The sequence below is a fragment of the Azospirillum himalayense genome, assembly GCF_042657465.1.
In the GTDB taxonomy this organism is placed as follows: domain Bacteria; phylum Pseudomonadota; class Alphaproteobacteria; order Azospirillales; family Azospirillaceae; genus Azospirillum; species Azospirillum himalayense.
In genome coordinates this window covers 157,433-214,111 of record NZ_JBHSLC010000035.1, presented here as the reverse complement: position 1 = coordinate 214,111, position 56,679 = coordinate 157,433, and the positions used below count along the sequence as shown (strand labels likewise).

At 68.2% G+C, this 56,679-nt stretch carries 47 protein-coding genes and 3 pseudogenes; 22 read left to right on the top strand and 28 right to left on the bottom strand.

The genetic code is table 11. The features are described 5' to 3' along the window. Positions 1-128: 128 nt before the first annotated feature. The gene (locus ACFPMG_RS17605; protein WP_114861427.1) at positions 129-677 is read left to right on the top strand and encodes a hypothetical protein; all 549 of its coding nucleotides are present in this window, start codon (positions 129-131) and stop codon (positions 675-677) included. Positions 678-705: 28 nt separating this feature from the next. On the opposite strand, the gene ACFPMG_RS17600 is transcribed toward ACFPMG_RS17605, so the two are convergent. The 3 genes from ACFPMG_RS17600 to ACFPMG_RS17590 all read right to left on the bottom strand — a co-directional run bounded on the left by ACFPMG_RS17600 (position 706) and on the right by ACFPMG_RS17590 (position 2,387). Further along, on the bottom strand, positions 706-1,545 hold the full coding sequence (locus ACFPMG_RS17600; RefSeq protein ID WP_376996412.1) for an aminoglycoside adenylyltransferase family protein: 840 nt from the start codon (positions 1,543-1,545) through the stop codon (positions 706-708). An 84-nt stretch (positions 1,546-1,629) separates the two neighbouring features. Further along, on the bottom strand, positions 1,630-1,914 hold the full coding sequence (locus tag ACFPMG_RS17595) for a glycine zipper family protein (protein WP_114861436.1): 285 nt from the start codon (positions 1,912-1,914) through the stop codon (positions 1,630-1,632). A 71-nt stretch (positions 1,915-1,985) separates the two neighbouring features. Beyond that, on the bottom strand, positions 1,986-2,387 hold the full coding sequence (locus tag ACFPMG_RS17590; protein WP_114861426.1) for a Rap1a/Tai family immunity protein: 402 nt from the start codon (positions 2,385-2,387) through the stop codon (positions 1,986-1,988). A 911-nt stretch (positions 2,388-3,298) separates the two neighbouring features. Here ACFPMG_RS17590 and ACFPMG_RS17585 point away from each other — a divergent pair. The 9 genes and pseudogenes from ACFPMG_RS17585 to ACFPMG_RS17545 all read left to right on the top strand — a co-directional run. Then, positions 3,299-5,521, top strand: coding sequence for a DUF3141 domain-containing protein (locus ACFPMG_RS17585; protein ID WP_376996411.1), 2,223 nt, complete (start codon positions 3,299-3,301; stop codon positions 5,519-5,521). Between the two features lie 47 nt (positions 5,522-5,568). Continuing rightward, positions 5,569-6,045: a hypothetical protein gene (locus ACFPMG_RS17580; protein ID WP_376996410.1), complete on the top strand. Its 477-nt coding sequence runs from the start codon at positions 5,569-5,571 to the stop codon at positions 6,043-6,045. Positions 6,046-6,087: 42 nt separating this feature from the next. Further along, a pseudogene (locus ACFPMG_RS17575) lies at positions 6,088-7,017 on the top strand (bifunctional enoyl-CoA hydratase/phosphate acetyltransferase); the annotation flags it as partial. 7 nt (positions 7,018-7,024) lie between these two features. Beyond that, positions 7,025-8,236, top strand: coding sequence for an acetate/propionate family kinase (locus ACFPMG_RS17570; RefSeq protein ID WP_376996409.1), 1,212 nt, complete (start codon positions 7,025-7,027; stop codon positions 8,234-8,236). A 27-nt stretch (positions 8,237-8,263) separates the two neighbouring features. Continuing rightward, the gene (locus ACFPMG_RS17565) at positions 8,264-9,361 is read left to right on the top strand and encodes an efflux RND transporter periplasmic adaptor subunit (RefSeq protein WP_376996408.1); all 1,098 of its coding nucleotides are present in this window, start codon (positions 8,264-8,266) and stop codon (positions 9,359-9,361) included. Between the two features lie 50 nt (positions 9,362-9,411). After that, the gene (locus ACFPMG_RS17560) at positions 9,412-10,527 is read left to right on the top strand and encodes an efflux RND transporter periplasmic adaptor subunit (RefSeq protein WP_376996407.1); all 1,116 of its coding nucleotides are present in this window, start codon (positions 9,412-9,414) and stop codon (positions 10,525-10,527) included. Next, positions 10,524-13,649, top strand: a complete 3,126-nt coding sequence (locus tag ACFPMG_RS17555) for an efflux RND transporter permease subunit (protein ID WP_376996406.1) — start codon at positions 10,524-10,526, stop codon at positions 13,647-13,649. The genes ACFPMG_RS17560 and ACFPMG_RS17555 overlap by 4 nt, the downstream gene beginning before the upstream one ends. 164 nt (positions 13,650-13,813) lie before the next feature. Next, entirely contained in the window at positions 13,814-14,938 is a 1,125-nt protein-coding gene (locus ACFPMG_RS17550; RefSeq protein ID WP_376996405.1) for an AI-2E family transporter, read from the top strand. A 51-nt stretch (positions 14,939-14,989) separates the two neighbouring features. Continuing rightward, positions 14,990-15,205 (top strand): annotated as a pseudogene (locus ACFPMG_RS17545) (putative glycolipid-binding domain-containing protein); the annotation flags it as partial. A 42-nt stretch (positions 15,206-15,247) separates the two neighbouring features. Here the strand turns inward: ACFPMG_RS17545 and ACFPMG_RS17540 are convergent. Next, entirely contained in the window at positions 15,248-15,841 is a 594-nt protein-coding gene (locus ACFPMG_RS17540) for an IMPACT family protein (protein ID WP_376996404.1), read from the bottom strand. Between the two features lie 320 nt (positions 15,842-16,161). On the opposite strand from ACFPMG_RS17540, the gene ACFPMG_RS17535 reads away from it, so the two are divergent. The 4 genes from ACFPMG_RS17535 to ACFPMG_RS17520 all read left to right on the top strand — a co-directional run bounded on the left by ACFPMG_RS17535 (position 16,162) and on the right by ACFPMG_RS17520 (position 18,921). Then, positions 16,162-16,530 carry a nuclear transport factor 2 family protein gene (locus ACFPMG_RS17535; RefSeq protein WP_376996403.1) on the top strand — a complete coding sequence of 123 codons (369 nt, stop codon included), beginning with the start codon at positions 16,162-16,164 and terminating at the stop codon, positions 16,528-16,530. A 49-nt stretch (positions 16,531-16,579) separates the two neighbouring features. Beyond that, the gene (locus tag ACFPMG_RS17530) at positions 16,580-17,428 is read left to right on the top strand and encodes an alpha/beta fold hydrolase (protein WP_376996402.1); all 849 of its coding nucleotides are present in this window, start codon (positions 16,580-16,582) and stop codon (positions 17,426-17,428) included. Positions 17,429-17,490: 62 nt separating this feature from the next. Further along, positions 17,491-18,333, top strand: coding sequence for a helix-turn-helix domain-containing protein (locus tag ACFPMG_RS17525; protein ID WP_376996401.1), 843 nt, complete (start codon positions 17,491-17,493; stop codon positions 18,331-18,333). Positions 18,334-18,504: 171 nt separating this feature from the next. Then, positions 18,505-18,921 carry a nuclear transport factor 2 family protein gene (locus ACFPMG_RS17520; protein ID WP_376996400.1) on the top strand — a complete coding sequence of 139 codons (417 nt, stop codon included), beginning with the start codon at positions 18,505-18,507 and terminating at the stop codon, positions 18,919-18,921. A 312-nt stretch (positions 18,922-19,233) separates the two neighbouring features. Here ACFPMG_RS17520 and pcaB read toward each other — a convergent pair whose 3' ends face one another. From pcaB to ACFPMG_RS17495, 5 genes are read right to left on the bottom strand one after another with little or no spacing between them, the layout of a single operon-like run. Then, positions 19,234-20,583, bottom strand: coding sequence for a 3-carboxy-cis,cis-muconate cycloisomerase (pcaB, locus tag ACFPMG_RS17515; protein WP_376996399.1), 1,350 nt, complete (start codon positions 20,581-20,583; stop codon positions 19,234-19,236). Between the two features lie 44 nt (positions 20,584-20,627). Further along, positions 20,628-21,809 carry a CaiB/BaiF CoA transferase family protein gene (locus ACFPMG_RS17510; RefSeq protein WP_376996398.1) on the bottom strand — a complete coding sequence of 394 codons (1,182 nt, stop codon included), beginning with the start codon at positions 21,807-21,809 and terminating at the stop codon, positions 20,628-20,630. Between the two features lie 11 nt (positions 21,810-21,820). Next, on the bottom strand, positions 21,821-22,681 hold the full coding sequence (locus tag ACFPMG_RS17505) for an HTD2 family dehydratase (RefSeq protein WP_376996397.1): 861 nt from the start codon (positions 22,679-22,681) through the stop codon (positions 21,821-21,823). Positions 22,682-22,719: 38 nt separating this feature from the next. Further along, positions 22,720-24,114 (bottom strand): C4-dicarboxylate transporter DctA, encoded by a 1,395-nt coding sequence (gene dctA / locus ACFPMG_RS17500; RefSeq protein WP_376996396.1) that lies wholly within the window; start codon positions 24,112-24,114, stop codon positions 22,720-22,722. 27 nt (positions 24,115-24,141) lie between these two features. Further along, a complete protein-coding gene (locus ACFPMG_RS17495; protein WP_376996395.1) occupies positions 24,142-25,266 on the bottom strand; it encodes a 4-oxalomesaconate tautomerase in 1,125 nt (374 codons plus the stop codon). A gap of 146 nt (positions 25,267-25,412) precedes the next feature. Here ACFPMG_RS17495 and ACFPMG_RS17490 point away from each other — a divergent pair, with 146 nt between their 5' ends. After that, positions 25,413-26,303: a LysR family transcriptional regulator gene (locus ACFPMG_RS17490; protein ID WP_376996394.1), complete on the top strand. Its 891-nt coding sequence runs from the start codon at positions 25,413-25,415 to the stop codon at positions 26,301-26,303. Between the two features lie 195 nt (positions 26,304-26,498). On the opposite strand, the gene mutL is transcribed toward ACFPMG_RS17490, so the two are convergent. From mutL to pgi, 4 genes are all read right to left on the bottom strand, one after another. Then, positions 26,499-28,391 (bottom strand): DNA mismatch repair endonuclease MutL, encoded by a 1,893-nt coding sequence (gene mutL / locus ACFPMG_RS17485; RefSeq protein WP_376996393.1) that lies wholly within the window; start codon positions 28,389-28,391, stop codon positions 26,499-26,501. An 825-nt stretch (positions 28,392-29,216) separates the two neighbouring features. Then, a complete protein-coding gene (locus ACFPMG_RS17480) occupies positions 29,217-30,395 on the bottom strand; it encodes a hypothetical protein (RefSeq protein ID WP_376996392.1) in 1,179 nt (392 codons plus the stop codon). Between the two features lie 167 nt (positions 30,396-30,562). Continuing rightward, positions 30,563-31,207: a hypothetical protein gene (locus tag ACFPMG_RS17475; RefSeq protein WP_376996391.1), complete on the bottom strand. Its 645-nt coding sequence runs from the start codon at positions 31,205-31,207 to the stop codon at positions 30,563-30,565. Positions 31,208-31,439: 232 nt separating this feature from the next. Then, positions 31,440-33,083, bottom strand: coding sequence for a glucose-6-phosphate isomerase (gene pgi, locus ACFPMG_RS17470; protein WP_376996390.1), 1,644 nt, complete (start codon positions 33,081-33,083; stop codon positions 31,440-31,442). A 175-nt stretch (positions 33,084-33,258) separates the two neighbouring features. Between pgi and ACFPMG_RS17465 the strand changes: the two genes are divergently transcribed. Beyond that, positions 33,259-33,426 (top strand): hypothetical protein, encoded by a 168-nt coding sequence (locus ACFPMG_RS17465; protein ID WP_237904108.1) that lies wholly within the window; start codon positions 33,259-33,261, stop codon positions 33,424-33,426. A gap of 86 nt (positions 33,427-33,512) precedes the next feature. On the opposite strand, the gene ACFPMG_RS17460 is transcribed toward ACFPMG_RS17465, so the two are convergent. The 10 genes from ACFPMG_RS17460 to ACFPMG_RS17415 all read right to left on the bottom strand — a co-directional run bounded on the left by ACFPMG_RS17460 (position 33,513) and on the right by ACFPMG_RS17415 (position 43,907). After that, on the bottom strand, positions 33,513-34,877 hold the full coding sequence (locus ACFPMG_RS17460) for a M16 family metallopeptidase (RefSeq protein ID WP_376996389.1): 1,365 nt from the start codon (positions 34,875-34,877) through the stop codon (positions 33,513-33,515). Between the two features lies 1 nt (position 34,878). After that, complete coding sequence (locus ACFPMG_RS17455; RefSeq protein WP_376996388.1) at positions 34,879-36,300, bottom strand: M16 family metallopeptidase; 1,422 nt, start codon at positions 36,298-36,300, stop codon at positions 34,879-34,881. 140 nt (positions 36,301-36,440) lie between these two features. Further along, positions 36,441-37,049 (bottom strand): DUF3035 domain-containing protein, encoded by a 609-nt coding sequence (locus ACFPMG_RS17450; RefSeq protein WP_376996432.1) that lies wholly within the window; start codon positions 37,047-37,049, stop codon positions 36,441-36,443. Between the two features lie 84 nt (positions 37,050-37,133). Beyond that, positions 37,134-37,637, bottom strand: coding sequence for a signal peptidase II (gene lspA / locus ACFPMG_RS17445; RefSeq protein WP_014239673.1), 504 nt, complete (start codon positions 37,635-37,637; stop codon positions 37,134-37,136). Positions 37,638-37,752: 115 nt separating this feature from the next. Beyond that, the gene (gene ileS / locus ACFPMG_RS17440) at positions 37,753-40,608 is read right to left on the bottom strand and encodes an isoleucine--tRNA ligase (protein WP_376996387.1); all 2,856 of its coding nucleotides are present in this window, start codon (positions 40,606-40,608) and stop codon (positions 37,753-37,755) included. 208 nt (positions 40,609-40,816) lie between these two features. After that, positions 40,817-41,524: an orotate phosphoribosyltransferase gene (locus tag ACFPMG_RS17435; protein WP_376996386.1), complete on the bottom strand. Its 708-nt coding sequence runs from the start codon at positions 41,522-41,524 to the stop codon at positions 40,817-40,819. An 82-nt stretch (positions 41,525-41,606) separates the two neighbouring features. After that, positions 41,607-42,089 (bottom strand): DUF29 domain-containing protein, encoded by a 483-nt coding sequence (locus tag ACFPMG_RS17430; RefSeq protein WP_376996385.1) that lies wholly within the window; start codon positions 42,087-42,089, stop codon positions 41,607-41,609. A gap of 63 nt (positions 42,090-42,152) precedes the next feature. Further along, positions 42,153-42,329 carry a hypothetical protein gene (locus ACFPMG_RS17425; protein WP_014239676.1) on the bottom strand — a complete coding sequence of 59 codons (177 nt, stop codon included), beginning with the start codon at positions 42,327-42,329 and terminating at the stop codon, positions 42,153-42,155. A 5-nt stretch (positions 42,330-42,334) separates the two neighbouring features. After that, entirely contained in the window at positions 42,335-43,291 is a 957-nt protein-coding gene (locus ACFPMG_RS17420) for a bifunctional riboflavin kinase/FAD synthetase (RefSeq protein WP_376996384.1), read from the bottom strand. A gap of 166 nt (positions 43,292-43,457) precedes the next feature. After that, complete coding sequence (locus ACFPMG_RS17415; RefSeq protein WP_014239679.1) at positions 43,458-43,907, bottom strand: MaoC family dehydratase; 450 nt, start codon at positions 43,905-43,907, stop codon at positions 43,458-43,460. Positions 43,908-44,260: 353 nt separating this feature from the next. On the opposite strand from ACFPMG_RS17415, the gene ACFPMG_RS17410 reads away from it, so the two are divergent. Further along, positions 44,261-45,082, top strand: a complete 822-nt coding sequence (locus ACFPMG_RS17410) for an SDR family NAD(P)-dependent oxidoreductase (RefSeq protein ID WP_376996383.1) — start codon at positions 44,261-44,263, stop codon at positions 45,080-45,082. Here the strand turns inward: ACFPMG_RS17410 and ACFPMG_RS17405 are convergent. Continuing rightward, entirely contained in the window at positions 45,079-45,711 is a 633-nt protein-coding gene (locus ACFPMG_RS17405; protein WP_376996382.1) for a septal ring lytic transglycosylase RlpA family protein, read from the bottom strand. The two genes, ACFPMG_RS17410 and ACFPMG_RS17405, sit on opposite strands and share 4 nt — an antisense overlap. Before the next feature lie 140 nt (positions 45,712-45,851). Here ACFPMG_RS17405 and ACFPMG_RS17400 point away from each other — a divergent pair, with 140 nt between their 5' ends. The 3 genes from ACFPMG_RS17400 to ACFPMG_RS17390 all read left to right on the top strand — a co-directional run bounded on the left by ACFPMG_RS17400 (position 45,852) and on the right by ACFPMG_RS17390 (position 48,454). Beyond that, positions 45,852-46,793: an alpha/beta fold hydrolase gene (locus ACFPMG_RS17400; RefSeq protein ID WP_376996381.1), complete on the top strand. Its 942-nt coding sequence runs from the start codon at positions 45,852-45,854 to the stop codon at positions 46,791-46,793. Between the two features lie 84 nt (positions 46,794-46,877). After that, entirely contained in the window at positions 46,878-47,891 is a 1,014-nt protein-coding gene (locus tag ACFPMG_RS17395; RefSeq protein WP_376996380.1) for a DUF6352 family protein, read from the top strand. A gap of 98 nt (positions 47,892-47,989) precedes the next feature. After that, positions 47,990-48,454: a bacteriohemerythrin gene (locus ACFPMG_RS17390; RefSeq protein WP_376996379.1), complete on the top strand. Its 465-nt coding sequence runs from the start codon at positions 47,990-47,992 to the stop codon at positions 48,452-48,454. Positions 48,455-48,504: 50 nt separating this feature from the next. Here the strand turns inward: ACFPMG_RS17390 and ACFPMG_RS17385 are convergent, their stop codons facing one another. Further along, a complete protein-coding gene (locus ACFPMG_RS17385; RefSeq protein WP_376996378.1) occupies positions 48,505-48,990 on the bottom strand; it encodes a PRC-barrel domain-containing protein in 486 nt (161 codons plus the stop codon). Positions 48,991-49,517: 527 nt separating this feature from the next. Here ACFPMG_RS17385 and ACFPMG_RS17380 point away from each other — a divergent pair. Continuing rightward, on the top strand, positions 49,518-53,237 hold the full coding sequence (locus tag ACFPMG_RS17380; protein ID WP_376996377.1) for a vitamin B12-dependent ribonucleotide reductase: 3,720 nt from the start codon (positions 49,518-49,520) through the stop codon (positions 53,235-53,237). A gap of 125 nt (positions 53,238-53,362) precedes the next feature. Here the strand turns inward: ACFPMG_RS17380 and ACFPMG_RS17375 are convergent, their stop codons facing one another. Beyond that, positions 53,363-53,845: a bacteriohemerythrin gene (locus ACFPMG_RS17375; protein ID WP_376996376.1), complete on the bottom strand. Its 483-nt coding sequence runs from the start codon at positions 53,843-53,845 to the stop codon at positions 53,363-53,365. A 63-nt stretch (positions 53,846-53,908) separates the two neighbouring features. Then, positions 53,909-54,058, bottom strand: a complete 150-nt coding sequence (locus ACFPMG_RS17370) for a hypothetical protein (RefSeq protein WP_376996375.1) — start codon at positions 54,056-54,058, stop codon at positions 53,909-53,911. Between ACFPMG_RS17370 and ACFPMG_RS17365 the strand changes: the two genes are divergently transcribed. Then, positions 54,057-55,637: a S10 family peptidase gene (locus ACFPMG_RS17365; protein WP_376996374.1), complete on the top strand. Its 1,581-nt coding sequence runs from the start codon at positions 54,057-54,059 to the stop codon at positions 55,635-55,637. The two genes, ACFPMG_RS17370 and ACFPMG_RS17365, sit on opposite strands and share 2 nt — an antisense overlap. A gap of 97 nt (positions 55,638-55,734) precedes the next feature. Here ACFPMG_RS17365 and ACFPMG_RS17360 read toward each other — a convergent pair. After that, a pseudogene (locus ACFPMG_RS17360) lies at positions 55,735-56,679 on the bottom strand (flagellin N-terminal helical domain-containing protein); the annotation flags it as partial.

Genomic DNA, 56,679 nt, shown 5'->3' with positions numbered 1-56,679 from the left:
GCGGCGGTGGTCGCGGTGGAGGCGGCGGCCGAGGAGGAGGGGGCGGCGGGGGATTCTCCCGATCCGGCCCGGCGGCGGGAGGCGGCTTTTCCGCTCAACGTTCCTCGGCGGGACGATCCACGGCGGGGGTGGGAGCCCGTCAGGCCGGCGCCACCCAGCGGTCGAGCCAGCGGACGGCCTCCGCACAGACGGCGTCCCGGCAGTCCGGCGCTACGGAGCGGTCCGCGCAGCGCGCCGAGACGAAGCAGACGCGCACCGAAGCCCGGGCCGACACGCGCAGTTCGGCTCAGGAGGAGCGGACCGAACGGCAGGGACAGCGGCAGCAGGGCCAGACCGAACGCACGGAAGCCCGCCAGCAAGGCCAGACCGAACGCACGGAATCGCGGGCCTACGCGGCGCAGAACATCGCCAACAACTGGGATGGTCATCATTACTACGACGATGATGACGACGATTGGGGATGGGCTCTTGCGGGTGCGGCGGTGGGAGCGACCGCCGGCTACATCGCCGGTGCGGCCACGGCGGGTCCCAATTACGTGACGGTGCTTCCCTGCACACCCACCGTCGTGCCGTACGGCGGCGTCAGCTACTACGGTTGCGGCGGAACCTGGTACAACCGCAGCTACGTGGACGGAAACGTCACCTACATCACCGTCACCGCGCCTCCCGGATATTGATCGTTTTGGGCGTGATCCGTCAGTTCGATCATGTTCCGGCCGTCAGGGTTTGAATGCGTGCGATGATGTGGTCGACATGCGGCCGCACCCCCGGCGCGAGATCGCTCCAATCCTCCCGCTCCTCACCGAGATAGGCCGCTCGGGCGTGCGCCAGAACGCGCCGGTGCTCCTCGGGCAGACGTGCGAGCGCCCAATCGGCGGCCCGATCCTTCGGGAGGATCTCGCCGGTCGCAAGCGTCGTCCAAATGCGCGCCAGGGTCAGCAGCCCGTTTCGTCTGTCGTCCCCCTCTTCGATTCCCGGAATCAGGATCGGCACCATGTCCACCATGGCCCGGACAAGATCCGCGCGCGGCACCGGATCGAGGAGAGCCGCGACGGGTGGGCCGAAGAGCGGCAGGGCTCCGCGGCGGGCCGCCTCGATCAGAACGGCGACGTCGGGATCCCGGCATGGCCATTCGGGCAGATCACCCCGCTCGAACTCGGCGCGCATCCATTCGCCATACTGAAGCTCAAGGCAGCCCGGATGGCGCCATGGGGTCAGGGCCGGGCGGGCGAGGATGGTGAGTTCGACGGGGCGGCCCGGTCCGCCGGCGGCGGTGCTTCCCGAGATCGGCAAAAGCTGACCGATGATCGCAACGCGCTCATCGTCCGACAGCGATCGATCGGTGACGACGAGGATATCGAGATCGCTGTTCGGGCGCAGGGCACCCGCAACCGCCGATCCATAGAGATACGCGGCCAAGGCGGAGCCGCCGAGAACGTCGCGGACAACCGCCGCGGCGGCAACGGTCTGCTCGCAGGATCGTGGTTCATGCGCCAGGGGCGGTATCATCGCGATCAGAATGCCAGCCGCGTCGCAGAATGACAACGGCTGGCAGGGCTCTGAAATCGTCCGTCGCCCGGTCGTTGGCGACGCGATCGCCGCAGGTCGGTCGATGGGGCCGCGGTGCGGTCATTGAGTCCCGCTTCGCTGGGTCGCCCCCTGCTGGACGCCGCGCTGGTAGGCCGAGGCCTCGGTCCGCTTGTGATAGTCGTAGAGCAGGCCGCCGGCCAGGCCGGCGCCCGCGCCGATGGCAGCACCCATGCCGGCGTTGCCGGCTATGGCGCCGATCAGCGCTCCGCCGGCAGCACCTCCGGTCGTGCCGGTGAGCGCGCGCTGCTGGGTCGGTGACATGTCGGCGCAAGCCGCAAGGGGAAGCGCGACGACGGCGACGCGGAGGAGTCGTGTGGGTTTCATGATCATTCCCATCCTGGTTGCCTTTGATCGAAGGCCGTGGACCGCAGCGGAGGAAGCGGATGCCGGCGGGATCAGGCGCGGCAGGGGTAGCGCTGGGACAGGAAGCGGAACAACCCATCCACCGGCGGCGTGTCCATCAACCTGGGATTCTGCTTTGCCCAGGTGACGAAGGCGGAAACGGCGTCGTTGCGCGACGGCGGTGGCGTCGGCGCGCACACCAACTGGCGCTTGCCTTCGGCGGCCGCCACGACCTGATGGTATTGATAGGCGCCGACGGCGAAGCCGTGGCAGAAATGGAGCGCCGCGATGCCGGTCGGGTCGTTTGGCGTGGCTTCGCACAGCCGCACAAGGTCGCCGGTGGTCCGGACCTGAAAATTGGTTTCCGTGGGGGCCGGCCCCATCTGCGCGTTCGCGGCGGTGATCACCGTCGCCGTCAGGGCAACGGCCAGAGCGGCCTTGGTTCGGTGTTTCATGGTTTGCTCCCAGCGCTTTTCTTATGGACGAGGAGACGACTCCCCAACGAACCGGCCGGTCCGAGACGAAATCGATGGACAGCCGACCGGATGGACCGGGTGCGGAGGTCGGGGAACAATTTAACTCGCAAAACACAGTGCTTTAAAAAGTAGCACTCCACTAAACCCGGCGCAGTCCTGCTACGGTAACGCCCGCCGTATCTGTCATGTAGAAAAATCTGATTTCTGCCCAAAGTGCCGGTCAACAGTCGGAATTTTCGCCGTTGCTGGGTGTTGGCTTCTTTTAAAGAACATTAATAGAGAATAAAATGAAATTTGAAGGCAAATTGCTCGAGGCGGGCGCCTGGAATGCCTCTCAAATTGAAACGCATTCGGGAAAAATCCGAAACCGAAGCCACTCCGTAAGACGGTGCCACAGCCTTGTTTCAGGCATGAGCGGCCAAGGGATCGTGGCTTGATACGGTAACAAGGCCAACAGTTGCACGCTTCAGCGCGGCGGGTGGTTTGGTTCAGGATTCCACCTGTCAAAGCTAGCGCCTCGGCCCCCTAATTCCCAATCCGCTCCGCCAGCTTTGCGACGCCTTCGCGGATGCAAAGAAACCGGTCGGCTTAGCAGACGCACGGTCGGCGCAAGAGCGTACAGCCAGAGAGGGCACGTGATGAAGACTCGGCGGGAGCCTCCCCGGACTGAACAGCCGTCTCTGACGACCTGGTTTTCCACCTGGACTGCGGCATTCCCTTTTCTTGACCCCTTCGTCGAACCCGCAGGTGACAGGACCGCTGCAAAGCCGGCTGGGGCAAAGCCGGCTGGGGAGACCGCGGTTGGGAAAGGCGCGGATGCGCCGGCTTTTTCCAACCCGTTCCATGGTTCCAACCCGTTTCAGGACGCTTTCGACTACGGCGTCGACGCCATGCAGCGCTGGATCCTGTTCCTGGATGTCCTGCGGCGGCGCGGCGACCAGTTCATGGACCACGCCGATAAAGGAAAACCGCCCGTCCTGTCCTTCCCTTACGAGGTCGTGATGGAGGGGAGGAAGCTGAAGCGGCCGTGCAATTACATGCTGCTTCGCATCCTGCCGGACCCCGCCGTCGGCACGGACCCGGCCAAACGCCCGTTCGTGATCGTCGATCCGCGCGCCGGTCACGGGCCTGGGATCGGCGGCTTCAAGCCGGACAGCCAGATCGGCACCGCTCTGCGCGCCGGCCACCCCTGCTATTTCATCGGCTTCCATCCTGAACCGGAGCCGGGCCAGACCCTCGCCGACGTGGGTGAAGCCGAGGCCTTCTTCATCGAGCATGTCGGAAAGCTGCACGACGGCGCGGGCGGCAAGCCGTGCGTCATCGGCAATTGCCAGGCCGGCTGGGCGGTGATGGCGCTGAGCGCGGTCCGGCCCGACCTGATGGGGCCGATCATCATCGCGGGCTCCCCGCTGTCCTACTGGGCCGGTGTGAAGGGGCAGAACCCGATGCGCTACCTCGGCGGGCTCTACGGCGGCGCCTGGCTCGCCGCCTTGGCCAGCGATCTCGGCAACGGCCGCTTCGACGGGGCGCATCTGGTCGGCAACTTCGAAAAGCTCGACCCGGCCAACACCTATTGGAAGAAGGCGTACAACCTGTACGCCCATATCGACACGGAAGCGGACCGGTACCTGGAATTCGAAAAGTGGTGGAGCGGCTTCTTCCTGATGAACGGGGAGGAGATCGAGGCCATCACCGACGAGCTGTTCGTCGGAAACAAGATGACCAGCGGCGGCATCGTCCGGAACGGGCGCCGGCTGGATTTGCGGAACATCCGCTCGCCCATCCTGGTCTTCGCGTCCTTCGGCGACAACATCACGCCGCCGCAACAGGCGCTGGGCTGGATCCTCGATCTCTACAGCGACGTCGAGGACATCCGGGCCCACGAACAGACCATCGTCTACAACCTCCATCACGACATCGGGCATCTGGGCATCTTCGTGTCCGGCCGCGTCGCCCGCAAGGAAACGTCGGAGTTCGTCGAGAACATCGACTTCATCGACCTGCTGCCACCCGGTCTCTACGAGATGATCCTCCAGCCGAAGGACCCGAGCGTTCCCGGCGCCGATCTGGTCGCGGGCGACTACGTCACGCGGTTCGAGCCGCGCACGCTCGACGACATCCGCGGGCTTGGCGGCAACACGCCGGAGGACGACCGGCGGTTCGCCGCGGTGGCCCGCATCTCGGACATCAACAAGGGCCTGTACGCCACCTTTGCACGGCCCTCCATCCAGGCGGCGGTCAACGAGCCCTTCGCCGAGTGGCTGCGGATGATGAACCCGGCGCGCAGCCAGTATTACCTGTTCTCGCACCTCAACCCGTTCATGGCGCCGGTCGCCCCCATGGCCGACTGGGTGCGCGAGCACCGCCGCCCGGTGAGCCCGGACAACCCGTACCTGAGCGCGCAGAACCGCGTCTCGGACGAGATCGTGCAGGGGCTCGACCGTTGGCGGGACGCGCGGGACGGCGCCGTCGAACGCCTGTTCATGGGCCTCTACAACGCGCCGCTCCTTCAGGCTCTGGTCGGGCTGGCCGCGCCGGGCGAGGACGCGCGGCCGCCGCACGTCCGCGACGAGGCGTTCGAAGCCCTGGTCGAGAAGCGGATGGCCGAGATCATGGCCCGCGTGGAGGAGGGCGGGGTGCGGGAGGCGCTGTTCCGCGTCCTGATCCATGCGCGGCGCGGCGAGGGCGCCCTCGACGAGCGCGCCTTCCAGATGCTGCGGAAAATCCGTGACGAGCATCCCGGCACTCAGCAGCTGTCGGTGGACGCCGTTCGCGCGGTCTTCCGCGAGCAAGTCTTCCTGATGCTGATGGACGAAGCCGCGGCGATGAGCGCGCTGCCCAAGCTTCTGTCCGGCGAGAAGGAGCGCAAGGAGGTGATGGCGCTGGCGGAGCGCGTCCTGGAGGCCTCCGGACCGCTCACTCCCGACCAGCGCGCCCGCCTGCGGCAGGTGGATGCCCTTCTGCACAACAAGGAGGAGCGCATCGAGGCCGAGCGCGAGCCGCCCCTGCGTGTGCTGCCCGGGGCCGACGGAACGTCCCTGGCCAAGGCCGCCTCCGACATCAGCCGGGCGGACGCGCCGCCCAGGGCGATGGGCACAGCGAAGGCCAAGTGAACCCGGCGCCGACGCACGGGGCTGACGAGCAACAAGGGGAACGCGTCATGAGCAACATGGATCAGACCAGGGCGGCCGCGGCCGTCCCCGACATCGGTGACGACCTGATCTCGCCCGACGAGCTCCGGAAGCTTGCCGAGGAGCATGAGATGGCGCTGCTTCAGGAAGCCCTGGAGCGGGAAAAGAAGCACATGAAGGAACAGGACACCGTCCGCGAAGCCTTCATGAATCAGCACATCCGCCCCGATGCCAAGGAACGGTTCACGCGCGCGGTGCGCGACGCCGCGTCACGCGGCGTGAAGGAAATCCAGGTGGCGCGCTTCCCGAGCAGCTACTGCACCGACGGCGGCCGGGCGATCAACAATTTCGAGCCGGACTGGCCGGATTCCCTGACCGGCTACGCCCGCGAAGCCTACGAGGTCTTCGACAAGAATCTGAGGGCCAAGGGCTACAAGCTGCGGGCGCAGATCCTGGACTATCCCGGCGGAATGCCGGGGGACGTCGGGCTGTACCTGCGCTGGTGAGGAGGGCGCGTCATGGCCGGCAGCCCGCCACCGTCCGCGCATCGGCATGAAAAGTACGAACGGCTGGTCGCCGCCTGCCGCGCGATCTCCCCCGTCCCCACGGCCGTGGCGCATCCCTGCGACGCCTCGTCCCTGGGCGGCGCCGTCGATGCGGCCCGTCAGGGCTTCATCACGCCGATCCTGATCGGTCCGGCCGCGCGCATCCGGGCGGTGGCGGACGAGTCCGGCCTCGACATCACCCCATACGAGATCGTGGACGTGCCCCACAGCCACGCCGCCGCCGCCACGGCGGTGGAACTGGTGCGCCAGGGGCGCGCCCAGCTTCTCATGAAAGGAAGCCTGCACACGGACGAACTGCTGCGCGAGGTGGCGAGGAAGGACAGCGGGCTGCGGACGGAGCGGCGCATCAGCCACGTCTTCATCATGGACGTGCCGACCTACGCCAAGCCGCTGTTCATCACCGACGCCGCGGTGAACATCGCGCCGACCCTGGAGGACAAGCGCGACATCATCCAGAACGCCATCGATCTGGCGCGGGCGCTGGGGAATCCCCAGCCGAAGGTGGCGATCCTGTCGGCGGTCGAGACCATCAACCCGAAGATCCCCTCCACCGTGGAGGCCGGCGCGCTGTGCAAGATGGCCGACCGGGGGCAGATCACCGGCGGCCTGCTGGACGGGCCGCTGGCGCTCGACAACGCCATCAGCCCGGAGGCGGTGAGGATCAAGGGCATCGCGTCCCCCGTCGCCGGGCAGGCCGACATTCTCGTCGTGCCGGATCTGGAGGCGGGCAACATGCTCGCCAAGAACCTGACCTTCCTGGCGAACGCCGATGCCGCCGGCATCGTGCTGGGCGCGCGGGTGCCCATCGTGCTGACCAGCCGGGCTGACAGCGTCATGACGCGCATGGCCTCCTGCGCCGTGGCGGCGCTGTACGCGCACCGGCAGCGGATCGAGCAGCCGGTGAAGGGGTGAAGCCGCCATGACCGAGATGAGCATGACCGAGACGATCCTGGTCATCAACGCCGGTTCCTCCAGCATCAAGTTCCAGCTGTTCGACGCGGCGGACGGGACGCTGCCGGTGCGCCTGCGCGGCCGGATCGAGGGGATCGGCACGACGCCCCGGCTGATCGTCCAGGATGGCAGCCAGGATGGCAGCCAGGACGGCGGCGTTCCCTTGCCGGCCGAATCCGGCGACGGGGTTCCCGGCGCGCTGGCCTTTCTCGGCGCGTGGCTGCGGGAGCGGCTGGGCGGGGCCATGCCGGTGGCGGTCGGGCATCGGGTGGTCCATGGCGGGCCGGCCTACGACAGCCATGTGGCGGTGGATGATGCGGTGATCGGGACGTTGGAGACCTACGTTCCGCTCGCCCCGCTCCACCAGCCGAACAATCTGGCGCCGATCCGGGCGATCCGGAAACTCCTGCCCGACGTGCTTCAGGTGGCCTGCTTCGACACGGCCTTTCACCGGCACCATTCCGAACCGGCCGACCGCTACGCCATCCCGGAGGCCCTCCACCGGGAAGGCGTGCGGCGCTACGGTTTTCATGGCCTGAGCTACGAGTACATCGCCGGGCGTCTGCCGGACCTCGCCCCGGGGATCGCCGGCGGGCGGGTCGTCGTCGCGCATCTCGGCAGCGGGGCCAGCATGTGCGCCATCCAAGACGGGCGCAGTGTGGACAGCACCATGGGCTTCACCGCGCTGGACGGGCTGCCGATGGGCACACGGCCGGGACAGCTGGACCCCGGCGTGGTCCTGTACCTGATGGACAAGGGCATGGACGCCCGCGCCATCGAACGGCTGCTGTACCACGACTGCGGGCTGAAGGGGCTGTCCGGCATCAGCAACGACGTCCGCGACCTGCTGGCCAGCACCGACCCGCGCGCCAGGCTCGCGCTGGACTGCTTCGTTTACCGGGCGACCCTCGCCATCGGGGCGCTGGCCGCCGCCATGGGGGGCATCGACGGGCTGGTGTTCACGGCCGGCATCGGCGAACGGGCGCCGGCCATCCGCAAGGCCATCGCGGAGCGGGCGCGCTGGCTCGGCGTCGACCTCGACGAGGCGGGCAACGCCGCGAACGCGCTGTGCATCACGACGCCGGACAGCCGGGTCATGGGCTGCGTCATCCCGACCGACGAGGAGCGGATGATCGCGCTCCACACCCGCGCCATCCTCCGCCGCCACCGCTCCGCATGACACGGTCCCGAGAAGGAGAGAGGCACCATGTCCTGGTTATCCGGTTTTGGGTCATCCAGATCGGCAATCGTCGCCGGCCTCCTGCTTCTCGGCTGCGAGCAGCCGGCGCCGCCACCGGCCGAGGCGACGCTGATCCGCGCGTTGCCGGTGCAGGTCAGCCAGTTCGACCGCACCGCCGCGCTGACCGGGGAAATCCAGGCCCGCCATGAGAGCAACCTCGGCTTCCGCGTCGGCGGCAAGGTGGTCGAACGGCTGGTGGACGTGGGGCAGACGGTCACGTCCGGCCAATTGCTGGCGCGGCTGGACAACCAGGACCAGACCAACGCCGTGAGGTCCGCCGAATCCGACGTGGCGGCGGCGCAGGCCGCCGTCGAGCAGAGCCGGACGCAGGAGGAGCGCCAGCGCTCCCTGCTCGCCAACGGCTTCACCACCCGGGTCCAGTACGACAACGCCCAGAAACGCTTCCAGCAGGCGCAGGCCGAGCTGAACTCCGCCGAGGCGCAGCTGCGCTCGGCCCGGGACACGCTGTCCTACACCGAACTGCGGGCCGACCGCGACGGGGTCATCACGGCGAAGGCGGCGGAGCCCGGCCAGGTGGTCGCCGTCGGCCAGCCGGTGCTGCGGCTGGCCGACCCGAATGAGCGGGAGGCGGTCTTCCAGGTGCCGGGCGCCAGCATCCGGCTGGAGGGGCGGGAGGGCCTGCCGCCGGTCGAGGTGCGGCTCGTCAACGACGCGAAGACCGTCACCGAGGGTACGATCCGCGAGGTGTCTCCGGGGGTCGATCCGGTGACCCGGACCTACACCGTGAAGGTTTCCCTGCCCAACGCCCCCGACGCCTTCCTGCTCGGCTCCTCCGTCGTCGGTCGGGCCAAGCTGCCGACGCGTCCGGTGGTCAATCTGCCGTCCTCGGCCCTGTTCCAGACGGGAAACGGGGAGCCGGCGGTCTGGGTCGTGGCGCGGCCGGCCGACACGGTGAGCCTGCGCCCCGTCTCCGTCCTGCAATACGACACCGGCACGGTCACCGTCTCCAGTGGCCTCAGCGATGGCGATCTGGTGGTGGTCGGCGGCGTCCAGAAGCTGCGGCCGGACCAGAAGGTCACCATCAAGCAGGGGAGCGGCGCATGACCCGCATCGCGCGACCAACCACGCGGCCCCCAACCATGTGGCCCTCAACCATGTGGCGGCCGCCCGCGAAGCCGCTTCTCGTCGCGCTGCTGGCGCTTGCCCCCGCCCTGGCGGCCTGTCAGCCGCAGGGCGGCCATCACGCGGAAGCGGCGCCGGTGATCCGCCCGGTGCGGACCGTCACCGTGGAGCCGGTGACCTTCCGGATGGGCGGTTCCGCCACCGGAACCATCGAGGCGCGGGCCGACGCCGACCTTGGCTTCCGCATCGCCGGAAAGCTGGTCGAACGCAAGGTCGATGTGGGCAGTCTGGTCAAGGCCGGCGACGTGCTGGCGCGGCTGGACGACCAGGACCAGCGCAACGCGCTGCGGACCGCCGAGGCGAACCTCGCCTCCGCCAAGGCCGATCAGGTGCAGGCGCGCAATGAGGAGGGCCGCAAGCGGGAGCTGTTGGCCAACGGCAACGCCCCGCAGGCGCAGTACGATGCGGCGCTTCTGGCGATGCGCACCGCCGACGCCAAGGTCATAGCCACGCAGGCGGCGCTACAATCGGCCCGCGACCGGGTCGGCTACACGGAGCTGCGGGCGGATCGGGACGGCGTGGTGACCACCATCGGGGCCGAGCCCGGACAGGTGGTCGAAGCCGGGCAGATGGTGGTGCGCGTCGCCCAGCCCGAGGAGCGCGAAGCCGTCTTCAACGTCGCCGAGACCGGCATCCGGGCGGCGCCGAAGGACCCGGTGATCGAGGTCTCGCTGGCCGGCGCACCGGACATCGCGGCGGTGGGCCGCGTCCGCGAGATCTCGCCCCAGGCCGATCCCGTCACCCGGACCCACACCGTCCGGATCGCGCTGGACAACCCGCCCGACGCCCTGCGCCTGGGCGCGACCGTCATCGGCCGCCTGAAGCAGCCGCCCGCCCCGGTGGTCGAGCTGCCGGGAACGGCGCTGTTCGAGGAGGCCGGGCGGAGCTTCGTCTGGATCGTCGACCCGGAGGCCCAGACGGTCCGGCGCCAGCCGGTCGTGATCAGGGCCAGGGAAGGCGATGGCCCGGTCATCGTCACCGAGGGACTGACCCGCGGCGACGTCGTGGTCACCGCCGGCGTGCACAGCCTGAGCGAAGGCCAGCGGGTCCGGTTCAACCAGAAAATCGAAACGGCGGCGGCACCATGACCGGCTTCAATCTCTCCGAGTGGGCTCTGCGCCACCGTTCCTTCGTCTGGTACCTGATCATCTCGCTGACGCTGGCGGGCGGCATGTCCTACATGCGCCTCGGCCGCGAGGAGGACCCGGCCTTCACGATCAAGACCATGGTGGTCCAGGCCAACTGGCCCGGCGCCACCATCGAGGACACCATGAAGCTGGTGACCGACCCGATCGAGAAGAAGCTGGAGGAGATCCCCTATCTCGACTACGTCAAGAGCTACACCAAGCCCGGCATCTCGGTCGTCTACGTCAACCTGAAGGACTACACGCCGGCCGAGGCGGTCCCCGACCTGTGGTATCAGGTCCGCAAGAAGATCGCCGACATGAAAGCCACCCTGCCGCAGGGCGTGCAGGGGCCGGCCTTCAACGACGAGTTCGGCGACACCTTCGGCACGGTCTTCGCCTTCACCGCCGACGGCTTCAGTTACCGCGAGCTGAAGGACTATGCGGAGACCGCGCGGGCCGATCTGATGCGCGTGCCGGACGTCGGCAAGATCCAGTTCGTCGGCGTCCAGAACGAGCGGATCTACCTCGACTTCTCGACGCGCAAGCTGGCCGCGATGGGGATCGACCGCGAGCAGGTCATCGCCGAGCTTCAGGCGCAGAACGCCGTGGCCCCGGCCGGCGTGGTGCAGGCGGGCGACGAGAAGATCTCGGTCCGGGTCAGCGGCGCCTTCACGTCGGAGGACAGCCTGCGCGCCATCAGCCTGCGCGCCAACGACAAGTTCTACCGGCTGGCCGATCTGGCGGACATCCGGCGCGGCTACGCCGACCCGCCGTCGCCGCTGTTCCGCTACAACGGGCAGCCGGCCATCGGAATGATCATCTCCATGGCGGCCGGCGGCAACGTGCTGACCTTCGGCGAGGGCATCCGCGAGCGGATGCGGCAGGTCGAGGCGAACCTGCCGGTGGGCATCGGCGTCCATCTCGTCGCCAACCAGTCGGTGGTGGTGGAGGAATCGGTCGCCGGCTTCACCAAGGCGCTGAAGGAAGCGGTCGTCATCGTCCTGGTGGTCAGCTTCATCAGCCTGGGCCTGCGCGCCGGGCTGGTGGTGGCGACCTCCATCCCGCTGGTGCTGGGCATGACCTTCATCGGCATGGAGTTCTACGGCATCACGCTCCAGCGCATCTCGCTGGGCGCGCTGATCATCGCGCTCGGCCTGCTGGTCGACGACGCGATGATCACCGTGGAGATGATGATCACCAAGCTGGAGGAGGGCTTCAGCCTGGATAAGGCGGCGACCTTCGCCTACACCTCCACGGCCTTTCCCATGCTGACCGGCACGCTGATCACCGTGGCCGGCTTCATTCCCATCGGCTTCGCCCAGGGCGGTGCGGCGGAATACTGCTTCACGCTGTTCGCCGTGGTGGCGATGGCGCTGCTGTTCTCGTGGATCGTGGCGGTCCTGTTCGCGCCCCTCATCGGGGTGAACGTGCTGCCCAAGACCATGAAGGCGAAGCATGGCAGCGAACCGGGGCGCCTGATGCGGATGTTCCGGGGCAGCCTGCGCCTGGCCATGCGGGCGCGCTATGTGGTGATCGTCGCCACGCTGCTGCTGTTCGGCCTGTCGGTCTTCGGCCTGCGCTTCGTCCAGCAGCAATTCTTCCCCGCCTCCGACCGCCCGGAGCTGCTGGTCAATCTGACCCTGCCGCAGACGGCCTCGATCCGGTCGACCGAGGAGGTGGTGGATCGCTTCGAGAAGGTGCTGGCCGCCGACCCGGACGTCGAGCGGTGGAGCTTCTACGTCGGCCAGGGCGCTGTGCGCTTCTACCTGCCGCTCGACGTGCAGCTGGCCAACGACTACTTCGCGCAGGCCGTGGTGGTGACCAAGGGCTACAAGGTCCGCGAGGCCGTCCGCGCCCGGCTGGAGAAGGTGCTGAACGAGGACTTCTCCGATCTGAACACGCGGGTCAGCCCGCTGGAGATGGGGCCGCCGGTCGGCTGGCCGATCCAATACCGCGTCTCCGGACCCGACGTGGGCGAGGTGCGGGCCATCGCCGCCCGGATGGCCGACACCATCGGCACCAACCCCTACACGCTGCTGGTCAACTATGACTGGAACGAGCCGTCGAAGGTGGTGCGGGTCGATGTGGACCAGGACAAGGCCCGCCTGCTGGGGATCAGCTCCAAGTCGCTCAACCAGGCGCTGAACGCCACGGTGTCGGGTGCCGCCTTCACGCAGGTGCGCGACGACATCTACCTGATCGACGTGGTCGCCCAGGCGACCAACGCGGAGCGCAGCTCCATCGAGACGCTGCGCAACCTCCAGATCGCCATTCCGGACGGCCGCACCGTGCCGCTGGGCGAGGTCGCGACCATGCGCTACGACCTGGAGCAGCCGGTGGTCTGGCGGCGGACGCGCCTGCCCACCATCACCGTCCAGGCCGATCTGGTTCCCCCGTTGCAGGCCGCGACGGTGGTGCAGCAGCTGGCCCCGGCGGTCGACGAGCTGCGGCGCAGCCTGCCGCCCGGCTACACCGTCGAGGCGGGCGGCACGGTGGAGAACAGCGCCAAGGGCATGGCCTCGATCACCGCCGTCTTCCCGATCATGATCTTCGTCATGCTGACCATCCTGATGATTCAGCTTCAGAGCTTCCAGAAGCTGTTCCTGGTCATCAGCGTGGCGCCGCTCGGCCTGATCGGCGTCGTCGCGGCGCTGCTGCCGACCGGCACGCCGCTGGGCTTCGTCGCCATTCTGGGCGTGGTCGCGCTGATCGGCATGATCGTCCGCAACTCGGTCATCATGATCGCCCAGATCGACGAGCATCTGGAGGCCGGGGAGCATCCCTGGGACGCGGTCATCAACGCCACCATGCACCGCGTCCGGCCGATCCTGCTGACGGCGGCGGCGGCCAGCCTGGGCATGATCCCCATCGCCCCGGAGGTCTTCTGGGGTCCCATGGCCTATGCGATCATCGGCGGCCTGATCGTGGCGACCCTGCTGACGCTGCTCTTCCTGCCGGCGCTGTACGTCGCCTGGTTCCGGATCCAGGAACCGGCGGCGGAGGAGCGCGCCAAGCCGCGGTACGACGAAGCCATGCACCCGCCGGGTGCGGCGCCGACCAAGGGGGTGACGAGCGGCGTGTGACCAACCCGCCGCTCCGCTCCGCGGCCGCGCATCCGACGGCACCGACAATCCCGCCGTCATGCCCGGCTCGATATCATGCGTGTGCGGCAGTCGAATTCCTACCCGATGAATGTCCGCAAGTCCGGCGGGGCTCGGACCATCGCGCGCTGAAGGGGACAGAAGCCATGGCGGACTTCATTCACGACCGGTTCATGCCGCACGCCGACGCCGCGGAGGTCCCGGAGCGGCACGAGATGAGCTATGTCCGCAAGGCGCTCGTCCTGTCCATGATGCTGGTCCTGCTGATCGGCTGCTTCGTCGTGTTGCGCCCCTTCATCGCGGCGATCCTGTGGGCCATCATCCTATCCTTCAGCACCTGGCCGCTGCATCGGCGCATCGAGCGCGCGCTCGGCGGTCGCACGACGCTGTCCGCGGCGATCATGACGCTGATGATCATGGCGGTTCTCGTGGTGCCTCTCGTCGCGCTTGGAACGAAGCTGTCCGAGAGTGTCTTCCGGGTCTTCGAGACGATTCACGCGGCCATGGAGCAGGGGTTTCCACCCTTGCCGGACTGGCTGGTCGGCATTCCGATCCTCGGGGACCGGCTGCAGGAGATCTGGAGCGTGCTGGCGAGCGGCAAGTCCAATCTGCGCACGACGCTCCAGCCCTATCTCGGCCAGATCCGCGACGGGGTGCTGGCGAGCGGCGGGCACCTTCTCTCAGGGACGTCGCTGATCGCGCTGAGCGTCCTGATCGCTTTCTTCCTCTATCGGGACGGTCGCACCGCCGTGCGCCGGTTGCGCAGCATCGTGGGGCGGATCGCCGGCGACCGCGCGCGGCAATCCCTCGACGTCGCCGCCGAGACGATCAACGGGGTCGTCCATGGCGTGCTCGGCACCGCGCTGATTCAAGCCATCGCCGCCACCGTGGGCTATTGGATCGCGGGGCTTCCCGGCGTCCTGCTCCTCGGCTTCATCACCTTTTTCCTGACGCTGGTGCCGATGGGGCCGGCGCTGATCTGGTTGCCCGCCGCGATCTGGCTGGCCAGCCAGGGCCGCACCGGCATGGCGATCTTCCTGGTGGCCTGGGTCGGCCTGCTGGTCGGCAGCCTCGACAACATCCTGCGCCCGATCCTGATCGGTCGAAGCAGCGATCTTCCCTTCATCATCATTTTCCTGGGCATCGTCGGCGGTCTCGTCGCATTCGGCCTGATCGGCATTTTCCTCGGCCCGACGCTGCTCGCCGTGGCGTACGGCCTCATTCGGGAGTGGAGCGGGGGAAACGAGCCAGGCGACGCCGTGGCGGAGTAGGCGCTCTCTTCGGTCGTTGCCGCTTTCTGATGGTGCATCGTATCCCCAGGAATGGAGGGGTGGGGAGCGGCCAGGCACACGCGCCTGAACATCGAGCGGACCGACGGTGACTGGAAGGTCGATGGCACAGGACGGGTCGATCTCGACGGCACGGAGGAGCCGGACCTCTCGGTCACCCCCTTCTGCAACACCTTCCCGATCCGCCGGACACCCGTCAACGCGGGGGCGAGTCTCACGCTCGACACCTGTTTCGTGGATGGGGCAACCATGGCGGTGGCGCGTTCCCGTCAGAGGTGTGAGCGTTTGGGCTCAGACCGGCTGCGCCACGTCGACCTTGGCCTGACCGCGGGAAACATCGGTGATCATGCGGATGACATCGTCCAACTGCTCGCAAGGAACCTTGATCTGAAGCTGCACACCTTCGGCCGTGAAGCCGTTGGTCTCGGCAAGGGCCGCGGTGAAGGCGCCAACTCCCGTCCTGATCCTGGCCTCGTCGGCGAAAGCGCACGTGACGGACAGGACTGCAAAGGTGATGATCGGCTGGCATTCCGCGGCATGGAGACAGGCCGACGCGGTGCCGCCATAGGCGCGCACCAGCCCGCCCGCACCGAGAAGCACACCACCGAACCAACGGCTGACCACCACCGCCACCTGATCCATGTGCTGGCCGTCTATGGCCTGAAGAATCGGACGTCCCGCAGTGCCCCCGGGTTCACCATCATCGCTGGACCGGTGGAGGTCGCCGATCCGGAAGGCCCAGCAATTGTGACCCGCATCCCGTCTGCTGCACGTGGCAATAAATTCACGCGCCTCTTCCTCAGTGTTGACCGGGCCTGCCGAGGCAAGAAATCGGCTTTTTTTGATTTCCTGCTCGAATTGCTCTTTCTTCTTGAGAGTGAACATTGTCTTCCGCCGCCATCATTCGTGCGCAGGCCAGAGGCCGATGTCCCCATGCGCTGATGCAACCTATTCGTCCAATGGGGAAATTGCGACAACGTCGCGGCGATATCCGCGACGACGTGCGTAACGAGGAAACCTTGCCCCTCCATCCATGATCATCACCGGCGTGCCGTGATGCGGCGCTCCGATGATCCAACCAGCGCACGCTCGATAACGCGATCAAGGGCTTTTCCCTTACCTCCCACGTAATCGCAGGAGGATCACGGAATGACGATGCTGTGGGGGTCCGGCCGATCCGGGCAGCCCCACGAAGGAGTTCCGCCATGACGAACGCCGTCCATGTCGCCCAACGTTTCATCGCCGCCTGGAACGAGACCGATCCGAACCGCCGGCTGGCGCTGGTCGTCGAACACTGGAGCGATGATGCGCATTACCTTGACCCGATGGTTCAGGCGAACGGCCACGCCGGCATCAACGCCCTGATCGGCGCCGTGCAGCAGCGGTTCCCGAACAGCCGTTTCGTCCTGCATGGCACGCCCGACGGCCACAACGACCGGGTCCGCCTCTCCTGGTCCCTCGTTCCGGCGGGGGGCGATCCCGTGGCCGGCGGCACCGACTTCATCCGGTTGGCCGCCGATGGACGCATCCGCTCGGTGAGCGGCTTTCTGGACCGGGTTCCGGAAGGTGCTTAGGGCACCGGCTTTTCCATCCCGCAGCGTCCCGAACGCAGGAGCACCGACCATGAACACGCCTTCGCTGTCTCCCGCCGAACCGCTCCAGCCCGGCTTCATCCACACGGACGACGGCGTGAGGCTCTTCTATCGGGATTGGGGACGAGGGAAGCCCGTCGTCTTTCTGTCCAGCTGGTCGCTGAATTCCGACTCCTGGGCCTATCAGATGCTGGCACTGACCGAGCGCGGTTACCGCTGCGTCGCGTACGACCGCCGCGGCCATGGCCGGTCGAGTGACCCAGGAGTCGGTTTCGACTTCGACCGGCTGGCCGACGACCTCGCCACCCTGCTCGACACGCTGGATCTGGACGGTGTCACATTGGTCGGCCATTCCATGTCCTGCGGGGAGATCATCCGCTATCTGAGCCGGCATGGCGACCGCCGCGTTTCCGGCACGGTTCTGGTCGGCACGATGACACCAACGCTTTCCCGGACCGACGACCACCCTGACGGAATCGATCCCGCCGTCTTCGAATCCTTCCGCTCGGATTGGCTGATGCGGGACTTTCCGGCATGGCTGGAGGACAACATCCGCCCCTTCATGACGGCGGACAGTTCGCCCGGCATGATGGCCTGGGTGAAATCGATGGCCTTGCAGGCCTCGATGAAGGCGCTTCTGGACTGCCACCGGGCGACGACGTCCACGGACTTCCGACGGGAGCTTCAGGACATCGCCGTGCCGACCTTGCTCATCCACGGCGATTTGGATGTCTCCAGCCCGCTTGGCATCACCGGGAGGAAAACCGCCGAGCTGATGCCGAACGCGACGTTGACCATCTACGAGGGGGCGCCGCACGGTCTGTTCCTGACGCACATGGACCGCTTCAACCGCGATCTGCTGGCCTTTCTGGATGCATGATCGGCGGCGCTGGTATCATCGATCGCAAAACACCTGACGACAGCGGAGGGGAGACCGGAACCATGCCGCAAACCGCCACCCGGCACCGACCGCCCCCGAGGACCGTGCCGCGCCAGCCGGTCGGCGAACTGCTGCGCGCGTGGCGCAAGCGGCGCGGCTTGAGCCAACTCGACCTTGCCTGCGAAGCCGACATCTCGACCCGGCATGTCAGCTTCCTGGAAACGGGCCGCTCGCAGCCCAGCCGGACCATGCTGCTCCATTTGGCGGAGCGGATGGACATTCCGCTCCGCGACCGCAACGCGCTGCTCGCCGCCGCGGGCTTCGCGCCGGTCTTTTCCGAACACGGGCTGGACGATCCGGAGATGCGGGCCGCCCGTCAGGCGGTCGATCTCGTGCTGACCGGGCACGAGCCCCACCCGGCGCTGGCTGTGGACCGGCACTGGACGCTGGTCGCGGCCAACCGGGCGGTCGCCCCGCTGCTCACCGGCGCCGCTCCGGATCTTCTCCAGCCTCCGATGAACGTGCTGCGCCTCAGCCTCCATCCCTCCGGGCTGGCGCCGCGGATCGAGAACTTCGCCCAGTGGCGGACCCACATCTTGCACCGGCTGACCCGCCAGATCGACGTCAGCGCCGATCCTGTGCTGGTCGCGCTGCTCGGCGAGTTGAAAGGCTACCCGGTGCCCGACGGGCAGGCTCTGCGCAGCCGGGGCGAGCCGCTGTCGTCGCATGATGGCGTGGTGGTTCCACTGCGGCTCAGGACGGAAGCCGGGACGCTCAGCTTCTTCAGCACCACGACGGTGTTCGGAACGGCGGTGGACGTCACCTTGTCCGAACTGGCCATCGAGGCGTTCTTCCCGGCCGACCTCGCCACGGCGGAGGCGATGCGGCAGGTCCTGTCGCGGTGATGGACCGTGAACCGAGCCGGGATTGCCGACCGACACGATCGGTTTGACTGTGCGCCACACGGTGTCACGAGAAGCGCCTTCACCCGATCGGGGCACCGCCCTTGCGCCGACACGGCGCACCGGACCCGGCCTTATGATTTCCGACCATCCCATGGCGGCCGGAGGTGCAACATGGCGCAGACCGACATCGAGTTGCTCCGCGACCTTTACAACCGCTACGCCGTGGGTGATGTGGCGCCGCTGTTCGAGCATCTCGCCCCCGACGTCGAGTGGATATCCTGCAGCCGGTCCCCGGCTCTTGCCGCCTTTTCCGGCACCTTCCACGGCATGGACGGTGTCCAGCGCTATTTCCAAGGGTTGGCCAAGGATTGGACGATCACCAGGCACGAGATGCGGGACATCGCAAGGGACGGCGACCAAGTCGTCACGCGGAACCTCGTTGAAGCCATCAGCAAGGCCACCGGCAAACCGGTGACGGTGACGACCGAACACCGGTGGGTGCTGTACGACGGCCGGATCCGGCGCTTCGAGGAGCGTTGCGACGATGAGGCAGCCCTGGAGGCGGCTTGCCGTCCCTGTGAGCCATAACGGATTGGCTTGCTTAACGGACCGCGGTGACATGGTCGGCCCTCGCCGCGCGGATCCCCTTTCTCCACACTTCTGTCGGCAGCCATCGAAGCCTTTCAGACGATAAGGCCGTCCGCTTTGCGCCAGAGGAAGGCCGCTGACAGCCCCCTCTTTCAGACGTCGAGCGCAGGGGCTTCCTGCAATTTCCCGGCGCTTCGTCTTCTGCGGGGCGCCCACAGCGTCCTTCTGGAGGAGTCCTCGACAGGCACCGCGCAGGCGGAAGCAACCAACAACCTGCGCTTGGTTCTCGTGAGCCTGTCCTGAACGGCCCAATCAGCTGTTCATGCGGGCCAGCACACGATCGACCATGACCCCGGACTGTCCGAGGTAGTTGGCCGGGTCACACAGCTTGGCCAGTTCGGCGCGGCTGAGGCAGGCGCTGATCTCCGGCGTCTCGGCCAGAAGGTCGAGCAGCGGCCGGTTCTGGCGCACCGCCTCGCGGCAGAGGTCGTAGACGAGGTCGTGGGCGTACTCGCGCCCGATGTGGCGGCCGAGCCCCATCATCACCGCCTCGGACGCCACCAGCCCGTTGGTCATCTCCAGATTGGCGCGCATCCGCTCGGCATCGACCTCCAGCCCGCTCACCACGAACCGCGCCTGTTTCAGGGCGCCGGCCAGCAGGCAGAAGGCCTCCGGCAGGACGATCCACTCGATCTCCCACGGCCCGGTCGACCGCTCGTGATCCGCCACCATGGCGTCGAGCAGAGCCGCCGTGTGCTGGCGCAGCACGGAGATCGACGCGTGGATGTAACAGCTGGAGATCGGGTTGCGCTTCTGCGGCATGGTGCTGCTCGACCCGCGGCCATGCGCGTAGGGTTCGTAGACCTCGCCGACCTCCGTCTGCATCATCAGCTTCACGTCCATCGACAGCTTGCCGAGCGTGCCGCCGACCAGGCCCAGGAAGCAGCCGACCTCGGCGATGGTGTCGCGGATGGTGTGCCAGGCGATCACCGGCTGGGCGAGGCCCAACTCCTCCATCAGCCCGGCCTGGGTCTCCATGGCGCCATGCTCCAGGGAGGCCAGCGTGCCGGACGCTCCGGCGAACTCGCCCATCAGCACGCGCGGGCGGAGTTGCGCCAGCCGCTCCCGATGGCGCTCCACCGCCGACAGCAGCCCGGCCATCTTGTAGCCGAAGGTCACCGGCACCGCCTGCTGCAGGTTGCTGCGGCCGATCATCGGCGTGTCCCGATGGCGCTTGGCCAGATCCGCCAGGGCCGCCGACAGGCCCGTCAAATCCTCGTCCACGATGTCCAGCGCTTCACGGATTTGCAGGACCGTCGCCGTGTCGGTGATGTCCTGCGTGGTGGCGCCCCAGTGGCAGAATTCGCCGAGCCGGTCGCGGCACAGCGCGTTGAGCTGCGAAACGACGCCCAGCACGGGGTAGCCGATGCGCTCCGTCTGCGCCTTCAGCGTCGCCATGTCGATCTTGTCGAGGGAGCAGTTGGCGACGATCTCGTCGGCGGCTTCCTGCGGGATGATGCCCAAGCGGCCCTGAACGCGGGCGAGCGCCGCCTCGATGTCCAGGTATTTGCGCGTTCGGTTCTCGTCCGACCAGACCGCGCGCATGGCGGGGGTGCTGAAGATGTCGCCGAAGATGGCGGAGTCGATGATCGTGGACGGCATGGTGCTGGTCCTCCCAAAAAATGGCGTTCCGTTCGCGGCGCGGCTCAGATCGCCTTCGCGTTGCGCAGCCGGGCGATGTCGCCGGGCGCGTAGCCCAGCTCGGCGAGGATGGAATCGGTGTGCTGGCCGAGCGCCGGCACCGGATCCATGCGCGCGCTCCCGTCGCTCGCTACACCCGGCGGCAGCAGGGCCGGCACCGGCCCGTTCTGGGTCTCCACCGTGCGCCAGCGGTCGCGGGCCGCCAGTTGCGGGTGGTTCCAGACGTCCTGCATGGTGTTGGCCCGGGCGTTGGCGATGGCGGCCTGCTCCAGCCGGGCAACCACCTGTTCGGCGGTCAGGCCGGCGAAGGCCGCCACGATGATCCCGCGCAACTCGTCGCGCGCCGCGTTGCGGCGGGAGTTGCTGGAAAAGCGCTCCTCCCGCGCCAGTTCGGGGCGTTGCAGCACCGTCTCGCAGAAGGCCACCCATTCGCGCTCGTTCTGCAGGCCGAGCAGCACCGTCTTGCCGTCGCCGGCCGGAAACGGGCCGTAGGGGTAGATGGTGGCGTGGCTGGCGCCGGTGCGGGCCGGCGGCGGCGCGCCGTCGAAGGCGTAGTAAAGCGGGTAGCTCATCCACTCCACCAGCGATTCCAGCATGGAGACGTCGATGCGGCAGCCGCGCCCCGTCTGCTGGCGTTGCAGAAGTGCGGCCAGGATGTTGCTGTAGGCGTACATGCCGGCGGAGATGTCGGCGATGGACGGGCCGGCCTTGGCGGGCGTTTCCGGCGTGCCGGTCACCGACAGGAAGCCGGACTCGCCCTGTATCAGCAGGTCGTAGGCCTTCTTGTCGCGGTAGGGGCCGTCACCGCCGTAGCCGGAGATGTCGCAGACGATGATTCCCGGCTTTTCGGCGGACAGCGCCTCGTAGGACAGGCCGAGGCGGGCCGCGGCGCCGGGCGCGAGGTTCTGCACCACCACGTCGGCCTGCTCGCGGATCAGGCGCTTAAGGATCGCCTGCGCCTCCGGGTGCTTGACGTCGAGCGTCAGGCTTTCCTTCGAGCGGTTGGTCCACACGAAGTGCGAGGCGACGCCGCGCACCCGCTCGTCGTAGCCGCGGGCGAAGTCGCCGACGCCGGGACGCTCCACCTTGATGACGCGGGCGCCGAGGTCGGCGAGCTGGCGCGTCGCGAAGGGGGCGGCGATGGCGTGTTCCAGAGTGACGACAGTGATTCCAGACAGGGGGTTCATAGGGGGCGTCCTCACGTCAGGACCGCGGTGGCGTCCATGGTCAGCCAGCCGTCATGGTCCTTGGCCCACAGGTGGACCGTCTTGCCGTCGGCGAGCGGCGTGCCGCACACCGAGAAGGAATTGATGTCGAAGGTCGGCCGCACCGCCTTGAAGCGGAAGGAGGCGACCTCGGCTTCCGGCAGCCGGTGGCGCAGCAGGTCGAGCAGCAGGGTGGCGATCAGCGGGCCATGCACGATCAGCCCCGGATACCCCTCCACCCCCGTCACGTAGCGCCGGTCGTAGTGGATGCGGTGGCCGTTGAAGGTCAGCGCCGAGTAGCGGAACAGCAGCACGTCGTCGGGAACCCAGCGCGTCTCCCAGGCCGCGTCCGCCGGGGCCGGCTGCGGTTCCGGCGGCGCATCCTGCGGCGTGGCCGCCTCGCGGTAGACGATGTCGTGGAACTCGGTCAGCGCCACCTGGGATTCGCCGGCGCGGCGGATCTCGTGGCGGACCTTGACGAAGACCAGCGGACCGGTGCGCCCGGATTTTTCGGTCACGTCATGGATGGTCGAGGTCCGGGTCAGGGCGTCGCCGACGCGCAGGGGGCTGTGGAACTCGAACTGGCTGCCGGCCCACATCCGGCGGGGCAGCGGCACCGGGGGCAGGAAGCCGCCGCGCTTGGCATGACCATCCGGTCCGATCTCCGACTGGCGGTGCAGCGGCAGGAAGTACAGCCAGTGCCACAGCGGCGGGAGCGGGGTGCCGACCGGAGGGCGCTCGGCGGGCCGGTCCAGCGTGGCCGACAGCGCGGCGTAGGGAGTCGGGGTGACGGTGTCGGACACGGTCTCGGTCCGGCCGATCCAGTCCCCGAAGTTGGCGGTGGAAGCGTTCATGGTGGCGTCCTCGATGCGTGGGAGCGGCCTGCGCCGGATCAGTGCGACGGCTGGGCAGGGGACCGGACGTTCAGCGGCAGGACGGTGATGTCGCCCTTCTCCTCCAGGCACCGCTCGGTGCTGGCGTAGCTCTGGTTCAGCTCCCGCTGCAGGACCTCGCGGTCGCAGGCGTTTTCCCAGATCGAGACGACGATGCTGGCGACGCAGTTGCTGATGATGCTGGTCAGGGCGCGGGCCTCGGACATGAAGCGGTCGATGCCGACGAGCAGCGCGACGCCCGCCACGGGAAGGTCCGGCATCACCGTCAGCGTGGCGACCAGGGCGACGAAGCCGCTGCCGGTGACGCCCGCAGCACCCTTCGAGGTCAGCAGCATGACGCCGAGCATGGCGACGATCTGGCCGGCCGACAGGTGGATGTCGCAGGCCTGGGCGATGAACAGGGAGGCCAGCGTCAGGTAGATCGCCGTGCCGTCCAGGTTGAAGGAATAGCCCATGGGCAGCACGAGGCCGGAGACGCCTTTCTTGCAGCCCAGCGCTTCCAGCTTCTGCAGCACGCGCGGCAGGACCGGTTCGGAGGAGGAGGTGCCGAGGACGATCAGCAGTTCCTCGCGGAAGTAGCGCAGCACCTTCCACAGGCTGAAGCCGTGCAGCCGTGCCAGCGTGCCGATGACGACCACCAGGAAGAAGCCGCAGGCGACGTAGAAGGTGAGGATCAGCAGGCCGAGCGAGCCGATGGAGTCGATGCCGTATTTGCCGACGGTGAAGGCCATCGCCCCGAAGGCGCCGATCGGGGCCAGCTTCATGATGAAGCCGAAGGCGGCGAACAGCACGTGGGAGAAGGATTCGATGCCCTGGACCACCGGCTCGCCGGCCTTGCCGACCCGCGCCAGCCCGAAGCCGACCAGGACGGAGATGAGCAGCACCGGCAGCACCTCGCCCTCGGCGAAGGCACCGAAGAAGGAATGCGGGATGATGTGCAGCACGAAATCGGTGAAGCCGACCGGGGTCGCCTGCTTGGCGTAGCGCGCCGCCACCGTGGGGTCGAGCGACGCCGCCGACACATGCATGCCGACGCCGGGCTCGATGATCATGACCGCAGCCAGCCCGATGAGCAGTGCTGCCACCGTCAGCGCGTAGAACAGCGCCATCGACTTGACCAGCGTCTTGCCGATTTCGCGGGTGTCGTTGAGGCTGGTGATGCCGCTGACGATGGTGCAGAAGACCACCGGCGCGATCATCATCTTGACCAGCTTGACGAACCCGTCGCCGAGCGGCTTCAGCGAGGCGCCGAGGTCCGGCCAGAAATGGCCGGCCAGGATGCCCAGGCTCAGGCCGACGATGACCTGGAAATAGAGGGCCTTGTAGATGGCTTTGGGATGGATGGCTTTGGGCTCGGTCGGCGCCGGGGTTTGCTCTCCCGTTTGTAGGCGCATGGCGTTTCCTCCTCGGTGCGTTATGGGTCAGGCGGCCATGGCGGCCCGTGGTGGGTCCAGTGGCCGTGCGAACACGGTTCCTTCGAACAGGCGTCGTGACGTGCGCAGGATGCTGGCGGTTGGGGTGGAATGGCCGGCTCCCGGCTCAAGGCGGACGGTCAGCCGGCCCGCCGGATGCTCGAAGGTGACGTCGCCGGGCAGGGCCATCCGTCCGGCCAGCGCGGAGGCCACGGTTCCCGGGATGGTGCAGGCGGTCGCGGTGGCGACGGCCCCGGTGATGGCCATCGCCCGGTGGCAGTCGTGCGGCATGAAATAGCGGACGGCCAGCGTGCCGCCGCGCGTCGGCGGCGCCAGCAGGACGGGCTTGGGGATCACCATGCCGGCGGCGTTGGCGAAGCCCATGCGGCGGCCGGCCTCCACGCGCAGCGCCTCCAGCCGGGCCATGAAGCCCCGATCGAGCCGGTAGCTGTCCATCGGCTCGTGCCCCGTCTTGCCCAGGTCGGCGGCGCGGACCAGCATCACCGGGATGGCGGCGTCGATGCAGGACACCTCGATCCCGCCGATTCCGTCGATCCCGATGATGCGGTCGACCGGCGCCCCGGTGGGCAGCAGCCGGCCGGTGTTGGCGCCCGCCGCGTCGAGGAAGGCGAGATGGATGGGCGCCGCGGTGCCGGGCACGCCGTCGATGACGGCCCCGCCCTCGTAGGTCACCCGACCGTCCGGGGTCTGGACGCGCGCCTCGATCAGCTTGCCGGTGTTGACGTTGTGGATGCGCACCACCGTCACGCCGTCCGTGGCCGGGACCAGCCCGGCCTCGATGGCGAAGGGGGCGACCGCGGCGAGCATGTTGCCGCAGTTGGGCGAGGTGTCGACGATCCCCTCCTGCACCCGCACCTGGGCGAACAGATAGTCCACATCCGCGCCGGCCAGGGTGGCGGGACCGACGATGGCGACCTTGCTGGTCAAGGGATTGCCGCCGCCGATGCCGTCGATCCCCAGGTCGTTCCCCGCCCCCATGACGGAGAGCAGAAGGGCGTCACGCTCCGCCGGGGATGCCGGAAGGTCGGAGGCCAGGAAGAAGGGCCCGCGGGAGGTCCCGCCGCGCATCATCACACAGGGAATGCCGATTTGGCGGCTGGTCAGGTGGTTCATGGCGCTTGGTGTCTCTTGATCTCGCCGTGGCGGCGAAGAAAGCCGATGAACCGATATTCAGACCTCGAACTGTATTTGTTAAATGCAATGATTCGAGATATTATTCCGGAATACGCATCAATGAGTGCCGCCTCGCGGAGCCGGGCATGAACTTCGAACTGGTCGATCTGAAAGCCTTCGTGGCGGTGGCCGAACTGGGCAGCTTCAATCGCGCCGCCGAGTTGCTGAACCTCTCGCAGCCGGCGCTCAGCCGCCGCATCCAGAAGCTGGAGGACACACTGGGCGTCGCCCTGTTCGAGCGCTCGACCCGCCATGTCGCCCTGACCATGGTCGGACGCGACTTCATCCCCAAGGTCCGGCGTTTCCTGGACGAGTTCGAGTCATCGCTGCTGGGGATCAGCGACCTGGGGGCGCGGAGCGGCGGACAAATCACCATCGCCTCCGTTCCGACGGCGGTGTTCTATTTCCTGCCGAACGCGATCAGCCGCTTCAGCGTCGCATTTCCGCGCATCCGCATCCGCATCCTGGACCTCGGCGCCAACGAGGGGCTGGAGGCGGTGGCCCGCGGCGAGGCCGATTTCGGCATCAACTTCATCGGCACGTCACACCCGGACATCGACTTCACGCCGCTGGCCGAGGACCCGTTCGTCGTCGCCTGCCGGCACGATCATCCGCTGGCCTCCCGGCAGGAGGTCGGCTGGGACGAACTGGCGGCGCACCGGGTCATCACCGTGGGCCGGACCAGCGGCAACCGGGCGTTGATCGACAACGCCCTGGCGCAGCACGGCCTGAAGCTCAACTGGTCCTATGAGATCACGCACCTCGCCAGTTCGCTCGGGCTCGTCGAGGCGGGCCTCGGCGTCGCGGTGCTTCCCAAGCTCGCCACCCCGACCTCCGGCCACCCCATCATCCGGACCATCCCGCTGAGCCACCCGAAGATTTCCCGGACGATCGGCGTCGTCCGACGACACGGCGCCATCCTCTCACCGATGGCGGCGCGCTTTCTGGAGGTGCTGCTCGGCTCCTGGAAAGCCTGATGCTCTTGAGCACTGCCGCGTCGCATTGAAAACCGTCCAAGGTCGGCTCCTGGCGGATATCGCTGAAAAAGTCAGGTGCTGATCGAGTGCCGCTGGGCCGATCGCGAGGAGCCGGTGGGCGGAGGCCCCCCTCATGTCGGCCTGGGTTCCGGCGTCGGGATGAGCCGGGGCAACTCCAAACTGTGGCCCGACACACTAACGGCGTCCGAACAGTCGTTCGATATCGGACAGTTTCAGTTCGACATAGGTTGGGCGGCCGTGGTTGCATTGGCCGCTGTGAGGGGTGGCCTCCATCTGGCGCAGCAGGGCGTTCATCTCCTCGACGCTGAGCGACCGCCCGGCGCGGACGGAGCCGTGGCAGGCCATGGTCCCGCACACGTCCTCCAGCCGTTCCTTCAGCGACAGCGCGTCCCCCAGCTCCGCCAGTTCCTCGGCGAGGTCGCGGACGAGGCTTTTGACGTCGCTCTGGCCCAGCAGCGCCGGGACTTCGCGCACCAGGATGCAGCCGGGACCGAAGCCCTCCACCGCAAGACCCAGCTCCGCCAGTTCCGCGGCGCGGCCCAGCAGACGGTTGGCGGACGGCTCGTCCAGCTCCACCAACTCCGGGATCAGGAGGGCCTGCCGCTTCACACCGCCTTCCAGAAGGGCGGCTTTCATTCGCTCATAGACCAGCCGCTCATGGGCGGCGTGCTGGTCGACGATGACGATTCCCTCAGTCGTCTGGGCGACGATGTAGGTGTTGTGGACCTGGGCGCGGGCCGCGCCCAGCGGGTGGCTGTCCAGCGGGGGAGCGGCGGCCTGCGCCGCGTACTCCGGCGGGCGCGCGGCGGGAGCGGCCTGCCAGCCGGCGAGGCGGCCCTGCAAGGGGGGCAGCGGCGCCTGATGGGGCGCCTGGAAGGCGGTCGCCCGGTCGGCCAGCCCGCGCGGCACGACGGAGCCGTAGCCGCCCCCCCAGGACGGCGCCGACTGGTGCGCCGGGTTGCGGTAGGGCAGGGGGGAGGGTGATGGGATGCTTCCATCCGTGTCTGCTCCACTCTCCGGGCGCAACGCCCCCAGAGTCGCCAGCCCCACGGTGGTCGAGGCGCGGTGCCCGGCCTCGGCCAGCGCGTGCTTCAACGCTCCGACGATCAGCCCGCGCACCAGGCCCTGGTCGCGGAACCGCACCTCCGCCTTGGCGGGATGGACGTTCACGTCCACCTCCTGCGGGTCGAGGTCGAGGAACAGCGCCAGCATGGGGTGACGGTCGCGCGGCAGGAAATCGGCGTAGGCCGCCCGCACCGCGCCGACCATCAGCTTGTCCCGCACCGGGCGGCCGTTGACGAACAGATGCTGGTGGCGGGCCGTGGGGCGGTGCAGGGTGGGCAGGCCGATCCAGCCCGCGAGCGTCACCCCCTCGCGCGCCGCCTGCACCGGCACGGCGTTGTCCTGGAAGTCGCGCCCCATCAGGGCGCCCAGCCGGGTCAGCCGGGCGTCGAGCAGGTCGCCCTGCGCCGCCGACAGGCGCAGCGTCGAGCGGTTGTCGCCGTCCAGCGTGAAGGCCACGCCGGGGTGGGCCATGGCCAGCCGTTCGATGCAGTCGCCGATGTGGTCGAACTCGGTCCGGGCGGCCTTCAGGAACTTCAATCGGGCGGGCACGGCGGCGAACAGGTCGCGCACCTCCACGCGGGTGCCCTGGGCCAGCGCGGCGGGCTGAGGGGCGCCCTTCAGGCCCGCGTCCACGGTCAGCGCCCAGGCGCTGTCGGCGCCGCGCGGGCGGCTGGTCAGGGTCAGGCGGCTGACCGCCCCGATGGAGGGCAGCGCCTCCCCTCGGAAGCCCAGCGAGCGGATGTCGAGCAGGTCGTCGGACGGCAGCTTGGAGGTGGCGTGCCGCTCCACGGCGAGCGCCAGCTCGTCCGGCCCCATGCCGCAGCCGTCGTCGGTGATGGTGATGAGTGATTTGCCGCCGTCGCGCACCACCACGTCGATGCGGGTGGCCCCGGCGTCGATGGCGTTCTCCACCAGTTCCTTGACGGCGGCGGCGGGCCGCTCGATCACCTCGCCGGCGGCGATTCGGTTGACGAGCGTGTCGGGCAGCATACGGATGGGCATGCGCCAAATATAGTAGGCTCACGCCGGGAATGCCACCATGAGCGGGGGCGTGGGCGGCGAACCGGCGCGGCGGGCCTCAGGCCCCGGCGAGCAGCCTCTTCAACCCCTTCAGCAGGCCGGCGGCGATGTCGGTGGCGATGCCGTCCAGACACCGCGCAGTCCACCGCGGCGGCCCCGGAGTCGCTGCTGGCCTGCAACGGCTTCTTCGACGCGCAACTGGGCCAGCTCGGCCTCGCCACCGCGGCGCCGGTCACATGGCCACTTGTGGGCCGCCCCGCTTCTCCCCATCGCCGTAGCGAGGCGGGAAGGGCGGGGCGGTTCCAGTCCGGGGGCGGTCACGCCGGGCCGGTCTTGTCGGCGGGGTGGCCGTCCTCCGGCGTTTCCGGTTCGCTGGGGGTGGCGGGGCAGCTGGCACGGGACGGGCCGGTGACGACGTCGAAATCGAAATCGGACATGATGGGACCTCCGGTTGGTAAGGGAGGCCGCCGTGACCGTCAGGAGGATTTTGCGTGCACCGCGTGCTGAAAACACAAAAGCCGCCTCGGGTCGGGCGGCTTCGGGTGCATCGTGGGTGTGCGATACCTAGGCCGCCGGTGTGTACCAGCGGTACCAAAATCGCCCCAGAAGGGCGGGAGAGGTGAGGCGCACGGGGTTCATGGCCTGCACCCTACGCCGGATCGCCGCGCCGCACAAGGGCTTCCTGCGGGGGGCGTCTCGGGTCTTCCCCAAAGGCATGGAGGGAGGCGACCGCCGGCCCTCCATGCCCCGGCCCTCCATGCCCCGGCTCTCCATGCCATTGTGTCTCTGTGGCGAGTCCGTTCCCGGTCAGGCGACCGCCTCGCTGATGTCGTCGTAGAGCTCCTCCGCGGCTTGGGCGGCGCCCCAGGCGATTTCCACGATCTTGTCGGCCTGGGCGGACAGGTCGGTGAAGGAGAGGCCGAGATCGAGCAGGACGAGCGACTTGTCGAAAACCTTCAGCCAGCCCGGCTTGCCCTTCTCCAGCAGCTCCAGCGCCTCGTCCATCCGGTTCGCCCAGTCGCGGCCTTCGTTGATCATCTCCTGCTTGGCGACGATCTTGACGATCAGGTCGTTGATCTGCTCTTCCAGCTTGGGCAGCGCCGCAGCCAGCGCCTTGTTGTTCCTGGCGACGGTCTTCATGTCCTTCATCGCCCGGTCGAGCTTGGACATCACCTTGCCGAGTTCCCGCGAGATTTCGTGGGACTTCACATCCACGCCGTCGAGCTTGCTCAGATACTGCTTGATGTCGCCGCGACATTTCCCGATCGTGCCGAGTTCCGTCCCGAAGACCGCGTTGATGACCTCCTTCGCGGAGTCGGAGCTGTTGCGCGCCACCGACTTCTTCGCGTTGTAGGCTTTGACGAGCTTGGTGACCTGCCCGTTGATCGCGGTGCGGAACTTCTCGGCGGACAGCCAGAGCTTGACGAGGTCCTTGAACAGCCCGAGGCAGCTCTTGACCATGCCGTAGATGCCGATGACCGCGGACACCCCGCCGGTCGCCACCGCCCCGCCGATCCCGGCGGCGGAGATCGCCACACCGCCGATCTGGAGGCCGACATGGACGGCGGCCCGCCACTTGTACTTGCTGTAGTCCTTGTTGGTCTTGATGATCTGCGCCCACGCCTTCTTGACGTTGGCGTCCACCGCCGTGGTCAGGTTGGACGCCTTCATCTTGAGGCCGGCGTAGCAGACATCCGCCGCGGCCTTCTGCATGGTGGGATCGCCGACCAGACGGCCGATCACCTTGTCCGTCTTGGTGACTTCGGCGACCGCCTCGGCGATGAAGTCCTTGTAGGCGGAGGAGGCGGCATCCTGGAGCTTCTGCCAGGACAGCGGATCGTCCTGGAGCTTTTCGATGAACTCCTTATCGAACTCGACGCCGATGCCGATGTTCAGCTTGCCGCCGCCGAAGGTGATGTTCTTCGGCTTGGCTTCCGCCAGGATGGCCTTGGCGGCGTTGACCTCGATGAATTTCAGGATGGGCATCAGCGTCTCCACACGCACGGGGGCTTTCGAAGCGGTCCGGAAAAGCGTGGCGGTGGAGGATTGCTGGCGCTACAAGCGATTGCACCAAATTGGCGGATCGAAGGGCGCGGCATCTGGATGGCCGGTGCCTTGTGCATCCAACCCGGACCTCATCCCGTCGCAAAGGGTCAGCCGTTGTTCCGCCGCATGATCTCGGCCCTATCCGATGCCTGTTCCTTCACCATGCCAGCCACATCGTCCTCGGCCATGCCGCGGGCGGCGTCCGTGAGGCTGGACAGGGAGACCCCGGCCTCCTTCAGCTTGCTGCTCGCCGCTTCCTCTTCGCCGCTGCGGATGAGAAAAGGATCGCCCAGCTTCATGTAATAGGGTGAGATGAGGCGGGTCGAGCGGGGAGGGCCGTTGACCCGCCCGGGACCCTGCGCATCCGCGCCGGGTTCCACCCCCGAAAGGGCGCGCAGGATCTCGCCATAGTCGTCGGAGCCGCCCTGGCCGTTCTTGTCCAATTCTCCCAGCCGCGCGACCAGTTCCTTGCGCCGGGCCAGCGTGTCGTCCGTCGCCCTCAGCATCTCATCCGCCGTGACGGTGTCGGCGCGGGCGAAGAGGCCGCGATTCTGGGACTCGAACATCCGGCCTCCGTTCATGAAGGCCGTGGACCGAGCCATTTTCAGGCTGCCCATCAGCGCGTTGTTCACGTCGTCCCCGGTGACCTTGCCGCTGTCCACGAGGTCGCCGAGCAGGGTGCGCTCGTTCTGCTTCAGCTTGTTGAACAGGTCCAGCGAAGGCCCCTTCAAGCTCGCCGCCAGGGTGCTCAAGGACAGCGTGTCCTTAACCCCCGTGGTGGCGGCGGTCGTTGCCGCTCCAGGGGAGCCGCTTCCGGCACCTTGGCCAGCCGACGTGGTTCTCGCAGTGGCAATGGCTGGGGCGCCAGCCAAAGGGGATAAAGCGTCCATTGCAGCAACCTTCACGGATAGAGTGATCCGTGAAGACGACTTTATGGTTGATTCTCCCCTTTGACAATAAAACCTTAAGGCTGCTTGCTGTCGCTCAGCGGTGCTTGCGGTACCAGCCGATCAGCCCGTTGGTCGAGCTGTCGTGCCCCAGCGCGGCGGTTGGCCCGGTCTGGAGTTCGGGCAGGATCTTGCCGGCCAGCTGCTTGCCCAGCTCCACGCCCCACTGGTCGAAGCTGTTGATGCTCCACACGATGCCCTGGACGAACACCTTGTGCTCGTACAGCGCGATCAGGGCGCCGAGCGTGTGCGGGTCCAGCTTCTTGAACAGGATGCTGTTGGACGGCTTGTTGCCTTCGAACACGCGGTGGGGGACCAGCGGCTCGATGGCCTCGGCCGGCTTGCCGGACTTGGCCATCTCGGCGCGCACCTCGTCGGCGGTCTTGCCGCGCATCAGGGCTTCCGGCTGGGCGAAGAAGTTCGACAGCAGGATGCGGTGGTGGTCGCCGACGGGGTTGTGGGTCTCCGCCGGGGCCAGGAAGTCGGCGGGCACCAGCTCCGTCCCCTGGTGGATGAGCTGGTAGAAGGCGTGCTGGCCGTTGGTGCCGGGCTCGCCGAAGACCACCGGGCCGGTGGCGTAGTCCACCCGCACGCCCTGCCGGTCCACCGTCTTGCCGTTGCTCTCCATGTCCAACTGCTGGAGATAGGCGGGAAAGCGGTGCAGATACTGGTCGTAGGGCAGCACGGCGTGGGACTTGGCGCCCCAGAAATTGACGTACCAGACGCCGAGCATCGCCATCAGCACCGGCATGTTGCGCTCCAGCGGCGCGGTGCGGAAATGCTCGTCCATGTCGTGTGCGCCGGCCAGCAGCTCGTAGAAGCGGTCCATGCCGATGCCGAGCGCGATGGACAGCCCGATCGCCGACCACAGCGAATAGCGCCCGCCGACCCAATCCCAGAAGCCGAACATGTTGGTCGGGTCGATGCCGAACTTGCGCACCTCCGCCTCGTTGGTGGAGACGGCGACGAAATGCTTGGCGACATGGGCGGGGTCGCCGGCGCTCTCCAGGAACCAGCGCCGCGCGGTGTGGGCGTTGGTCAGCGTCTCCTGGGTGGTGAAGGTCTTGGACGCGATGACGAACAGCGTCGTCTCCGGGTCCAGCCATTCCAGCGTCTCGCTGATGTGGGTGCCGTCCACGTTGGAGACGAAATGCACGCCGATCTGCGGGTGCAGGTAGGGGGTCAGCGCCTCCGTCACCATCACCGGGCCGAGGTCGGACCCGCCGATGCCGATATTGACGATGTCGGTGATCGGGTGGCCGGTGTAGCCGGTCCAGGCGCCGTCGCGGACCTGCCGGACGAAGCGCTCCATGCGGTGCAGAACGGCGTTCACCTCCGGCATCACGTCCTGGCCGTCCACCATGACCGGGCGGTTGGAGCGGTTGCGCAGCGCGGTGTGCAGGACGGCGCGGTCCTCGGTGATGTTGATCCGCTCCCCGGCGAACATGCGGTCGCGCCAGCCTTCCACATCCTGCTGGCGGGCGAGGTCGAGCAGAAGGGTCCGAGTCTCTCCGGTGATGCGATTCTTCGAATAATCGAACAGCAGGCCGCAGGCTTCCAGGGAGAAGCGGTTGAAGCGGTCGGCGTCGGCGGCGAACAGGTCGCGCATATGGAGGGTCGAAACGTCCTGGCGATGACGGGCCAGGGCTTCCCAGGCGGGCGAACGGGTGAGCGCTGACATTGGGATTTTGCCTCCTTCTCGCGTGCGCGGAGCCTAGCACCGATCGGTGCGCGCCGGGTACGCGCCAAAGCGGCGCATCCAACGTGCACAAAGGGCTAGGTGGAGCGGACTATGCGGGGCGGTGGATGAAACCGGCAACCGCCGCCCTGTGTTCTTTTCGGGACAGGAGGTGACCATGAGCGATCCGAACAAACCCGAACAGAATCCGCCGGTTCCAGCAGAGGAGGAACGCCGCGAGGATGAGCGGCCCGATCAGGTGGGGATCATCCCCGGCAAGGTGCCGGGCCGCCCCATTGATCCCGGCGATCCGCGCTTTCCGGGGAGCCAGCCGGACTTGGCGTGAGGGGTGTGGTCGCGGCGGGCCCCCACCCAACCCTTCCCCTGCGAAGCGGGGGGAGGTCGGGAGGGGGCTCGCCGCGACAACGTTCCTCAGCTCCCTCCGTCGATCGTCCGCGTCGCGGTCACGCCTTCCGGACGGCCGACCAGCACGGTCAGCAGTCGGTTGGGGTCGAGCAACCGCTTGGCGACGCGCTGCACGTCGGCCTGGGTGACGCCGTTGATGAAGGTGTCGCGGCGGTCGAGATAGTCGATGCCCAACTCGTCGCGCTTGACCTGGAGCAGGATGCCTGCGATCGCCTGCGTGCTGCTGAGCTGGAGCGGGAAGCTGCCGGTGAGGTAGGTCTTGGCGTCGGCCAGCTCCTCCTCCGTCACGCCCTGGTCGGCCATGCGCTTCCATTCCTGGCGCATGATGTCCAGCGCCTGACCGGCCTTGGCGTTCACCGTGTTGCCGCCGGCCATGACCAGCGCGGAATGGTCCATCGGGATCAGGTAGCTGTATACGCCGTAGCTGAGGCCGCGCTTCTCCCGCACCTCCTCCATCAGGCGGGAGCCGAAGCCGCCGCCGCCCAGGACATAGTTCATCACGGTTGCCGCGTACCAGTCGGGGTCGGCGCGCTTGAGCCCGGTCTGGCCCATCAGCATGACGGTCTGCGCGGTCGGCCGGGTGGCGACCAGCGTTTCGCCCAATCCCTTCGGCTCGACGTCGGGGATGGCGGCGTTCGTGGAGGTGGCCGGCAGACCGCCGAACACATGGTCGAGCGCGCGGCCCAGATCCTCCGGCGTGATGTCGCCCGCCGCGGCGACGACCAGACGGTCGCGACCGAAGCCGGTCTTCACGAAGCCGCGCAGATCGTCCGGGGTGATCGTCGGCAGCGATTCCAGCGTGCCGCGGATCTCGTCGCCGTAGGGATGGTCGGGGTAGGCGGTGGAGTAGAACAGCCGCCGCCCGACGTAGTTGGGATCGGCCTGATCGCGGCGCAGGCTGGACAGCACGGCGGCGCGCATGCGCTCCACCGCCTCCGCGTCGAAGCGCGGCTCGGCCAGCGACAGGCGGGTCAGCTCGAACGCCTCGTCGCGGCGGTCGCTCAGCGTGCGCAGGCTGCCGCCGAAGCCGTCGCGCCCGGCGTCGTAGCCCAGCGCGATGGCGTTGTCCTGAAGCCGCGCGGCGAAGGCCTGGCTGTCATAGGGGCCGGCGCCCTCGTCCAGCGTGCGGGCGGCGAGGTTGGCGAGGCCCTCCTTGCCCTTGGGGTCGGACGCGCCGGCCCCTTCGAAGGCCCATTCCAGGGCGATGATGGGAACCTTGTGGTCCTCGACCAGCCACGCCTCGATCCCGCCGGGGCTGACCACCCGCTTGATCTCGATGGCGGTTGCCGGAGTGGCGATGGCGAAGGCGAAAAGGAAAAGGCAGGCGCCGAAGACGCGCTTGGACATGAGGCGCTTGGATAGGAGGATCATCTCAGCTTCCCTTGTCCTGGAGCGGCAGCAGAAGGCCGGTGACGTGGTTGGTCTGGCCCAGAACGGCGCGAGCGGCGGCGTTGACCTGATCGGCGGTCACCGCGTCGATGCGCACCGGCCAGCTCTCCACGTCGTCGATGCTCTGGCCGGTGGCGACGGCGGCGCCCAGCGTCTGGGCCGGGCCGGTCAGGCTGTCACGGGCGTAGGCGGCTTCGGCCAGCATGCGCTTCTTGGCGGTGGCCACCTCCTCCTCCGTCACGCCCTTCTCAACGAGCGTCCGGATGTCGGCCTCCAGCGCCGCCTCCAGCTTCTCCATGGTCACGCCGGGGGCCGGCGAGGCGCCCGCCGCCAGCGAGGTCATGTCCCAGGACGACGGGCTGTAGCCCAGCCAGGCCGAGGTGGCGATGCGCTGCTCGACGACGAGGCTGCGGTAGAGGCGGGAGGTCGGGCCGCCGCTCATGATCTCCGACAGCACCTGGAGCGGGTAGGCGTAACCCTCCTTGTCGGTGCGGTAGGAGGGCGCGAGCCAGTTGCGGCGGATCGAGGGCTGGCGCACCTCGTCGTCGCGCAGGATGACCCGGCGGGCGGCGCTGATCGGCGGCTCCTGCACGCGGACGCGCTCCGGCACCGGGCGGGCGGCGATGCTGCCGTAGTATTTCTCGGCGAGCGGCTTCAGCTCCTCCGCCGTCACGTCGCCGGACACCACCAGCACGGCGTTGTTGGGCGCGTACCAGCTCTTGTAGAAGGACTCCGCCTCCTCCCGCGTCAGGGTGGCCATTTCCTGCGGCCAGCCGATGATCGGGGTGCCGTAGGGATGGTGGACGTAGAGGGTGGCGTTGACCTGCTCGCCGATGCGGTCGGCGGGTTCGTTCTCGATGCGCTGGCGGCGCTCCTCGATGATGACGTCACGCTCCGGATAAACCACCTGATCGGTGAGGCGGAGGTTCGACATGCGGTCGGCCTCCATCTTCATCACCAGCTCCAGCCGGTCGCGCGCCACGTTCTGGAAATAGGCGGTGTAGTCCCAGGAGGTGAAGGCGTTGTCGCGCCCGCCGTTCTTGGCGACAATGCGGGAGAAGGCGCCGGGCGGAACCTCCTCCGTCCCCTTGAACATCAGATGTTCCAGGAAATGGGCGATGCCCGAGACGCCGCGCGGCTCGTCCGCCGCGCCCACCTTGTACCAGACCATGTGGGTGACCACCGGCACGCGCTGGTTGGTCACCAGCACGACCTGCATGCCGTTGGACAGGGTGAAGGTCTCCGGGAAGAAGACGCCCTTCTCGGCGGCGAAGGCGGGCGTGATGGCGGCGGGGATGGCGCCGGTCAGGGCGCCAGTCACGGCGAACGCCAGGACGCCCGCGGCGGCAAGCCGGCGCCAGGGCCGCTTCCAGGGTGGCGGGGCGGTGGGGCCGTTGGGGAGCATGGGCCTCTCGTTGGGAGCGAAGGGGACGGGAATGCAAAAGGGGGCGTCCCCGTCTGGGAACGCCCCCTAGATACTGGTGCGGCGAAGCGCCCGGAACAATGCCCCGAGTTGGGGCCCCGAACCGGGGCTCTGAAATCGGCTTAGAACAGCCCTTCCAGCGGCGCCCGGCGCTTGCGTTCAATGGTCGGGACGGTGCCGTCGTTCAGCGCCTTGCCGGTGGCCTGGGCCTCGCGCAGGCGCTGGTTCTCCTTCTTCGGATCGACGACCTCATAGGGCTGCTCCTGCGTCTGCCAGAACAGCAGGGAGTCGATCCAGCTCTTGTCGGCGACGACGAGCTGGGTCGTCTCCTGATCGACCTTGTTGCGGATGCCCGGCTCGATGCCGCTCTTGGCGCCGGCCTGGGCGATCAGCGCCGACTCGCCCGCCGTGTGTCCGGCGGCGGCGGTGGCGGCCGTGGCGCGGGAGGAGCCGCCGAAGACCGAGGCGGCGGCCACCGCGGCCGACGTGGCGTCCTGCGGCCGCGCCGCGCCGGGGCGCGGCTCCGGCAGGCGGGCGAGGCTCGGCGGCATGGTCAGCGGCGCGCGGGACACGACCGTGAACTCGTCCGGGCTCGTGCGGTCGAGGCCGATGGAGCGGCGGACGTCGGAGCATCCGGTGAGCGCCAGCGCGACGAGCGCCAAGCCCAGCAGCGGGCCCCGCCCCAGGGAACGGGTGGAGCGCCGCGCGATGGAGGAGGCGAAGGAAAGCATGGTCACGTTCGAGTCCCGTCGTCTAGTCGTCAGGCCGCTTGTCGTCGGGCCGCGTCCCTTATAGCGGCTCCGTCGCGTGAACTATTACGACTTTTCGCGGCCGGCGAACAGCCCATCCAGCACGAGAAGCGCCACGCCGACGCTGATTCCGCTGTCTGCCACGTTGAAGGCCCAGAAATGCCACCCCCCGATGTGGAAATCGAGGAAATCGGCGACGGCCCCGTAGAGGAACCGGTCGATCACATTGCCGATGGCCCCGCCGATGACCATCCCCAGCGCCAGCGCGAGGTAGCGCCGGTCGGCCTGCCGCAGCCAGAGCAGCAGCGCCACCACGATGGCGAAGGCCACCGCGGCCAGCACATAGGGCATCCAGGCGTGGGAACTGCCGAAGGTGCCGAAGCTGACCCCGGTGTTCCAGGCCAGCACGAGATTGAAGAAGGGCGTGACCTCGATGACCCGTGGATAGGGCTGCATGACCACGTCGAGGATCCACCATTTGGTGAGCTGGTCGAGGACCACCACCAGCGCGGCGACGGACAGGCCGAAGACCGTGTAGCCGCGGCTGCCGGACGTGGAGAGGCTGCTCATGGAGTGCTCCGAGGGAATAGTGGGGTGGGGTGGTCGCGTCGGGCCCCCCTCCCGACCTCCCCCCGCTGCGCAGGGGGAGGGTTGGGTGGGGGGCCGGCTCAACCGCCAAGCCCAATCAGAACGCCGGTTCCGCGTCCACGGCTTCGGCGCAACGGAGGCACAGCGTCGGGTGTGCGGCGTTTGTGCCGACCTCCGGAAGGATCTTCCAGCAGCGCTCGCACTTGCCCCCTTCGGCGAGGCCGGGCACCACCGCGATGCCGGCCACGTCCGGCAGGACGAACGCTCCCTCGGGGGCCGTGCCCTCCGCCACGGTGATCTGCGAGGTGATGCAGATCTCGGCGAAGTCCACGCCGTCGAGCAATGCCTTGGTCGCCGCGTCCACGAAGACGGTCGGGTTGGCCTGCAGGGACGAGCCGATCTTCTTGTTGGCCCGCTCCAGCTCCAGCGCGCCGGTGACGGTGCGGCGGACGGTGCGGATGGACTCCCACTTGGCGGCGAGATCGTCGTTGCGCCACTCCGCCGGGATGGCCGGGAAGACGCGCAGATGGACGCTCTCCTCGCTCCAGCCCTCGGTGCCGGTCAGGCCCTCGGGCCGCGCCAGCCACGCCTCCTCCGCGGTGAAGCAGAGGATCGGGGCCAGCCACGCGGTCAGGGTGGAGAGCAGATGCTCCATCACCGTGCGGACCGAACGGCGGCGGACCGAGCCCGGCGCGTCGCAGTAGAGGCTGTCCTTGCGGACGTCGAAATAGAAGGCCGACAGCTCCACGGCGCAGAAATTGTGGATCGCCACCGACAGGTCGTGGAAGTCGTAGGCCTCGATCTTGGCGCGGACCAGGGCATCCAGCTCCGACAGGCGGTGCAGGACCCAGCGCTCCAGCTCCGGCATCTCCGCCACGGCGATGCGCTCGGCCGGGGCATAGTCGGCCAGCGCGCCGAGGATGTAGCGCAGCGTGTTGCGCAGGCGGCGGTAATGGTCCGCCTGGTACTTGATGATCTCCGGACCGATGCGCTGGTCCTCGGTGTAGTCGGTGCTGACCACCCAGAGGCGCAGAATGTCGGCGCCGTACTTGTCGCAGACCTCCTGCGGGGCGACCACGTTGCCCAGCGATTTGGACATCTTGCGGCCCTGCTCGTCGAGCGTGAAGCCGTGCGTCAGCACCGCGTCGTAGGGCGCGCGGCCGCGCGTGCCGCAGCTTTCCAGCAGCGAGGAGTGGAACCAGCCGCGGTGCTGGTCGGAGCCTTCAAGGTACAGCGAGGCCGGCCACTTCAGCTCGGGCCGCTGCTCCAGCACGAAGGCGTGGGTCGAGCCGGACTCGAACCACACGTCGACGATGTCCTTGACCTGCTCGTAATCGTCGGCGCGGTAGGCGTTGCCGAGGAAGTCCTGCGCCGGGCGGGCGAACCACGCGTCGGAGCCTTCCTTCTCGAAGACGTCGGCGATGCGGTTGAACACCTCGGCGTCGCGCAGGATCGCGCCGTTGTCCTTGCGGACGAACAGGGCGATGGGCACGCCCCAGGCGCGCTGGCGGCTGATGCACCAGTCCGGGCGCTGCTCGATCATCGCGCGGATGCGGTTCTCGCCCTGGGCCGGGAACCACGTCGTGTCGGAGATCGCCTGCAGCGCCGTCTTGCGCAGGTCGTTCGTCTCCATGGAGATGAACCACTGCGGCGTGGTGCGGAAGATCAGCGGAGCCTTGGACCGCCAGGAATGCGGGTAGCTGTGCTTGATCCGGCCCTTGGCGAGCAGCGCCCCGACCTCCTGGAAGGCCTTCAGCACGGCGCCGTTGGCCTCGCCCGGCTTGCCTTCGGCGGTGTAGACGCGCAGGCCGGCGAACAGCGGGACGTGGTCGTAGTAGCGCCCGTCCTCGCCGACCGTCTGCGGCACCTCGATGCCGTTGGCCTGACCGAGGTGGAAGTCGTCCTCGCCGTGGCCGGGTGCTATGTGGACGAAGCCGGTGCCGGCGTCGGTGGTGACGAAGTCGCCGGCCAGCAGCGGCACCTTGAAGTCGTAGCCGCTGCGGGTCAGCGGGTGGTGGCAGTAGCCGCCGGCCAGACGCGAGCCGGGGAAGCGGTGCAGCAGCCGCGCGTCGGTGATCTTGGTTTCCTTGAAGACGCTCTCGGCCAGCGCGGTGGCGATGACCAGCCGCTCGCCGACCTCGGCGAGGCTGCCCTCCTCGACCGCCAGCACCTTGTAGGTCGCGTATTCGATCTCGTCGCCGAAGGCGATGGCGCGGTTGCCCGGCAGGGTCCAGGGGGTGGTCGTCCAGATGACGATGTTGGCGTCGTCGACCTCCGGCGCCGGCGAGCCCCAGATGGCGAAGCGCGCGAAGACGGTGGTCGAGGTGTGGTCGTGGTACTCGATCTCCGCCTCGGCCAGCGCGGTCTTCTCCACCACCGACCACATGACCGGCTTGGCGCCCTTGTAGAGGCCGCCGTTCATGGCGAACTTGTGGATCTCGCGGACGATCTGCGCCTCGGCGGGCAGCGTCATGGTCAGGTACGGGTCGGCCCAGTTGCCCTCGACGCCCAGGCGGCGGAACTCGCCGGCCTGCACGTCCACCCATTTCTGGGCGAACTGGCGGCACTCGGCGCGGAACTGGTTGAGCGGAACCTCGTCCTTGTCCTTGCCTTCGGCGCGGTACTTCTCCTCGATCTTCCACTCGATGGGCAGGCCGTGGCAGTCCCAGCCGGGGACGTAGTTGGAGTCGAAGCCCTGCATCTGGCGCGAGCGGACGATGACGTCCTTCAGCACCTTGTTGACGGCGTGGCCGATGTGGATGTTGCCGTTGGCGTAGGGCGGGCCGTCGTGCAGGACGAACTTCTCACGGCCCTTCGCCGTCTCGCGCAGCCGCTGGAAGAGGCCCATGTCCTCCCAGCGCTTCAGCAGCTCCGGCTCCTTGGTGGGCAGGCCGCCGCGCATGGGGAAGTCGGTGCGGGGCAGGAAGACGGTGGACTTGTAGTCGCGGGTCATGTCGGGGATATCCTGAACCTGAAGCAGAACCGTCGGGCGGCAGCGGTCAGGCCCCCGACGCACGCACAAACGAGGCGGTCCCGGCCCCCCTCAGGAGGCCGGGTTGGTAATTCGCGCCATACGCGCCATGACCCACGCCGGATGCAGCATCGCGCGGGATATTAGCGGTGTGGGCGGTGCGGTCAAGGCGCGGCGCCTCCGGGCGGCGTCAGTCGAAGCTGGCCTTGCCGCCGTGGGCGGCGGACCAGCCGACCGGGTCGTTCAGGAACTTCTCGACCTCCGACAGGGTGTTCTCGTCGAAGTACTGGTTCTCGCGGGCCACCTTCAGCACGTCCCACCAGGTGCACAGCTCGTGCAGGCGGACGCCGATGCGGTCCATGTTGGTCTTCGACTGCGGGAAGATGCCGTAATGGAAGATCACGAAGCTGTCGGTCACCGTGGCGCCGCCGTTGCGCAGCGCGGTGACGAAGTTCTCCTTGCTCTTGCCGTCGGTGGCAAGGTCCTCGACCAGGATGACCCGCTGCCCCTCGGTCAGCACGCCCTCGATCTGGGCGTTGCGCCCGAAGCCCTTCGGCTTCTTGCGGACATACTGCATGGGCAGCTCCAGCCGCTCGGCGATCCAGGCGGCGAAGGGGATGCCCGCCGTCTCTCCGCCGGCCACCGCGTCGATGCTCTCGTAGCCGATCTCGCGCTCGATGGTCTGGACGGCGAAGTCCATCAGAGCCTTGCGGGCGCGCGGGAAGGACACGATGCGCCGGCAGTCGGTGTAGACCGGGCTCGCCCAGCCGGAGGTGAAGATGAAGGGCGTCTCGGCGTTGAAATGCAGCGCCTTGATTTCCAGCAGGATCTTCGCGGCGGTGGCGGCGATGGTGGCCCGATCACCATTGACAGGGGCGGGCAGGGCGGCGGTGGTCATGGCCTAACGGCTCCCAGGGAGGCTCAAACTGCCCCGTGTGTAGCCCCGCGGCGTGCGAATCGCAATGGCCGGTCCTTGCCGGTCAGCCCAGCCCGTGCCGGTTGGCCGGGATGAAGTCGTCGCCCAGAATCTGGGCGAGGCTGTAGGGGCAATCGGTGGGAAGGGCTTCGGGCGCCACGCCGTCGAACAGCTCCAGAGCCTTGGCCGCCAGCCGGTGCCCCTGCTTCCACGCCTTCGGGAGAAGATCGGGCGCCTTGCGCGCCAGGGTGCCACTGTCCTCCAGCGCGTAGACCGCCCGGCCACGCTGCTCCACGACGCTGAGCATCCATTTGTTGCGTGGTGCCAGGGCCGGTGAATGCTCCAGCTTCAGCAGATGTTCGATGATATGGGTGAGGGCGCTGACCAGCGCGCTTTCCTGGCTGCGGCCCAAGCTCTCGACCTCCTCCGCCAGATTCTCCAGATCCAACTCGGAGTTGACGCGCGTCTCGGCCATGCGACGAAGGGCGGCGGCCTGCTCCAGGGTCCAGGCGTACCAGTCGGTGTCGTAGAGGCGGCCGTCGGGCATGGGACCCTCCCGGTGGAATCCGTCTGTCAGGTTACCCGGAACGCCGTGGGCGGTCCATGGGGCTCACTTCCCCGGCAGCGCCAGCGCGATGCAGCGGGTCAGCACCGGGTTGCCGGTCATCTCGCGGTAGGCCTGGACGATGGCGGGCTCGGCGGCCTTGCACTGCTCCATCGTCTGGAACTCGATGGTGGTCGGGCCGCCTTGGTTCAGGATGAACAATAGGAGGATCACGCGGTCCATGTCGCTCAGCCTTCCGACGGCGGTTCTTGGGCGAGAACGGCGCGGGCCGCCGCGGCGTCCTGGACGATCTGGTCCTTCAGCTCGTTGAAGCTGCCGAACTTGCGCTCCGGCCGCAGGAACTCGATGAGCTGGACGCGCAGATGCTGGCCGTAGAGGTCGCCATCGAAGTCGAGGATGTGGGTCTCCAGCCGCTCCACCGTTCCGCCCACGGTCGGGCGGCGGCCCAGGTTGGCGACGCCGTTGCGCCAGACCGTGCCCGCCCCCTGGTCCACCCCGGTGCGCACCGCGTAGACGCCGAAGGCGGGGCGCAGATAGTCGGCCAGCTCGACGTTGGCGGTGGGGAAGCCGATGGTGCGGCCCTTGTGGTCGCCATGCTCCACGCGGCCCTCGATCTCCCAGGGGGAGCCGAGCAGCCGGGCCGCCTCGCGCGGGTTGCCGGCGACCAGCGCGTCGCGCACGCGGGTGGAGGAATAGACGCTTTCCGCGTCGTCGGACACCGGCCCGACCTCGGTCACGCCGAAGCCGTGGGCCGCACCGGCCTGCCGCAGCAGGGCGGGGTCGCCGCCGCGGCCGTGGCCGAACAGGAAATCGTAGCCGCAGACGACGTGCCGCACGCCCAGCCCGGCCACCAGATCCTCCTGGATGAAGGCGTCGGCGGTCTTGTGCAGGAAGCTCTCGTCGAAATGGCAGACGAACAGCAGGTCGACCCCCAGCGCCTCGATGTGGCGGGCCTTGACGCGGAAGGGCGACAGGCGGAAGGGCGCGTCGTCGGGGCGGAAGACCGAGCGGGGATGCGGCTCGAAGGTCATCACCGCCGAGGGCGCGCCGAGATCGCGGGCGATCCGCTGGGCGGTGGCGATCACCGCCTGATGGCCGCGGTGCACCCCGTCGAAGTTGCCCAGGGCGACGACGGCCCCGTGGGCGTCCTCCGGCAGGTCGGCGGTGTGTCGGAACAATCGCATGCGTCACGCCCTGATGGTCTGCGGGCCGCGGGCGGCCCCCGGAAACGATGGCGGCCCGCCGGGGGCGGGCCATGCCATGGGCGTCTTATATAGACCGGAGCCGGCGCGTGGTCTACGCACCGGCGACCGGCAAGTCATTTCGATCTTTAAAGGCTTGCCTGCAGGATCAGCCGCGCGACGGGACCATCAGCAGGGCCTCGCCCTCGATCACCACCGTCTCGCCGACGGTGCAGACCGTGCGGACGACGGCGCGGCGCTTCTCCGGGATGATCTCGGTGACGGTGGCGCGGGCGGTCACCGTGTCGCCGGCGCGGACCGGCGCCTTGAAGCGCACGGTCTGGCTCATGTAGATGGCGCCCGGGCCCGGCAGCTTGGTGCCCAGAACGGCGGAGATGAAGCTGACGCTCAGCATCCCGTGGGCGATGCGGCCCTGGAACATGGTGCCGCTGGCGTATTCCTGGTTCAGGTGGACCGGGTTGGTGTCGCCGGAGATGCCGGCGAACAGCACGATGTCCGCCTCGGTAACCGTCTTCGCGAAGGACGCCGTCATGCCGACGGTCAAATCCTCGATGCAGTGGCCCTCGTTGTCCTTCAGGACTTGGCGAACATCATCCATACCGCGGTTCCTTTTCATCAAGCACCGGCAGAGCGGCGCGACAACACGTATGGTGCAATGCGATATATGCACTGCAACCACGTGATGGCAACACGACTCGCCTGAAAAAGTGAAAAAACCGCTAACCTCTTTCGAAAGAGGAGGCAGTCGAGGCGTCCTGCCTATTTCCTCCGGTCCGGCGATTTCAGTTCCGTGACAGTAAAACTCCGGAGCGGCTCCAGTTGATATGTACACTGACAATTCGCCCTGCTGCACCGCGGAATGCGTGCCGACTCGGGGGCGGACAGCTTGACTTCCCGCCGCCGCGGCCAACCGTCACCTCTCATCCCCCGAACCGCGATGGAATCCGACCCATGCCCCACCGCTTCGCGCTGGTCACCGGCGGCACCTCCGGCATCGGCGCCGGCTTCACCCGCGCCTTGCCCGTCGACACCGGCCTCCTGCTGGCCGCCCGCAACGCCGAGGCCCTCAACACCGCCAAGACGGAGTTGGAGGCCGCCGGACGCCGGGTGGAGGTGCTGGCCACCGACCTGACCACCGACGCGGGGCGGAACGCCCTGATCCAGAAGGCGGAGACGCTGGAGATCGACCTGCTCATCAACAACGCCGGGTCCGGCGCCTTCGGGCCGGTGCTCGACAACACCCCGGAGGCGGAGCGGGCGACGGTGGAGCTGAACGTGGTGGCGACCACGGTGCTGACCCGCGCGCTGCTGCCCGGCATGATCGAACGGGCCGCCCGCGACGGGCGGCGGGCCGGGCTGATCCTGCTGTCGAGCACGGCGGCCTTCCAGCCGATCCCGTTTCTCGGGACTTACTGCGCCAGCAAGAGCTTCGTCCTGGCCTATGGCGAGGCGCTGGCGACGGAGCTGAAGCGCATGCCGGTGGATGTGCTGGTGCTGTGCCCCGGCGCCACCCGCACCGCCTTCGGCAAGCGGGCGGGCTTCGCCCTGAACGCCCTGCCGGGGGCGGCCGATCCGCTGGACGTGGCGCGGGAGGGGTTGCAGGCGCTGGGGCGCCGCACGGTGCATGTGCATGGCTTCGGCACCCGCAACATGCTGCGCCCCTTCCTGTGGTCGCGCCACGCGGCGTCGGACGGGCTGGGCGCGCTGCTGGCCGCCTTCGACCGCGGCCAGCGCGCGCGCAGGACCGTCCGTCCGCCGCGCGGAGGGGCTTAGCGGTCGGACCCCGACCCGCTCTGCCGGTCGGTGCGGGACGAACCGGCCCCGGACGACCCGGACAGAGCGGCGCCGTTGCCCTTCCTCTGGGAGCCCGGCTGCTCCGCCACCTGGGTCTGGTCGGCCTTCTCGGCCTTGGCCTCGACCTTCTCCTTCACGGCTTCGGTCGGCTGTTCGGAGGGCTTGGCCTCGACGCGGACCGGGGCCACGCCGTCGTCGATCATGTCGAGCTGCTTGGCGGCCTTCTTCGACAGGTCGATGACCCGCCCGTCCACATAGGGGCCGCGGTCGTTGACGATGACGTCGACGCTCTTGCCGTTGTCCTGGTTGGTCACAGTGACCTTGCTGCCCAGCGGCAGCTCGCGCGAGGCGGCGGTCGGCTTGTTCTGGTCGAAGCGCTCGCCGCTGGCCGTCTTCTTGCCGTGGAACGAGCCGCCGTAGAAGGACGCCTCGCCCTCATGGACGATCACCGGCTCGCCCTCGTCCGTGCGCTCCACGGCGATCGGCGGCACCGACGCGTCCTTGGGGCTCTGCGATTTGGATGAGGGCTGGGCCTGGGCGACGGCCATGGGGGACAGGGTCAGAGACAGGGCGCAGAGCGCCATCGACAGTTTACGCGCCATGTGCATTCGAATGTACCTCCCATTGGACCTCGACAACACCCGTGGGAGGACGGGGGTTCCACCGGATGGCCGCCTCCGTGCCGTGGGCTGGACCCGCCCGGCCCGATGATGCTTCAATCGTTCGGGCAACAATGGAGCGCGCAGGAATGGCAGTGACCGTGGCGGATCTGGGTGTTGAGCCACGGTTCGGCTGGGTGACGATGGCGGACGGGACCCGGTTGCGCACCGCCCATTGGACGGCCACCAAAGCCCCGCCGCGCGGCACCGCGCTGCTGCTGACCGGCCGGGCGGAGTTCATCGAGAAATACGCCGAGACGGCGGGTGCGATGCTCGCCCGCGGCTTCGAGGTCTTCTCCTTCGACTGGCGCAACCAGGGCCTGTCCGACCGGCCGCTGCCCAACCCCCAGATCCATCACCTGGACAGCTTCGACACGCTGGCCGGCGATCTCGACGAAGTGGTGGATCAGATGGTTAGGCCGCGGCAGCACGGGCCGCTGCTGCTGGTCGCCCACAGCATGGGCGGGCTGGTCGCGCTGATGGCGCTGCTGCGCAACCCGGCCCTGTACGACGCGGCGGTGCTGACGGCCCCGATGTTCGACATTTTCACCGGTCCGGTGCCGCGCCGCATGGCGGTCTGGCTGGCCGAACGCCTGTGCGCCCGCGGGCGGGCCGCCGAATACGCCTTCGGCCAGCACGATTATGACCCGGTGGAGGGGCTGTTCACCCCGGTCAACCCCATCACCTCCGACCCCCGCCGCTACGCCACCTACCACGACGCCTTCCGCGACCGGCCCGAGCTGCGGGTGGGCGGGGTCAGCTTCGGCTGGGTGCGTGCGGCCCTGCGCGCCGCCGACCACATCCGCTTCACCGCACCGCTGGAGCGGGTGACGACGCCGATCCTGCTGCTGAGCGCCCCCGCCGACGCCATCGTCCGCTCGGAGTCGCACCGGCTTGCCGCCGCCCGGCTGGGCAACGTCGTGCTGAAGGAACATGCCGACGCCAAGCACGAGCTGCTGATGGAACGCGACGACATCCGCGACCGGGTGTGGGCGGACATCGACGCGTTCCTCGCCGCCCTGCATCTATAAACGGGGCATCTGTAGGCCGGGCTGTGCTAGATCCTTGGCGCGGGCGCCCGCGCGCCCACTTTTATGTTCAAGGGTCTGCCTTCCATGTCCGATTTCTGGAAAGAGTCCGGTTTCCATCTGCTGACGCGCGATGCCGACGGCTGGCTGGCGGTCACGCCGGACTTCCTGCGCGCCTATCTGATGCGGCCGGAGATGCGCCCGCCCGAGGACGCCTGCGAGACCGAGCACACGCTGTTCGCCGGACTGCTCGATGATCCCGCCCGCCCCGTCCCGCCGGGCATGGTGGAGGCGCTGGCCGATGCGGACGCGCGGGAAAACTGGGCGGTCTGGCTGGGTTTCCGCGACCGGCTGCTCGCCGCCGGCACGGTCGAGGGCTGCTACCTCCGCCTGTTCCGCGAGGGCGCGCGGGGTGTGCCGGGGCTTTTCATCGACCAGATGGCCCATGTGATTCTGCGCAACGTCCTGGACGGCACGCCGTCGGGCCTGCGGGCGCGGGCGGGGGAGCTGTTCTTCCGGCCCCAGACCGTGTCGGTGGACGACGGGCGTGTCCGGTTGGCCGACAGCGAGACGGTGGAGATGCTGGCCGCGACCGGCGGCTTCGGCAGCCTGGGCCGGCTGGTGGTGGAGGCCGGGACCGCCCCGCGCTCCGTCGATCTCGACATCCTCGACGAGACCAACCATTCCCGCTATTGGGAGCGCGATTCGCGGCACGACACCGTGCTGGACATCACCTTCGCCGCGGCCGGGCTGGACGCGCTGTGCCGCGTTCTGGAGGGCTGGGTGCGGCATTTCCTGGGGGTGGCGGTGTCGATCCATCCCGTGCAGCGGATCAGCGACGAGCGCTGGGTCTGGCATGTCGGGCTGGACGGGGAGGCCACGGCGATCCTCAACGACCTCTACAACGGGGCCGAGGTGGGGGAGGAACGGCTGGCCCGCATCCTGTCGCTGTTCCGGCTGGAGTTCGCCGATCCGGCGGCCATGCGCGCCGACATCGCCGGGCGGCCCGTCTATCTGGCCCTGGCGATGACCGCCGACCGCAAGCTGCGCCTGAAGCCGCAGAATCTGCTGGTCAACCTGCCGCTGGCGCCGACGAACTGACCGGCTACCCTATAACCATAATTTCAGTGTGACTATCTGCCGCCCCGGCGGCTGGTGGGCGGCGGCTTATAAGGATGTTTCCTGAAGGGGGAAACGTCATGCAATTAAACACAACGCAGCCGAAGACGATGAAGCCGAACCTTGCCGACCCGCGTTGGGAGACGATGGCGTGGCAGGACGGCTTCGGCGTCGGGAACGCCGTGATCGACGCCGACCACAAGCGCCTGTTCGAGCTGTTCAACGAATTCGTCACCGCGGTGAACGAGTTCCGCGCCGACAGCGAGATCCAGGACGTGCTGGGGGAGTTGCTCGACTACACCGACACCCATTTCGACCGGGAAGAGACGCTGATGCGCGAGCACGGCTATCCCGATTACGCCGCCCACAAGGCGCTGCACGACAGCTTCGTCCGCCAGTTGCACGACGTGAACAGCGCGTTGGATGCGGGTGGGGAGAAAGGCGCCTTCGTGCTCGGCTTTCTCGCCAAATGGCTGTCCGGCCATATCCTGGGCGTGGACACCAAGCTGGGTGCCTACCTGCGCGAGCGCGGGGTGGAGGCGTAAAAGGCAAAGCCCCTCTCCCACGGCGGGAGAGGGGCGCTGTCCCCTGATGATTACTGCTTGTTCGACTCGCCGCTGTGCTTCGGGCCGCGGTTCAGCGAGGTCATGCTGTCGCTGTACTGGAACTCCGGCATGTCGCGCACGCTCGCCTGGGTGACGTCGCGCAGCGTGATCGGGCCGTTGCCCGGAAGCACGTCTGCCAGCGCGATGTCCGCGGCGATCTCCTTGCCGCCGATGCCGAGGAAGCCGCCGCTCTGGATCACCAGGAGCTGGGCGTTGCCGTCCGGGCCGAGGATCACGTCGGTCACCTTGCCGACCTTCTCGCCGTCGGCGCCGATCACCGTGCGGCTCATCAGATGCTCGACGCTGGCGCTGCCGGTGGTGCCGGCCGGCCGGGCGCTCTGGCCCTGGTCCATGATGACCGAGTTCGGGGCCTGGGCGCCCGGGGTTTGGGCCGAACCGCCGGTGCCGGTCTGGGCCACCGCGGCGCCGGTCGTCAGCGCCAGGGCGGACAGGGTCGCGATCACCGTCTTGTGCATGGAAGGTCTCCTCGTTGCACGAAACCGACCCTTCCAACCGGAGGGAGCGGGAAAGGTCACGCGGGGTCGCCTGTGACATTGTAGGGCGACTCGGGACGCCGTCCCGGTGCCTCGCCGGGGGACCGGTCCAGCAGGCAAAAGTGGGATTGCGGGCGGCGGGCGGGAGAAGGGCGTACCGCCGATTCGCCTCCCGTGACTCCTGGGGTCGGAGGGGCCCGGCAACCCCGTGAAAGTGACGGATTCCTTACAGAAACCGGGCGCCGGAGGCTTGCTGCCGGGGACTAGATATGGGGGTGTGCGGATTTTTTCCGGGAACCGGCGGCGGCTTGGTCCGTTGACATGACGCGCCATATCTAGGAGGTAGCCCCGCGTCAAGCACACAATATCTTGGGCCGGCTCTTGCTTGACCCAAAGCTTGAGGCTAGGATGCGCACCAACATACAGGGTGTTGCGTTCGTCAGCCAGCGCGAGCTGCGCCGCACGGAGCGCGACACCTTTGTTCGCCAGCCAGAGGGAGCACGAGTCACATGCGGGTCCAGCGTCGTTTCACGAAAGAGGGTCAGGATGCTTACGCCGCTCTCGGCTTCCGCCGCACGACGAGCGAGATCCGCAACCCCGACGGCTCTGTGGTCTTCCAGCAGACGGACATCGAGGTTCCGGACAATTACAGCCAGGTCGCCAGCGACATCCTGGCCCAGAAGTATTTCCGCAAGGCCGGCGTTCCGGTCGCCCTGAAGGCGGTCGAGGAGAACACCGTCCCGTCCTGGCTGTGGCGCAAGACCGCCGATGAATCGGCTCTGGCAGCGCTGCCGAAGGAGAAGCGCTACTCCGGTGAGAAGTCGGCCAAGCAGGTCTTCGACCGTCTGGCCGGCACCTGGACCTATTGGGGCTGGAAGGGCGGCTATTTCGACACCGAGGCCGACGCCCGCGCCTTCTTCGACGAGATGCGCTTCATGCTGGCCGCCCAGATGGCGGCCCCGAACAGCCCGCAGTGGTTCAACACCGGCCTGCACTGGGCCTACGGCATCGACGGCCCGAGCCAGGGCCATTTCTACGTCGATTTCAAGACCGGCCTGCTGACCTCCTCCGCCTCGGCCTACGAGCACCCGCAGCCGCACGCCTGCTTCATCCAGTCCGTCGCCGACGATCTGGTGAACGAGGGCGGCATCATGGACCTGTGGGTCCGCGAGGCGCGTCTGTTCAAGTACGGCTCGGGCACCGGCTCCAACTTCTCCCGCCTGCGCGGCGAGGGTGAGAAGCTGGCCGGCGGCGGCAAGTCGTCGGGCCTGATGAGCTTCCTGAAGATCGGCGACCGCGCGGCGGGCGCCATCAAGTCGGGCGGCACCACCCGCCGTGCCGCCAAGATGGTCACGGTGGACATGGACCACCCGGACATCGAGGCCTACATCGACTGGAAGGTGACCGAGGAGCAGAAGGTCGCCGCCCTCGTCACCGGCTCCAAGATCTGCCGCGAGCACCTGACCGCCATCATGGCCGCCGCCCAGGACGGCCAGGACCCGAAGGTCAACAAGGAGCTGAAGAAGGCCATCGTCGCCGCCCGCAAGGCGCAGGTGCCGGAGAACTACGTCCAGCGCGTGATCCAGTTCGCCGGCCAGGGCTTCACCAGCATCGAGTTCAAGACCTACAACACCGATTGGGACTCGGACGCCTACCTGACGGTGGCCGGCCAGAACTCCAACAACTCGGTGCGCATCTCCGACGACTTCATCCAGGCCGTCCTGAACGACGACGAGTGGAAGCTGATCCGCCGCACCGACGGCACGGTCCATCGCACGCTCCGCGCCCGCGACCTGTGGGACAAGGTCGGCTACGCCGCCTGGGCCTGCGCCGATCCGGGCGTGCAGTTCGACACCACGATCAACGACTGGCACACCTGCCCGGCCTCGGGGCGCATCAACGCCTCGAACCCGTGCTCGGAGTACATGTTCCTCGACGACACGGCCTGCAACCTCGCCTCGCTGAACCTGATGTCGTTCCGTCTGAAGGACGGTTCCTTCGACGTCGAGGCGTTCGAGCACGCCTGCCGCCTGTGGACCATGGTGCTGGAAATCTCCGTGCTGATGGCGCAGTTCCCGTCCAAGGAAATCGCCCAGCTGTCCTACGAGTTCCGCACGCTGGGCCTGGGCTTCGCCAACCTCGGCGGCCTGCTGATGTCCTCCGGCCTGCCCTACGACTCGGCGGAAGGCCGCGCCTACTGCGCCGCCATCTCCGCGGTGATGACCGGCGTCGCCTACGCCACTTCCGCCGAGATGGCGCAGGAGCTGGGCGCCTTCCCGGCCTATGAGCAGAACCGCGACCACATGCTGCGGGTCATCCGCAACCACCGCCGCGCCGCCTGTGGCGAGATGGAGGGTTACGAGGGCCTGTCGGTCAAGCCGGTGCCCTTCGTCGCCGACGAGTGCCCGGAGCAGGAACTGGCGATGGCCGCCGTCCGCGCCTGGGACATGGCGCTGGAACTGGGCGAGCAGCACGGCTTCCGCAACGCCCAGGCCACGGTGGTCGCCCCGACCGGCACCATCGGCCTGGTCATGGATTGCGACACCACGGGCATCGAGCCGGACTTCGCGCTGGTGAAGTTCAAGAAGCTGGCCGGCGGCGGCTACTTCAAGATCGTGAACCGTCTGGTGCCGGAGGCCCTGCGCACGCTGGGCTACACCGCCGACCAGATCGCCGCGATCGAGCGTTACGCGGTTGGCCACGGCACGCTGAAGGGCGCGCCGGGCGTCAACCACGAGACCCTGACGGCCAAGGGCTTCCCGGCCGAGGTGCTGGAGAAGCTGGAGGGCAACCTCGCCACCGCCTTCGACATCAAGTTCGCCTTCAACCGCTGGACGGTCGGCGCCGACGTCATCGTCGACACGCTGGGCATCCCCGCCGAGCAGATGGACGCGCCGGGCTTCGACCTGCTGACCGCTCTCGGCTTCACCAAGGCCGAGCTTGAGGCGGCGAACACCTTCTGCTGCGGCGCCATGACGCTGGAAGGCGCGCCCTTCCTGAAGGACGAGCATCTGCCGGTGTTCGACTGCGCCAACCCCTGCGGCCGCATCGGCAAGCGCTTCCTGTCCTGGGAATCGCACATCACCATGATGGCCGCCTCGCAGCCCTTCATCTCCGGCGCCATCTCCAAGACCATCAACATGCCGAACACGGCGACGGTCGAGGAGTGCAAGGACGCCTACCTGCTGTCCTGGCGCCTGGGCATCAAGGCCAACGCGCTGTACCGCGACGGCTCCAAGCTGAGCCAGCCGCTCTCCGCCGCCCTGCTGGACGACGAGGAGGACGCGGTCGAGGAGATCGTCGAGGCGGCGAACGCGGCCCGCACCCAGATGGTGTCCGAGCGCATCGTCGAGAAGGTCGTGGAGCGCATCATCGAGCGCAAGCGCACCGAGCGCGAGCGCCTGCCGCACCGCCGCAAGGGCTACACCCAGAAGGCGACCGTCGGCGGCCACAAGATCTACCTGCGCACCGGCGAATATGAGGACGGCCGCATCGGCGAGATCTTCATCGACATGCACAAGGAGGGCGCCGCCTTCCGCTCGCTGATGAACAACTTCGCCATCGCGGTGTCGATCGGCCTGCAGTACGGCGTGCCGCTGGAAGAGTTCGTGGAGGCCTTCACCTTCACCCGCTTCGAGCCGTCGGGCATGGTGACCGGCAACGACACCATCAAGATGGCGACCTCGGTCATCGACTACATCTTCCGCGAAATCGCCATCTCCTACCTGGGCCGCACCGATCTGGCGCACGCCACGCCGGAGGATCTGGTGCCCTTCACGGTCGGCAGCGGCGACAAGCAGGGCGACCTGCCGGAGACCGGCGCGGTCCAGCCGTCGGACATCGTCCGCAAGGTCGCGTCCACCGGCTATGTCCGTAACAACCTGCGCGTCCTGAACGGCGGGCAGACCCAGCGGGCGTCCGCCGCGGCGGCCTTGGCCGCCACCGGCGCCGCGGTCCAGGCCACGGCGTCCGCCGCCCACGCGGCGGTGGCCTCCAGCCCGGCGGTCGGCGCCGCGGTGGTCCATGCCGGCGGCACGGCCCCGGTCGGCGGCACCACCGGCACGGCCTACGGCGGCAGCAACGGCGACCAGCGCTACGACCGCATCCGCGAGGCCCGCGCCCGCGGCTACGAGGGGGATCAGTGCGGGGAGTGCGGCAACATGACGCTTGTCCGCAACGGCACCTGCCTGAAGTGCGACACCTGCGGCTCCACCACGGGCTGCAGCTGAGGCCAGCCGGTTCCATCCCCGGCATGGCATGGAAAAGGGGAGGTCTTCGGACCTCCCCTTTTCCATGCGCGCCCTTTTTCATGCGGGCTGCCGTGAACGCACGCTCCGGCGGGAGCGGGACGGGATCAGACCGGGATGTTGGGGAAGACGCGGCCGGACAGCTGGGCGTCGGCCAGCTCCGCCGGGACGGCGTCGCGCTCCTTCAGCCAGCGGGCGAACTGGCGGTCGGCGGAGTTGATGTGCAGCATCAGCCATTGCGGCAGGAAGGCCGCCAGATACTCGGCAATGTTCTCCTCCGGCACGTTGCCGGTGGTGAAGGCGTGCAGCTGCTCCCAGGCCAGGGAATGCTGGACCAGATGGTCGGCCAGGAAGGGATAGCCGGCCTCCTCCATCACCTTCTGCTCGCTCGCGAAGTGAATCTCCGTATAGACCACCGCATCGGCCAGCGTCCGATAGACCTCCTCGCGGGAGCGGCCTTCGGCGACGGCGACATGGAACGCCTGGACCAGTTCGATCCAATGCTTGTGCTGCTCGTCGATGTGCTCGACGCCCAACGCAAGATCGTCGCTCCAGACGAGATCCTGAAAATTCTCGGTGGGCATGTCCATGATCGCGGTGACTCGGCTTAAAGTGGTGAAAGCTTGGGCATCATAAACACGGTCGTATGTGCATCAATGGTTTGAATTGAGATAAATTGTCGCGGTTTCGGCGATGATCCCGAACGCGCGCCAAGGGTCTGCGTCCTTGCCGGACGCCGGGCGCGGGTCAATATGCGGGCCTGTGACGACACAGCCGACGGGATGCGCCATGCGACGTGCCATGAACCGCCGCCTCCGCCTTTTGCCGCTGCTCGCCCTGCTGGCGCTGCCGCCGTTCCAGGTCGCGAACGCCCAGAATGCACCGGCTCCAGACGCACCGGCCCAGACGGAGCAGACCCAGAGCGCGCCGAAGCCGGCGGAGCGGACCGGCGGCGGGTTCGACGCCCAGCGCAGCGAGACCAGGCACCAGCTGCCCTTGCCGTCCGGACCGCTCGCCTACACGGCGGTGGCGGAGTTCCTGCCCCTGCGCGACGGTCCGCGCGAGGAGGTGGCGGCCCGTGTCTTCACCGTCACCTACACCCTGGATGGGGCGTCCCGCGGCCAGCGGCCGGTCGCCTTCGTGTTCAACGGCGGCCCCGGAGCGTCCTCGGCCTACCTGCATCTGGGCGCCCTGGGGCCGAAGGTGGTCGGCTTCAACGACGACGGGTCGCTGACCCGGCCGCCGGCCCCGCTGCTCGACAACCCGGACAGTTGGCTGGCCTTCACCGATCTGGTCTTCGTCGATCCGGTCGGCACCGGCTACAGCCGGAGCATACGGCGTGACGGTGGAAAGGAGGAGGGCGAGCGGCGGGACGAGGACCCCGGCAAGCGCTTCTGGTCGGTCGACGCCGACAGCCGGGCCATGGCGGAGATCGTCCGGCTCTGGCTGACCCGCAACGGGCGCTGGGAGTCGCCGAAATTCCTGGTGGGGGAAAGCTATGGCGGTTTCCGCATCGCCAAGATGGCCAACCGGCTGATCGACGACACCGGCATCGCGGTCAACGGGCTGATCATGGTGTCGCCGGTCGTCGATTTCGCCACCATCCGCGGCGGTGACGGGCTTCTGGTGCCGGCGCTGCGGCTCCCCGCCTACGCGGCCTCCGCCGCCGCCAACGGTCTGGTTGCCGGCACGCCGGAGCAGGCGGCGGAGGCGGCCGAGCGCTACGCCTTCACCGGCTACCTCACCGGGCTGGCCGGGCTGGACTATCGCCGGGCCGGCGCGGCGCAGGGCTTCTTCGCCGAGGTGGCGCGGACCACCGGCCTGCCGGAGGAACTGGTCACCCGCTTCCGCGGCGCGATCCCCACCGACGTCTTCGCCCGCGAGCTGCTGCGCGGGCGGGGGCGGGTGGCCAGCGTCTATGACGGCACCTTCACCGCCGCGGACCCCGACCCGTCGGCGGCGCGTCTGTCCTTCGATCCCTTCCTGAAGGGCACGGTGCCGACCTACACCACCGCCTTCGCCGCCTTCGCCCACGAGTGGCTGGGCGTGCGGACGGAGGTGCCGTTCGACCTGCTCAGCGACCGGGTGAACCGGGGCTGGGAATGGCCGCGCTCCGGCCAGCCCAGCGCGGTGGACGATCTCCAGGCCGCCCTGACCCTGCAGCCCGCGTTGAGGGTGCTGATCGCCCATGGGCGCACCGACCTCATCACCCCCTACATGGCGTCGCGCTGGGTGGCGTCCCGCCTGGAACTGCCGGAGGGGCAGGCCGACCGGGTGGCCGTGACGGTCTATGAGGGCGGTCACATGATGTACACCCGCGCGCCCGAGCGCGCGAAGCTGGCCGCCGACGCGCGGGCCCTGGTCGAGGCCGCCTTGCGGTAAGGACAGCGGTCGGACGAAAGAAAACAGGCGCCCCGGTTGGGGCGCCTGCTGCGCAATGCCTTGCCTCGGCCTGTGGTCGCCGGCTGGACCCAGCCGGTTAGAACAGACGCAGGATCGACTGCTGCGACTGGTTGGCCAGCGAGAGGGCGATGGTGCCGAGCTGCTGACGGGTCTGCAGCATCAGCAGGCTCGCGCCTTCCTCGTTCTGGTCGGCCAGCGTCAGCTTGTTGGCGCCTTCGACCAGCACGTCGCTGAATTCCTTGGTGAAGGTTTCGCGGGTCGTGATGATGTTCAGGTTGGTCGACAGCGTCTGCGAGGCCGAACGCAGGGTCTGCTTCGCATAGTCGATGCTGGCGACCGCCTTGTCGATGTCGGCACGATCGGTCCAGTCGTTCTGCGCGTAGTCCAGACGCAGGCCCTGGCCGCTGGTGGTCAGGTTCTGGGACTGCACCGTGATCGCGTTGGTGTTGCGCTCGTTGAGCTGCACCGTCAGATCGTTCGAGGTGTTGGCGTCGGTCACCTGCACCGAGACCAGGTTGGCCGCCGAGTTGGCCGCCGCCGCCTGCTTGATGCTCTTCTGGTCGACGTTGAAGCGCACCGTGCCGGTGTCGAACGCGAAGGCGTTCTCACCTTCCGACAGCTTGCCCTCGCCGCGATTGGCCATGCCGTCGCGGGTCACCGTGGCGCCGTTCAGGTTGCTGACCTGGATCTGGATGTCGACCTTCTTCTCGATGGTCGAGATGCCGTTGCCGTTGTTGGCGGCCTGCTCCAGCAGGTTGCGGTCCACCGTGAAGGACACGATGGTGCCCGACGCGAAGCTCTCGGAGATGCGCTTGGTCAGGGCGTTCTCGGCCGTCGCCTTGACGGTCATCTCGCGGGCGGCGTTGCTCGTCGTCGCGCCCGACAGCGTGATCGTGCCGGTCGTGCTGGTCGTGACGGTCTGGACGTCCTTGCCGCTGAGGCGGCCGTTGGCGCCCAGCGCGTTGTTGATCGACGCCTTCAGCTGGTTGGCGATGTTGACGCGGGCGGTCTGGCCGATCGA

Excerpts from the sequence above, each read along its gene's own strand:
- mutL (WP_376996393.1), bottom strand. The coding sequence starts at position 28,391 with ATGCCCATCCGTATGCTGCCCGACACGCTCGTCAACCGAATCGCCGCC.
- ACFPMG_RS17420 (WP_376996384.1), bottom strand. The coding sequence starts at position 43,291 with ATGCGATTGTTCCGACACACCGCCGACCTGCCGGAGGACGCCCACGGG.
- ACFPMG_RS17460 (WP_376996389.1), bottom strand. The coding sequence starts at position 34,877 with ATGATCCTCCTATCCAAGCGCCTCATGTCCAAGCGCGTCTTCGGCGCC.
- ACFPMG_RS17375 (WP_376996376.1), bottom strand. The coding sequence starts at position 53,845 with ATGGACATGCCCACCGAGAATTTTCAGGATCTCGTCTGGAGCGACGAT.
- ACFPMG_RS17505 (WP_376996397.1), bottom strand. The coding sequence starts at position 22,681 with ATGAACGCTTCCACCGCCAACTTCGGGGACTGGATCGGCCGGACCGAG.
- ACFPMG_RS17435 (WP_376996386.1), bottom strand. The coding sequence starts at position 41,524 with ATGACCACCGCCGCCCTGCCCGCCCCTGTCAATGGTGATCGGGCCACC.
- ACFPMG_RS17425 (WP_014239676.1), bottom strand. The coding sequence starts at position 42,329 with ATGGACCGCGTGATCCTCCTATTGTTCATCCTGAACCAAGGCGGCCCG.
- ACFPMG_RS17535 (WP_376996403.1), top strand. The coding sequence starts at position 16,162 with ATGACGAACGCCGTCCATGTCGCCCAACGTTTCATCGCCGCCTGGAAC.
- ACFPMG_RS17490 (WP_376996394.1), top strand. The coding sequence starts at position 25,413 with ATGAACTTCGAACTGGTCGATCTGAAAGCCTTCGTGGCGGTGGCCGAA.
- ACFPMG_RS17520 (WP_376996400.1), top strand. The coding sequence starts at position 18,505 with ATGGCGCAGACCGACATCGAGTTGCTCCGCGACCTTTACAACCGCTAC.
- ACFPMG_RS17395 (WP_376996380.1), top strand. The coding sequence starts at position 46,878 with ATGTCCGATTTCTGGAAAGAGTCCGGTTTCCATCTGCTGACGCGCGAT.
- ACFPMG_RS17570 (WP_376996409.1), top strand. The coding sequence starts at position 7,025 with ATGACCGAGATGAGCATGACCGAGACGATCCTGGTCATCAACGCCGGT.
- ACFPMG_RS17585 (WP_376996411.1), top strand. The coding sequence starts at position 3,299 with ATGCAGCGCTGGATCCTGTTCCTGGATGTCCTGCGGCGGCGCGGCGAC.
- pcaB (WP_376996399.1), bottom strand. The coding sequence starts at position 20,583 with ATGCCGTCCACGATCATCGACTCCGCCATCTTCGGCGACATCTTCAGC.
- ACFPMG_RS17400 (WP_376996381.1), top strand. The coding sequence starts at position 45,852 with ATGGCAGTGACCGTGGCGGATCTGGGTGTTGAGCCACGGTTCGGCTGG.
- ACFPMG_RS17565 (WP_376996408.1), top strand. The coding sequence starts at position 8,264 with ATGTCCTGGTTATCCGGTTTTGGGTCATCCAGATCGGCAATCGTCGCC.
- ACFPMG_RS17495 (WP_376996395.1), bottom strand. The coding sequence starts at position 25,266 with ATGAACCACCTGACCAGCCGCCAAATCGGCATTCCCTGTGTGATGATG.
- ACFPMG_RS17550 (WP_376996405.1), top strand. The coding sequence starts at position 13,814 with ATGGCGGACTTCATTCACGACCGGTTCATGCCGCACGCCGACGCCGCG.
- ACFPMG_RS17390 (WP_376996379.1), top strand. The coding sequence starts at position 47,990 with ATGCAATTAAACACAACGCAGCCGAAGACGATGAAGCCGAACCTTGCC.
- ACFPMG_RS17410 (WP_376996383.1), top strand. The coding sequence starts at position 44,261 with ATGCCCCACCGCTTCGCGCTGGTCACCGGCGGCACCTCCGGCATCGGC.
- ACFPMG_RS17450 (WP_376996432.1), bottom strand. The coding sequence starts at position 37,049 with ATGCTTTCCTTCGCCTCCTCCATCGCGCGGCGCTCCACCCGTTCCCTG.
- ACFPMG_RS17555 (WP_376996406.1), top strand. The coding sequence starts at position 10,524 with ATGACCGGCTTCAATCTCTCCGAGTGGGCTCTGCGCCACCGTTCCTTC.
- dctA (WP_376996396.1), bottom strand. The coding sequence starts at position 24,114 with ATGCGCCTACAAACGGGAGAGCAAACCCCGGCGCCGACCGAGCCCAAA.
- ACFPMG_RS17510 (WP_376996398.1), bottom strand. The coding sequence starts at position 21,809 with ATGAACCCCCTGTCTGGAATCACTGTCGTCACTCTGGAACACGCCATC.
- ACFPMG_RS17465 (WP_237904108.1), top strand. The coding sequence starts at position 33,259 with ATGAGCGATCCGAACAAACCCGAACAGAATCCGCCGGTTCCAGCAGAG.
- ACFPMG_RS17595 (WP_114861436.1), bottom strand. The coding sequence starts at position 1,914 with ATGAAACCCACACGACTCCTCCGCGTCGCCGTCGTCGCGCTTCCCCTT.
- ACFPMG_RS17405 (WP_376996382.1), bottom strand. The coding sequence starts at position 45,711 with ATGCACATGGCGCGTAAACTGTCGATGGCGCTCTGCGCCCTGTCTCTG.
- ACFPMG_RS17370 (WP_376996375.1), bottom strand. The coding sequence starts at position 54,058 with ATGGCACGTCGCATGGCGCATCCCGTCGGCTGTGTCGTCACAGGCCCG.
- ACFPMG_RS17380 (WP_376996377.1), top strand. The coding sequence starts at position 49,518 with ATGCGGGTCCAGCGTCGTTTCACGAAAGAGGGTCAGGATGCTTACGCC.
- ACFPMG_RS17455 (WP_376996388.1), bottom strand. The coding sequence starts at position 36,300 with ATGCTCCCCAACGGCCCCACCGCCCCGCCACCCTGGAAGCGGCCCTGG.
- ACFPMG_RS17525 (WP_376996401.1), top strand. The coding sequence starts at position 17,491 with ATGCCGCAAACCGCCACCCGGCACCGACCGCCCCCGAGGACCGTGCCG.
- ileS (WP_376996387.1), bottom strand. The coding sequence starts at position 40,608 with ATGACCCGCGACTACAAGTCCACCGTCTTCCTGCCCCGCACCGACTTC.
- ACFPMG_RS17580 (WP_376996410.1), top strand. The coding sequence starts at position 5,569 with ATGAGCAACATGGATCAGACCAGGGCGGCCGCGGCCGTCCCCGACATC.
- ACFPMG_RS17430 (WP_376996385.1), bottom strand. The coding sequence starts at position 42,089 with ATGCCCGACGGCCGCCTCTACGACACCGACTGGTACGCCTGGACCCTG.
- ACFPMG_RS17415 (WP_014239679.1), bottom strand. The coding sequence starts at position 43,907 with ATGGATGATGTTCGCCAAGTCCTGAAGGACAACGAGGGCCACTGCATC.
- ACFPMG_RS17560 (WP_376996407.1), top strand. The coding sequence starts at position 9,412 with ATGTGGCGGCCGCCCGCGAAGCCGCTTCTCGTCGCGCTGCTGGCGCTT.
- ACFPMG_RS17540 (WP_376996404.1), bottom strand. The coding sequence starts at position 15,841 with ATGTTCACTCTCAAGAAGAAAGAGCAATTCGAGCAGGAAATCAAAAAA.
- ACFPMG_RS17590 (WP_114861426.1), bottom strand. The coding sequence starts at position 2,387 with ATGAAACACCGAACCAAGGCCGCTCTGGCCGTTGCCCTGACGGCGACG.
- ACFPMG_RS17365 (WP_376996374.1), top strand. The coding sequence starts at position 54,057 with ATGAACCGCCGCCTCCGCCTTTTGCCGCTGCTCGCCCTGCTGGCGCTG.
- ACFPMG_RS17480 (WP_376996392.1), bottom strand. The coding sequence starts at position 30,395 with ATGCCCATCCTGAAATTCATCGAGGTCAACGCCGCCAAGGCCATCCTG.
- ACFPMG_RS17530 (WP_376996402.1), top strand. The coding sequence starts at position 16,580 with ATGAACACGCCTTCGCTGTCTCCCGCCGAACCGCTCCAGCCCGGCTTC.
- lspA (WP_014239673.1), bottom strand. The coding sequence starts at position 37,637 with ATGAGCAGCCTCTCCACGTCCGGCAGCCGCGGCTACACGGTCTTCGGC.
- ACFPMG_RS17385 (WP_376996378.1), bottom strand. The coding sequence starts at position 48,990 with ATGCACAAGACGGTGATCGCGACCCTGTCCGCCCTGGCGCTGACGACC.
- pgi (WP_376996390.1), bottom strand. The coding sequence starts at position 33,083 with ATGTCAGCGCTCACCCGTTCGCCCGCCTGGGAAGCCCTGGCCCGTCAT.